This window comes from Rugosimonospora acidiphila (assembly GCF_039543385.1).
In the GTDB taxonomy this organism is placed as follows: domain Bacteria; phylum Actinomycetota; class Actinomycetes; order Mycobacteriales; family Micromonosporaceae; genus Rugosimonospora; species Rugosimonospora acidiphila.
The window spans coordinates 398,660-456,330 of sequence record NZ_BAABJQ010000004.1; the positions used below are offsets into that span (position 1 = coordinate 398,660).

At 72.1% G+C, this 57,671-nt stretch carries 46 protein-coding genes and 2 pseudogenes (2 of these 48 running past the window's edge); 14 read left to right on the forward strand and 34 right to left on the reverse strand.

Features of this window, described 5'->3' with window-relative positions:
• The 3 genes in view from ABEA87_RS09525 to ABEA87_RS09535 are tightly spaced (at most 58 nt apart) and all read right to left on the reverse strand, a layout consistent with a single transcriptional unit that may run on beyond the window.
• On the reverse strand, positions 1 to 119 hold the beginning of the coding sequence (locus tag ABEA87_RS09525) for a ribokinase (RefSeq protein ID WP_345627993.1). It extends 835 nt beyond the left edge of the window; 119 of the gene's 954 nt are visible here — the first part of the coding sequence; it begins with the start codon at positions 117 to 119; the stop codon falls past the left edge of the window.
• Between the two features lie 20 nt (positions 120 to 139).
• Entirely contained in the window at positions 140 to 934 is a 795-nt protein-coding gene (locus tag ABEA87_RS09530) for an ABC transporter ATP-binding protein (protein WP_345627995.1), read from the reverse strand.
• A gap of 58 nt (positions 935 to 992) precedes the next feature.
• Positions 993 to 2,171, reverse strand: a complete 1,179-nt coding sequence (locus ABEA87_RS09535; protein WP_345627997.1) for an ROK family transcriptional regulator — start codon at positions 2,169 to 2,171, stop codon at positions 993 to 995.
• A 166-nt stretch (positions 2,172 to 2,337) separates the two neighbouring features.
• Between ABEA87_RS09535 and ABEA87_RS09540 the strand changes: the two genes are divergently transcribed.
• Positions 2,338 to 3,849: a glycoside hydrolase family 3 protein gene (locus ABEA87_RS09540; protein WP_345627998.1), complete on the forward strand. Its 1,512-nt coding sequence runs from the start codon at positions 2,338 to 2,340 to the stop codon at positions 3,847 to 3,849.
• Positions 3,850 to 4,168: 319 nt separating this feature from the next.
• Here ABEA87_RS09540 and ABEA87_RS09545 read toward each other — a convergent pair whose 3' ends face one another.
• A complete protein-coding gene (locus ABEA87_RS09545) occupies positions 4,169 to 9,283 on the reverse strand; it encodes an NAD-glutamate dehydrogenase (protein WP_345628000.1) in 5,115 nt (1,704 codons plus the stop codon).
• Between the two features lie 211 nt (positions 9,284 to 9,494).
• Here ABEA87_RS09545 and ABEA87_RS09550 point away from each other — a divergent pair, with 211 nt between their 5' ends.
• Positions 9,495 to 11,441: a penicillin-binding transpeptidase domain-containing protein gene (locus ABEA87_RS09550; protein WP_345628001.1), complete on the forward strand. Its 1,947-nt coding sequence runs from the start codon at positions 9,495 to 9,497 to the stop codon at positions 11,439 to 11,441.
• A 9-nt stretch (positions 11,442 to 11,450) separates the two neighbouring features.
• Positions 11,451 to 11,906, forward strand: a complete 456-nt coding sequence (locus ABEA87_RS09555; protein WP_345628002.1) for a hypothetical protein — start codon at positions 11,451 to 11,453, stop codon at positions 11,904 to 11,906.
• A gap of 3 nt (positions 11,907 to 11,909) precedes the next feature.
• Here ABEA87_RS09555 and ABEA87_RS09560 read toward each other — a convergent pair whose 3' ends face one another.
• The 12 genes from ABEA87_RS09560 to ABEA87_RS09615 form a co-directional block, all read right to left on the reverse strand.
• Positions 11,910 to 12,974: an arginase family protein gene (locus ABEA87_RS09560; RefSeq protein WP_425570807.1), complete on the reverse strand. Its 1,065-nt coding sequence runs from the start codon at positions 12,972 to 12,974 to the stop codon at positions 11,910 to 11,912.
• A gap of 9 nt (positions 12,975 to 12,983) precedes the next feature.
• A complete protein-coding gene (locus tag ABEA87_RS09565; RefSeq protein ID WP_345628004.1) occupies positions 12,984 to 13,943 on the reverse strand; it encodes a tetratricopeptide repeat protein in 960 nt (319 codons plus the stop codon).
• A 145-nt stretch (positions 13,944 to 14,088) separates the two neighbouring features.
• Positions 14,089 to 14,982, reverse strand: a complete 894-nt coding sequence (locus tag ABEA87_RS09570) for an ABC transporter ATP-binding protein (RefSeq protein ID WP_345628006.1) — start codon at positions 14,980 to 14,982, stop codon at positions 14,089 to 14,091.
• A 2-nt stretch (positions 14,983 to 14,984) separates the two neighbouring features.
• Complete coding sequence (locus ABEA87_RS09575) at positions 14,985 to 15,683, reverse strand: hypothetical protein (protein ID WP_345628007.1); 699 nt, start codon at positions 15,681 to 15,683, stop codon at positions 14,985 to 14,987.
• On the reverse strand, positions 15,680 to 18,712 hold the full coding sequence (locus ABEA87_RS09580) for an ABC transporter permease (protein ID WP_345628009.1): 3,033 nt from the start codon (positions 18,710 to 18,712) through the stop codon (positions 15,680 to 15,682). Before ABEA87_RS09580 ends, ABEA87_RS09575 begins: the two co-directional genes overlap by 4 nt.
• Positions 18,709 to 21,843 (reverse strand): ABC transporter permease family protein, encoded by a 3,135-nt coding sequence (locus ABEA87_RS09585; protein ID WP_345628011.1) that lies wholly within the window; start codon positions 21,841 to 21,843, stop codon positions 18,709 to 18,711. Before ABEA87_RS09585 ends, ABEA87_RS09580 begins: the two co-directional genes overlap by 4 nt.
• 102 nt (positions 21,844 to 21,945) lie before the next feature.
• Positions 21,946 to 23,619 carry an acyl-CoA mutase large subunit family protein gene (locus tag ABEA87_RS09590; protein WP_345628013.1) on the reverse strand — a complete coding sequence of 558 codons (1,674 nt, stop codon included), beginning with the start codon at positions 23,617 to 23,619 and terminating at the stop codon, positions 21,946 to 21,948.
• 270 nt (positions 23,620 to 23,889) lie between these two features.
• Positions 23,890 to 24,618 carry an Asp23/Gls24 family envelope stress response protein gene (locus tag ABEA87_RS09595; RefSeq protein WP_345628015.1) on the reverse strand — a complete coding sequence of 243 codons (729 nt, stop codon included), beginning with the start codon at positions 24,616 to 24,618 and terminating at the stop codon, positions 23,890 to 23,892.
• 153 nt (positions 24,619 to 24,771) lie between these two features.
• Complete coding sequence (locus tag ABEA87_RS09600; protein WP_345628017.1) at positions 24,772 to 25,449, reverse strand: ATP-binding cassette domain-containing protein; 678 nt, start codon at positions 25,447 to 25,449, stop codon at positions 24,772 to 24,774.
• Positions 25,446 to 26,453, reverse strand: coding sequence for a methylmalonyl Co-A mutase-associated GTPase MeaB (meaB, locus tag ABEA87_RS09605; protein ID WP_425570822.1), 1,008 nt, complete (start codon positions 26,451 to 26,453; stop codon positions 25,446 to 25,448). The genes ABEA87_RS09600 and meaB overlap by 4 nt, the downstream gene beginning before the upstream one ends.
• Positions 26,411 to 26,791, reverse strand: coding sequence for an Imm10 family immunity protein (locus ABEA87_RS09610; protein WP_345628021.1), 381 nt, complete (start codon positions 26,789 to 26,791; stop codon positions 26,411 to 26,413). The genes meaB and ABEA87_RS09610 overlap by 43 nt, the downstream gene beginning before the upstream one ends.
• 9 nt (positions 26,792 to 26,800) lie before the next feature.
• The gene (locus ABEA87_RS09615) at positions 26,801 to 28,003 is read right to left on the reverse strand and encodes an acetyl-CoA C-acetyltransferase (RefSeq protein WP_345628023.1); all 1,203 of its coding nucleotides are present in this window, start codon (positions 28,001 to 28,003) and stop codon (positions 26,801 to 26,803) included.
• Positions 28,004 to 28,061: 58 nt separating this feature from the next.
• Between ABEA87_RS09615 and mce the strand changes: the two genes are divergently transcribed.
• The 4 genes from mce to ABEA87_RS09635 all read left to right on the forward strand — a co-directional run bounded on the left by mce (position 28,062) and on the right by ABEA87_RS09635 (position 33,317).
• Positions 28,062 to 28,532 carry a methylmalonyl-CoA epimerase gene (mce, locus tag ABEA87_RS09620; protein ID WP_345628025.1) on the forward strand — a complete coding sequence of 157 codons (471 nt, stop codon included), beginning with the start codon at positions 28,062 to 28,064 and terminating at the stop codon, positions 28,530 to 28,532.
• 167 nt (positions 28,533 to 28,699) lie between these two features.
• Positions 28,700 to 30,031 (forward strand): crotonyl-CoA carboxylase/reductase, encoded by a 1,332-nt coding sequence (gene ccrA, locus ABEA87_RS09625; protein ID WP_425570808.1) that lies wholly within the window; start codon positions 28,700 to 28,702, stop codon positions 30,029 to 30,031.
• Between the two features lie 200 nt (positions 30,032 to 30,231).
• Positions 30,232 to 31,470, forward strand: coding sequence for a DivIVA domain-containing protein (locus tag ABEA87_RS09630; RefSeq protein WP_345628027.1), 1,239 nt, complete (start codon positions 30,232 to 30,234; stop codon positions 31,468 to 31,470).
• Between the two features lie 104 nt (positions 31,471 to 31,574).
• Positions 31,575 to 33,317 (forward strand): coiled-coil domain-containing protein, encoded by a 1,743-nt coding sequence (locus ABEA87_RS09635; protein ID WP_345628029.1) that lies wholly within the window; start codon positions 31,575 to 31,577, stop codon positions 33,315 to 33,317.
• Between the two features lie 78 nt (positions 33,318 to 33,395).
• Here the strand turns inward: ABEA87_RS09635 and ABEA87_RS09640 are convergent, their stop codons facing one another.
• The 3 genes from ABEA87_RS09640 to ABEA87_RS09650 form a co-directional block, all read right to left on the reverse strand.
• Positions 33,396 to 34,214, reverse strand: a complete 819-nt coding sequence (locus tag ABEA87_RS09640) for an alpha/beta hydrolase (protein WP_345628031.1) — start codon at positions 34,212 to 34,214, stop codon at positions 33,396 to 33,398.
• A gap of 16 nt (positions 34,215 to 34,230) precedes the next feature.
• On the reverse strand, positions 34,231 to 34,518 hold the full coding sequence (locus ABEA87_RS09645; protein ID WP_345628223.1) for a hypothetical protein: 288 nt from the start codon (positions 34,516 to 34,518) through the stop codon (positions 34,231 to 34,233).
• Between the two features lie 69 nt (positions 34,519 to 34,587).
• Positions 34,588 to 36,369 carry a 3-hydroxyacyl-CoA dehydrogenase family protein gene (locus ABEA87_RS09650; protein ID WP_345628033.1) on the reverse strand — a complete coding sequence of 594 codons (1,782 nt, stop codon included), beginning with the start codon at positions 36,367 to 36,369 and terminating at the stop codon, positions 34,588 to 34,590.
• 109 nt (positions 36,370 to 36,478) lie between these two features.
• On the opposite strand from ABEA87_RS09650, the gene ABEA87_RS09655 reads away from it, so the two are divergent.
• Positions 36,479 to 37,984 (forward strand): aldehyde dehydrogenase family protein, encoded by a 1,506-nt coding sequence (locus ABEA87_RS09655; protein ID WP_345628035.1) that lies wholly within the window; start codon positions 36,479 to 36,481, stop codon positions 37,982 to 37,984.
• Positions 37,985 to 38,008: 24 nt separating this feature from the next.
• On the opposite strand, the gene ABEA87_RS09660 is transcribed toward ABEA87_RS09655, so the two are convergent.
• Genes ABEA87_RS09660 through ABEA87_RS09670 form a run of 3 tightly spaced genes read right to left on the reverse strand, consistent with a single transcriptional unit; the run spans position 38,009 to position 40,671 of the window.
• Positions 38,009 to 38,890, reverse strand: coding sequence for an SGNH/GDSL hydrolase family protein (locus ABEA87_RS09660; protein ID WP_345628037.1), 882 nt, complete (start codon positions 38,888 to 38,890; stop codon positions 38,009 to 38,011).
• An 8-nt stretch (positions 38,891 to 38,898) separates the two neighbouring features.
• The gene (locus ABEA87_RS09665; protein WP_345628039.1) at positions 38,899 to 40,389 is read right to left on the reverse strand and encodes a S53 family peptidase; all 1,491 of its coding nucleotides are present in this window, start codon (positions 40,387 to 40,389) and stop codon (positions 38,899 to 38,901) included.
• A 60-nt stretch (positions 40,390 to 40,449) separates the two neighbouring features.
• The gene (locus tag ABEA87_RS09670) at positions 40,450 to 40,671 is read right to left on the reverse strand and encodes a hypothetical protein (RefSeq protein WP_345628041.1); all 222 of its coding nucleotides are present in this window, start codon (positions 40,669 to 40,671) and stop codon (positions 40,450 to 40,452) included.
• A 170-nt stretch (positions 40,672 to 40,841) separates the two neighbouring features.
• On the opposite strand from ABEA87_RS09670, the gene ABEA87_RS09675 reads away from it, so the two are divergent.
• A complete protein-coding gene (locus tag ABEA87_RS09675) occupies positions 40,842 to 42,350 on the forward strand; it encodes a GuaB1 family IMP dehydrogenase-related protein (protein WP_345628043.1) in 1,509 nt (502 codons plus the stop codon).
• Between the two features lie 88 nt (positions 42,351 to 42,438).
• Here ABEA87_RS09675 and ABEA87_RS09680 read toward each other — a convergent pair whose 3' ends face one another.
• Both ABEA87_RS09680 and nucS read right to left on the reverse strand, forming a co-directional pair.
• The gene (locus tag ABEA87_RS09680; protein WP_345628044.1) at positions 42,439 to 43,800 is read right to left on the reverse strand and encodes an oligosaccharide flippase family protein; all 1,362 of its coding nucleotides are present in this window, start codon (positions 43,798 to 43,800) and stop codon (positions 42,439 to 42,441) included.
• Positions 43,801 to 43,986: 186 nt separating this feature from the next.
• Positions 43,987 to 44,646, reverse strand: coding sequence for an endonuclease NucS (gene nucS, locus ABEA87_RS09685; protein ID WP_345628046.1), 660 nt, complete (start codon positions 44,644 to 44,646; stop codon positions 43,987 to 43,989).
• A 75-nt stretch (positions 44,647 to 44,721) separates the two neighbouring features.
• Here nucS and ABEA87_RS09690 point away from each other — a divergent pair, with 75 nt between their 5' ends.
• On the forward strand, positions 44,722 to 45,390 hold the full coding sequence (locus tag ABEA87_RS09690; RefSeq protein WP_345628048.1) for a DUF4126 domain-containing protein: 669 nt from the start codon (positions 44,722 to 44,724) through the stop codon (positions 45,388 to 45,390).
• A gap of 91 nt (positions 45,391 to 45,481) precedes the next feature.
• Here the strand turns inward: ABEA87_RS09690 and ABEA87_RS09695 are convergent, their stop codons facing one another.
• The 4 genes and pseudogenes from ABEA87_RS09695 to ABEA87_RS09705 all read right to left on the reverse strand — a co-directional run.
• Entirely contained in the window at positions 45,482 to 46,921 is a 1,440-nt protein-coding gene (locus ABEA87_RS09695) for a DUF6297 family protein (protein ID WP_345628050.1), read from the reverse strand.
• Positions 46,918 to 47,541, reverse strand: a complete 624-nt coding sequence (locus tag ABEA87_RS09700) for an ABC transporter ATP-binding protein (protein WP_345628052.1) — start codon at positions 47,539 to 47,541, stop codon at positions 46,918 to 46,920. The genes ABEA87_RS09695 and ABEA87_RS09700 overlap by 4 nt, the downstream gene beginning before the upstream one ends.
• A gap of 25 nt (positions 47,542 to 47,566) precedes the next feature.
• A pseudogene (locus tag ABEA87_RS42580) lies at positions 47,567 to 48,061 on the reverse strand (cobalamin-dependent protein); the annotation flags it as partial.
• Positions 48,062 to 48,163: 102 nt separating this feature from the next.
• Positions 48,164 to 49,666 (reverse strand): annotated as a pseudogene (locus ABEA87_RS09705) (methylmalonyl-CoA mutase family protein); the annotation flags it as partial.
• Between the two features lie 117 nt (positions 49,667 to 49,783).
• Between ABEA87_RS09705 and ABEA87_RS09710 the strand changes: the two are divergent.
• Both ABEA87_RS09710 and ABEA87_RS09715 read left to right on the forward strand, forming a co-directional pair.
• On the forward strand, positions 49,784 to 50,641 hold the full coding sequence (locus ABEA87_RS09710) for an ABC transporter ATP-binding protein (protein WP_345628056.1): 858 nt from the start codon (positions 49,784 to 49,786) through the stop codon (positions 50,639 to 50,641).
• Positions 50,641 to 51,468, forward strand: coding sequence for an ABC transporter permease (locus ABEA87_RS09715; RefSeq protein ID WP_345628057.1), 828 nt, complete (start codon positions 50,641 to 50,643; stop codon positions 51,466 to 51,468). Before ABEA87_RS09710 ends, ABEA87_RS09715 begins: the two co-directional genes overlap by 1 nt.
• Before the next feature lie 88 nt (positions 51,469 to 51,556).
• Here ABEA87_RS09715 and ABEA87_RS09720 read toward each other — a convergent pair whose 3' ends face one another.
• Entirely contained in the window at positions 51,557 to 52,405 is an 849-nt protein-coding gene (locus ABEA87_RS09720; RefSeq protein WP_345628058.1) for a 3-hydroxyacyl-CoA dehydrogenase family protein, read from the reverse strand.
• Positions 52,406 to 52,569: 164 nt separating this feature from the next.
• Between ABEA87_RS09720 and ABEA87_RS09725 the strand changes: the two genes are divergently transcribed.
• Complete coding sequence (locus tag ABEA87_RS09725) at positions 52,570 to 52,884, forward strand: hypothetical protein (RefSeq protein ID WP_345628059.1); 315 nt, start codon at positions 52,570 to 52,572, stop codon at positions 52,882 to 52,884.
• A 42-nt stretch (positions 52,885 to 52,926) separates the two neighbouring features.
• On the opposite strand, the gene murA is transcribed toward ABEA87_RS09725, so the two are convergent.
• Positions 52,927 to 54,201: a UDP-N-acetylglucosamine 1-carboxyvinyltransferase gene (gene murA / locus ABEA87_RS09730; protein WP_345628224.1), complete on the reverse strand. Its 1,275-nt coding sequence runs from the start codon at positions 54,199 to 54,201 to the stop codon at positions 52,927 to 52,929.
• Positions 54,202 to 54,247: 46 nt separating this feature from the next.
• On the opposite strand from murA, the gene ABEA87_RS09735 reads away from it, so the two are divergent.
• Positions 54,248 to 54,820 (forward strand): cob(I)yrinic acid a,c-diamide adenosyltransferase, encoded by a 573-nt coding sequence (locus tag ABEA87_RS09735; protein ID WP_345628060.1) that lies wholly within the window; start codon positions 54,248 to 54,250, stop codon positions 54,818 to 54,820.
• A gap of 67 nt (positions 54,821 to 54,887) precedes the next feature.
• Here the strand turns inward: ABEA87_RS09735 and ABEA87_RS09740 are convergent, their stop codons facing one another.
• The 4 genes from ABEA87_RS09740 to ABEA87_RS09755 form a co-directional block, all read right to left on the reverse strand.
• A complete protein-coding gene (locus ABEA87_RS09740) occupies positions 54,888 to 55,328 on the reverse strand; it encodes a DUF2550 domain-containing protein (RefSeq protein ID WP_345628061.1) in 441 nt (146 codons plus the stop codon).
• 12 nt (positions 55,329 to 55,340) lie between these two features.
• Complete coding sequence (locus ABEA87_RS09745; RefSeq protein WP_345628062.1) at positions 55,341 to 55,622, reverse strand: F0F1 ATP synthase subunit epsilon; 282 nt, start codon at positions 55,620 to 55,622, stop codon at positions 55,341 to 55,343.
• Positions 55,623 to 55,794: 172 nt separating this feature from the next.
• A complete protein-coding gene (gene atpD, locus ABEA87_RS09750) occupies positions 55,795 to 57,240 on the reverse strand; it encodes a F0F1 ATP synthase subunit beta (protein ID WP_345628064.1) in 1,446 nt (481 codons plus the stop codon).
• Positions 57,240 to 57,671 carry the end of a F0F1 ATP synthase subunit gamma gene (locus tag ABEA87_RS09755; RefSeq protein ID WP_345628065.1) on the reverse strand. 489 nt of this gene lie beyond the right edge of the window, so only the last 432 of its 921 coding nucleotides appear in the window; its start codon lies off the right edge, out of view; it ends in the stop codon at positions 57,240 to 57,242. The genes atpD and ABEA87_RS09755 overlap by 1 nt, the downstream gene beginning before the upstream one ends.

Here is a 57,671-nt window from a genome sequence, read left to right on the forward strand (position 1 = left end):
CCGGCCACCTGGGTGAAGTCGTGGCCCAGCACGGTCTCTCCCGCTCGGGGCAGCACCGGAGCGGTAACGACGAGGTCGATGTTCACGCTGCCGACGACGACTACCCGGGGCGAGGTCATGGCGGGAGCGTACGCGTCCGTCAGCTCGCCCGGGCGGAGAACCGGTCGTCGACGCGGTCCAGCCGCAGCGCCACGTCAAAGGTCTTCGACAGGTTGTCGCTGGTCATCACCGACTGGATCGGGCCGGCCGCCACCACGCCGCCCTCGCGCAGCAGCAGGGCGTGGGTGAAGCCCGGCGGGATCTCCTCGACGTGGTGGGTGACCAGCACCATCGCCGGGGCGTCGGGGTCTGCGGCGAACTCCGCCAGCCGCCGCACCAGGTCCTCCCGGCCGCCGAGGTCCAGGCCGGCCGCGGGCTCGTCGAGCAGCAGCAGCTCGGGGTCGGTCATCAGCGCACGCGCGATCTGCACGCGCTTGCGCTCACCCTCGGACAGCGTGCCGTATTCGCGCTGTGCCAGGTCGCCGGCGCCAAACTGGCGCAGCAGTGCCGTGGCGCGTCCGGTGTCCATCGAGTCGTACGACTCGCGGAACCGGCCGACCACCGACCACGCGGCGGTCACCACGACGTCGAGCACGGTCTCGTCGCCGGGGATCCGGTCGTGTACGGCGACCGACGCCAGCCCGATCCGGGCACGCAGCTCGAACACGTCCACCCGGCCGAGCCGCTCACCGAGCACCTGTGCCACGCCGCGGGTCGGGTGCAGCCGGCCGGCGACCAGGCTGAGCAGCGTGGTCTTGCCCGCACCGTTGGGCCCGAGCACGACCCACCGCTCGTCCGCCTCGACCCGCCAGTCGATGTCGCGGATCAGGTCCTTGCCGCTGCGCGTGACGGTCGCCTTGTCGAGGGAGATGACCAGATCAGGATCGTTGGACACGTGGCTATCCAATCACGGAACCGGAGGGTGACGACCGGCACCGTGGCCGCCACCACGCTCACTCGTCGACCGTCGACCCGAACACCTCGTCGCGCGCCGCCTCCAGCGCGGTCAGCACGGCACCGAGCAGCACCGGCTCCTCCGGGCCCTCCGACACCACCACCCGGGGCGACACCGGCGCTATCGCGGCGACCTCGTGCTGTACCCGCTGGGCCAGCGCCACTCCGCCGGCCTGGCTGACCTCACCGGCCAGCACGACGACGGCGGGATCGAGCACCACGCAGGCCGCCGCCAGCCCGAGCGACAGGCGCCGGGCCAGTTCGTCGAGGACGGGGCCGCCGGTGGTGCCGGCATCCACCGCGGCGCGCACGGCGTCCCACGCGGTCCCGGCGCGGAACCCGTGCTCCCGGGCCACGGCGCGCACCGCGTCGGCCTGCGCCAACTCCCGGAAGCCGCCCTTGGACCGGCGGGTCACGTCGCGCGGCACCGGGGCGCCGACCACCGGCGCGTACCCGATCTCGCCGGCCGCGCCGCTGACTCCCCGGTGCAGCCGGCCGCCCAGCGTCACCGCCATGCCGACGCCGCGGCCCAGCCAGAGCAGCACGAAGTCGTCGACGCCCCGGGCCGAGCCCGCGTACGCCTCGGCCACGGCCGCCAGGTTCACGTCGTTCTCGAAGACGACCGGCCGCTTGAGGTCCTCGCGCAGCGCGCCGAGCAGGCCCCGTTGCCAGCGCGGCAGGTCGAAAGCGAAGGCGACCTCCCCGGTCGACGGGTCGACGAGGCCGGGCGTGCCCAGCACCACCCGGCGGACCTTGCTGATCGGCGCCTTGGCGCTGCGCGCGGCCTCGATGACGGCGTTGTGCACCACGCCCACCGGGTCGTCGGTGTCGTGGGTCGACTGCTGGACCCGGCCGACCACGGTGCCGGTGATGTCCGCGCAGGCGGCCACCGCGTGCTCCGGACCGATCTCCACGCCGACCACGAACGCGCTGGTCGGGACGACCGAGTAGAGGGCGGCGTTGGGCCCCCGGCCGCCGGCCTGCTCGCCGACCCGGCCGACCAGGCCCCGCTCCTCCAGCCGCTCCACGAGCTGGGAGGCGGTGACCTTCGACAGGCCGGTCAGCTCGCCGAGCTGCGCCCGGGTCAGCGGGCCCCGCTCGAGCAGCAGTTCAAGGGCTGCGCGGTCGTTGATCGCCCGTAGCAGTCGGGGCGTGCCCGGGAGGCGGGTTGAGCTCATTGGGACGGTACCTTTATCATTTAGGAAACTTTCCTAATTTCATGGACCACTGGGAATGTAGGTAGCGTACGGTCATGCCGGTGCCGGCGACGTCCCGCGACCCGCTGCCAGATTCCTGGATCACACGTGGCCGACCGCGGGTCGGAGCGGCCGGAGGGGAATCAACGTGGCGATCGATCCGGGGTTGCGGCGACTCATCCTGCCCACCCTGCTGCCGGCCTTTCCCGGGCTGAGCGCGCCGCGGTGGGCGCTCGACCTGGTGGCCGAGGGCCTGGGCGGGTACGTGATCTTCTACTACAACATCGCCGACCCCGAGCAGGTCGGCGCGCTCACCGCGAGCCTGCGCGAGGCCCGCGCCGACGTGCTGCTCTCGCTGGACGAGGAGGGCGGGGACGTCACCCGGCTGGCCCACCTCGCGGGCAGCCCGTACCCGGGCAACGCGGCGCTCGGCGCGGTCGACGACCCCGGGTTGACCGAGCGGATCTACCGCGCCATCGGGCTTGACCTGCGGGCCAGCGGGTTCAACCTGAACCTCGCGCCGACCGTGGACGTGAACACCTCCGACCACAACCCGACCGTCGGTACCCGATCCTTCGGCACCGACCCGACCAGGGTGAGCGCGCAGGCCGCCGCGGCCGTCACCGGCCTGCAGTCCGCCGGCGTTGCCGCGTGCGCCAAGCACTTCCCCGGGCACGGCGCCACCAGCACGGACTCGCACCTGGCGCTGCCCACCGTGGACGCGCCGCTGCCGCTGCTGCGCGAGCGGGACCTGGCCCCTTTCGCCGCCGCGATCGAGGCCGGCACCCAGTCGATCATGACCGCGCACATCCGGGTACCGGAGCTGACCGGCGATCTGCCGGCGACGTTCAGCCGGGCGGCAATGGTCGATCTGCTGCGCGGCGAGCTCGGCTTCACCGGCGTGGTGATCAGCGACGCGCTGGACATGCGCGGGGTGGCCGAAATCGCCGGGAGTACCGCCAAGGGGGCTCCGCGGGCGCTGCTCGCCGGCGTCGACCTGCTGTGCCTGGCGGGGCAGTGCGATCGGGACCTGATCGAGGAGACCATCGCCGAGATCGCGGCGGCGGTGCGGGCGGGCTGGCTGCCGACCTCGCGGATCGAACAGGCCGCGCAGCGGGTCGCCGAGTTGTCGCGATGGACCGCGAAGACCGGCCCGGACGCCGGCGCGGACGCCGCCGGGGACGGTACCGGAGCGGGGATCGGTTACCCGGCCGCCCGCCGCGCGGTCCGGGTCGAGGGGTCGCTGACCGGGCTCGGGTCGCCGCTGGTCGTGCAGATCGCCGACGCGGAGCTGAACATCGCCGCCGGACGGGTGCCGTGGGGCCTCGGCCCGCACATCAACGGCACCGAGCAGGTCCAGCTGGCCCCGCCCGGCGAGTCCCCGGAGCGGGTACGCGCCCTGGCCGGGACCCGGCCGATCGTCGTGGTGGGCCGCAACCTGCACCGGCTGCCGGGCGCGGCGGACCTGATCGAGGCGCTGGCCCCGACGAATCCGGTGGTGGCGGTCGAGATGGGCTGGCCGACGGCGTGGCGCCCGGCCGGCGTGCGGGCCTTCGTCACCACGTTCGGGGCGAGCCGGGCGAACGGCTGGGCGGCGGCCTCCGCCCTGGGGCTGACCGGCGCGTCGGCGGCGCGGGTCGGGGTGGACGCGATCCGGTAGGTCGGCCGCAGGCCCGAACCAGGCGGATGGCGTCCTCGCGGCGTGCGGCGTCCTTGAACAGCAGGACGGCCAGGCCGCCCGCGATCCACGGCCAGGCGTGCACGACGCTGCGCACCAGCCGGCACAGGCCCTGCACCAGCAGGTACAGCAGGAACATCGGGACCCAGGGCGGGTCGAGGTGAGCGAACCACGGTGACATCCGACGCGCCCCCTGGCATCGATGGATCCCGAACGCACTCCTTGTAGCGACGGACCCGGCGCGCCCCGCACCGCCTGGCGTGCGCCGGCCGGCTCGTGGGCCGGCCGGCGCACGTCATGGTCACGAACCCGCGGTGCGGACCAGGGTACGGATCTGCCGCAGCAACACCGACAGGGCGGCCAGGTCGGCGTTGGCCTCCTGGAACTCCACCATCGCGTTGCGCGCCCGGCCGATCGCCGCCGAGTTGGCGTGCTCCCACGCGGTGACCCGCTCCGCGGCCGGCTGGTCGCGGTCGGTCGAGGCGAGCACCTCCGAGGTCAGCGCGGCCAGGGCGCCGTACAGGTCGTACCGCAGCGCCATCCGGGCCAGCGTCTGCCAGCGGTCGTCGCGCGGCAGCAGCGAGATCTTGGACAGCAGCGCGTCGACCTGGAACCGGTCGGACAGTTCGTAGTACACCGACGCGACCTCGATCAGATCCCGTCCGGTGCCGTCGGCCGCCGAGACGATGTCCATCAGACCGAACCCGTAGATGACCCGGGCGGCCCGCTCGGCCAGCGCCGGCGGGATGCCCATGCCGGTGAGCCGGTCGACCCTGGCCTGCAACGACGCCCGCTCCTGGCCGCAGAACAGCCGGCCGAGCTCGGGCAGCAGGCGCTGCACGCCGGGGCGCAGCCGCTCGACCTCCTCGGTGACGTTCAGGGGCGATCGCCGGTTGGTGACCAACCAGCGCACGCCGCGGTCGATGAGCCGGCGCAGCTCCAGGTGCAGGGTCGTCTGCGCCTCGGTGGGCACCCGGTTGTCCAGTTCCTCGACGGCCCGCCACAGGTCCGGCAGCCCGAACACGTCCCGGACCACGGAGAAGGCGCGGATCACGTCGGCCGGCGAGGCGCCGGTCTCCTCCACCACCCGGTACACGAACGTGATGCCGCCCCGGTTGACCGTCTGGTTCACCAGCTGCGTGGTCACGATCTCGCGGCGCAGCGCGTGGCCGGGCATCAACTCCTCGTACCGCTCGCGCAGCGGCGTCGGGAAGTAGTCCACCAGCGTCTCGTGGGTCCAGTCCTCGTCCGGCAGCGGCGAGGAGTTGACCTCGTCCTCCAGCCCGATCTTGACGTAGGAGAGCAGGACCGCGAACTCCGGCGAGGTCAGCCCGTTTCCGGCGGCGAACCGTGCGGCCAGTTCGTCGTCGGTGGGCATGGCCTCCAGCGCCCGGTCCAGCCGTCCGTCCCGCTCCAGTTCACTGATCAACCGGCGGTGCACCGGCAGCAGCGAGTGGGCCTGGGCACGCGCGTTGCCCAGCGCGGTGGCCTGGTCGTAGTTGTCCCGCAGGACCAGCTCGCCGACCTCGTCGGTCGTCTCCACCAGCAGCGCGTCGCGCTCCGGACCCGCCAGCGCCGCGTCGGCCAGCAGGATCTTGATGTTCACCTCGTGGTCCGAGGTGTCCACACCGGCGGAGTTGTCGATCGAGTCGGTGCAGATCCGGCCGCCCGCGGTGGCGTACTCGACCCGGCCGCGCTGGGTCAGGCCGAGGTTGCCGCCCTCACCCACCACCTTGGCGCGCACCTGGGCACCGTTGACCCGGATCGCGTCGTTGGCCTTGTCGCCGACCTCCGCGTGGGACTCGCTGGACGCCTTCACATAGGTGCCGATGCCGCCGTTCCACAGCAGGTCCACCGGGGCCAGCAGGATCGCCTTCATCAGGTCGTTCGGCGCCATCGCGGTCACCGACTCGTTCAGGTCCAGCGCGCGGCGGATCTGTTCGGAGATCGGGATGGACTTCGCGGTACGCGGCCAGACCCCGCCGCCCGCGGAGATCAGGGACTGGTCGTAGTCGGCCCACGAGGAGCGCGGCAGGTCGAACATCCGGCGGCGCTCCGCGAAGGAGGTGGCGGCGTCCGGATCCGGGTCCAGGAAGATGTGCCGGTGGTCGAACGCGGCCACCAGCCGGATGTGCTCCGACAGCAGCATCCCGTTGCCGAACACGTCGCCGGACATGTCACCCACGCCGACGACCGTGAAGTCCTGGCCCTGGGTGTCCACGCCGCGCTCGCGGAAGTGCCGCTTGACCGACTCCCACGCGCCCTTGGCGGTGATGCCCATCTTCTTGTGGTCGTACCCGGCCGAGCCGCCCGAGGCGAACGCGTCACCGAGCCAGAACCCGTACGCCAGCGAGATCTCGTTGGCCGTGTCGGAGAACGTGGCGGTGCCCTTGTCGGCCGCGACCACCAGGTACGGGTCGTCGCCGTCGTGACGCACCACGTCGCGCGGCCGCACGATCACGCCGCCGACCAGGTTGTCGGTGACGTCGAGCAGGGCGCTGATGAACATCTTGTAGCAGGAGACGCCCTCGGCGAGATACCCGTCCCGGTCCGCCGGCGCCTGCTTGAGCACGAAGCCGCCCTTGGCACCCACCGGCACGATCACGGCGTTCTTGACCATCTGCGCCTTGACCAGGCCGAGGATCTCGGTGCGGAAGTCGTCGCGCCGGTCGGACCAGCGCAGGCCGCCACGCGCCACCGGGCCGAAGCGCAGGTGCACGCCCTCGAACCGGGGCGAGTAGACCCAGATCTCGTACCGGGGCCGGGGCGCCGGCAGGTCCGGGATCGCCCGCGGCTCCAACTTGAACGCCACGTAGGACTTCGGCCGCCCGTCGGCGCCCCGCTGGAAGAAGCTGGTACGCAGGGTGGCCTGGATCAGCGTCAGGTACGAGCGCAGGATCCGGTCCTGGTCCAGGCTCGCCACCCCGTCCAACTGCCGCCCGATGGCGGTGACCAGCTCCTTGGACTGCAGCGACCGGTCCTCGTCCGACAGCTTCAGGGACGGCGAGAACCTGGTCTCGAACAGCGCGACCAGCAACGCGGCGATGCCCGGGTTGCTGATCAGCGTGTTCTCCATCGACCCCTGCGAGTACACCGCGCCGGCCTGCCGCAGGTACTTCGCGTAGGCCCGCAGGATCACCACCTGCCGCCAGGTGAGCCCGGCCCGCACCACCAACTCGTTGAAGCCGTCGATCTCGGCCTCGCCACGCCAGGTGGAGGAGAAGGCGTTCTCCATGTGCGCCCGGATCTCAGGCAGGTCGCGGGCCTGCGGGGGCAGCAACAGCCCGAAGTCGTACAGGTAGATCGTGGCGTCGGCGCGGGTGATCTCGTACGGCCGCTCGTCGGAGACGCGCACGCCCAGCGAGTGCAGCACCGGCAGCACCGTCGACAGCATCATCGGCTCGCCGTACCGGAAGACCTTGAAGTGGACGTTGCTGTCGTCCTTGCGCTTGCGGAAGATGTGGGTGGCCAGCTCGCCCGGCTCGTCCAGCAGCTCCAGCTTCGCGATGTCCTGCACGGCCTCGTACGGGTTGTGCTCGTCCTTGTACGCGTCGGGGAAGGCCGGGGCGTAGCGGGGGAACAGGTCGCGGCTCTGCTCCTCGCCGAGCTTGAGCTCCAGGATCAACCGGAAGTCGTCGTCCCAGTTCCGGGTCGCCTCGACCAGCTGCTCCTGGATGGCGGCGGCGTCGATGTCGACGGGGGGCGCGCTCGGGTCGGTGCGCACGATGAAGTGGATCCGGGCCAGCACCGACTCGCCCACCCGGGTCGCGTAGTCGATCCCCACGCCGTTCAGCTCCCGCTGGAGGATCGTCTGGATGCGCAGCCGGTTCTCCGTGGTGAACCGGTCCCTGGGCATGAACACCAGGCAGGAGATGAACCGGCCGTACGCGTCCTGACGCAGGAACAGCCGCAGCGCCCGCCGGCCGGCCAGCCGCAGTACCCCCATGACCGTGTCATAGAGCTCTTCGGTGCGGATCTGGAACAGCTCGTCGCGCGGGTAGTCCTCCAGGATCGCCAGCAGATCCTTGCCGGAGTGGCTGCGCTCGGACAGGCCGGAGCGCTCCAGCGCCGCCTCCACCTTGCGCCGCACCACCGGCAGGTCGCGGACCGAGCCGAGGTACGCGGACGACGAGAACAGGCCGAGGAACCGCCGCTCGCCCACCACGTTGCCGTCGGAGTCAAACGTCTTGATGCCGATGTAGTCCAGGTACGACGAACGGTGCACGGTGGACCGGGAGTTGGCCTTCGTGATCACGAGAAGCCGCTTCTCCAGGATCTTCGCCCGCGCCTCCGGCGCCATGCTGGACAGCATGCGTGGAGCGGTCTCGTCCTGCCGCAGGATGCCCAGCCCGGTGCCGAGCACCGCCTGCAGCCGCATCCCGTTCAGGGTCGGGGCCTCGCCCCCGGCCGCGCCGGCACCCTCCTGGCCCGAGCCGCCGGCCAGCCGGTACTCCCGGTACCCCAGGAACGTGAAGTGCTCGTCGACCAGCCAGCGCATCAGCTCGATCGAGTCGGCGATGTCCCGCTCCGGCACCGGCAACGACCGGTCGGCCAGCTCGTCGGCGATGGCCAGGGCCCGGGAGCGCATCCGCGGCCAGTCCTCGACCGCCTCGCGCACGTCGGTCAGCACCCGCTGCACGTCCCGGCGCAGCTCGTCGCGGGCGGCGTCACCGCGCACCCGATCGATGGACAGCCGCATCCAGCTCTCCACCACGTCGCCGGAGATCGCGTCGTCGGCCTCGACGTCGGCGCACACCTCGATCAGGCGACCCAGCGGCTCGCGGCGCACCACGACCAGCGGGTGTACCAGGAGGTGTACCGACAGGCCGCGGGTGGTCAGCGCGGAGGTGACGGTGTCGACGAGGAAGGGCATGTCGTCGGTGACGATCTCCAGGATGGTCAGCTCCTGGTCGGGGCTGTCGCCCACCCTCAGCTTCAGCTCCCCGGGCACCCGCTGCTCGGCCAGCTCCCGGTGCGCCCGCGCGCCCGAGAGCATCTCGGCGGGCGTCAGCCCCACCAGCTCCTCGTCGGGGGCGAACCGCCAGTACCGGCGCACCAGCCGGGCGCTGTCCAGATCATCGCCGGCCAGCGCGACCGCCTCGGTCACCAACCGCTCGGCGTCCGGAATGGGCTGGTCCAGCTCGGTGTCCTCGGTCTCCTCGCCGTCGCCGGTCCGGCCGGTCTCCTCGATGTCCTCTACCGCGTCGGGATCGTCGAGCACGCGTGAGCCGGGAGCCGCACCGCCCCGGTCTGCCCGATATTTGATCGTTTGCCCCGTCGATCCGGTACCGGCCGACCGGCCGGTCCCCTCGCCTGTGCCGCCCTGGCCGGTCGGATCCTCGCTGGTGGTCGACTCCTCGGTATCGTCACCGGTGCTCTGATCGGCCGCGTCGACACTGGTCGCCGCACGGTCCATGGGTGCCACTCCCCTCGCCCACAACGCTGTGGGAACACGTCTCGACCCCAGCCTATGACTTTCGGCGGCTGGGACCCATTCGCCTGGTCACGGGGGTGGGGGCGGGCCCGGCGATTGTGACGTCTCAGACAAGATTGCCCACCCAGGCCCCCGGCGGCCGGGGCAGCGGGCGTTGTAGCTGTGGGACACAATCGCTGCCGGAGGTGCCTCAATGCGTCCACGCGTCCGCGCGACCGCCCTGCTCGTCGCCGCCGTCCTGACCGGCGGTGGCCTGGCCGCCTGCTCCAGCGGGCCCGGCCCGGCCTCGGCGATCTCGGACTTCATGACCGGGTGGCGGACCGGCCAGTTCGCCGGCTCGCTCCACCTGATCGGGCCGTCCGGCGACGCGCTGACCGGCCAGGCGGTGGCCACCCAGATCAAGACCCTCTCCGGCGACCTGGCCGCCGCCAAGCCCACGCTCAAGGCGGGCACGGCGACGGTGGACAAGGACGACGCGAGGGTTCCGATCGACGTGGCGTGGCCGGTCGAGAGCGGAGTCACCTGGAGCTACCAGACCACCCTGCGGCTGCGGCGCAACGACGGTAAGTGGGATCCGATCTTCGAGCCTTCCGTGGTCGCCGCGCAGCTGACCGAGGGCGACAAGCTGACGGTCAAGACCGCCGCGGCGACCCGGGGCTCCATCCTCGACGGCGGCGGCCAGCCGCTGGTGACCGCGCAGCCGGTGGTGAATGTCGGTGTCCAGCCCAGCCTGATCACCGACCAGACCTCCTTGATCAACTCTCTGAACGCCGCCTTCAGGTCGGCCAACGTCGATGTCGACCTCGCCGACCTGCCCAACCAGATCAAGGACGCCCAGCCCACCGCGTTCGTGCCGGTCGTCACGCTGCGCCAGACGGTCTACAACCAGATCCGGTCACAGATCCACGACCTGAACGGGACGGTGTTCACCACCAGCACCCTGGACCTCGGCCCCACCAGCACCTTCGCCCGCGCGCTGCTCGGCTCGGTGGGCGACGTGACCAAGGAGCGGATGGACAAGAGCCCGGGCAAGTACCAGATCGGCGACCAGGTCGGCTTCGGCGGTCTGGAAGAGGCCTACGACGACCAGCTGCGCGGCAAGAGCGGCGTGTCCGTGATCGCCGTGCCGGCGAAGTCGTCGAACGACTCGGGCGACGACTCGAGCGGCGACTCAACCGGCGACCAGGACGGCAAGACCCTGTTCACCAGCGACCCGGTGGCCGGCAAGTCGATCAAGACGACGCTGGACCAGCGGACCGAGAAGGCCGCCGAGACGGCGTTGACTATGACCCAGCAGCCATCCGCGCTGGTGGCCATCCGGATCTCGGACGGGTCGATCCTGGCGGTCGCCAACGGTCCCGGCGCGCAGGGCCAGGACCTGGCGCTGGACGCCCAGGTCCCGCCCGGCTCGATGTTCAAGACCGTCACCGCCACCAACCTGCTCGAGGCAGGCAAGATCGACGTCAACACCGCCGTCAACTGCCCGCAGACCCTCACGGTGGACGGGTACACCATCCACAACTCCGAATTCGAGCAACTGGGCACCGTGCCGCTGCACGTGGACTTCGCCAAGTCCTGCAACACCGCGTTCGCGTCGCTGGCCCCCAAGCTCGGCCCGACCGGGCTCGCCGACACCGCCAAGCGGCTGGGCGTCGGCATCCCGTGGGACCTGGGCATCGACGCGTACACCGGCAGCGTCTCGGCCAACGGCGACGCGGCCGAGCAGGCGGCCGCCGCGTTCGGGCAGGGCAAGACGACGGTGTCCCCGGTCATCATGGCGGCCATGGCGGCGGCGGTGCAGCGCGGGCAGTGGAAGCAGCCGCACCTGATCCTCGATCCGGCTCCGGCCCACCCCGCGCCCGATCAGGCGCCGCTGAAGTCCTCGACGGTCTCCGCGCTCAAGCAGATGATGCGCGAGGTGGTCACCGACGGCACGGCGGTCAAGGACAAGAACGTGCCGGGCGACCCGATCTACGGCAAGACCGGCACCGCCGAGCACGACAACAAGCCGTCCCCCACCCACTCCTGGTTCATGGGATACCGGGGCGACATCGCGTTCGCCGTGTTCGTCGAGGACGGCGGCATGAGCACCGACGCCGCCGTGCCGATCGCCGGGAAGTTCTTCACGGCGCTGGGCTAACGTGCAGGGGTGGACGCGTTCGCCGACTTCATCGAGGAGGCTGGCCGTGGGCAGTTCCGCGCGCCGGCCGGCGAGGGCTGGACCGCGGAGCGCATCGTCGCCTACGTGGCCAGCAACAACGAGCAGCTGATCGCGACCACCGAGGCGCTGCTGGCCGGGCGCGAGACCAGCTACGACAACCGGGGGGCGCTCGGCGACCGGGCGCTGGACGCCTACGCGGCGTCCTACAACGGCCTGCGCGGGCTGGTCGACCGGTTGGCCATCACGGTGGCGGTACTGCGCGACCTGACCGCCCAGCTCGGCGCGGTCGGCGACACCCCGGTCCCATCCCGGGTGCAGGACGGCGACCAGGTGGTCCTAGACGCCCCGACGCCATGGCTCAAGGTTCTCGAGACGAACGCGGACCGGCACACCCGGGAACGCCTCGACCAGCTGCGCGCGCTGCGCGAGGACCCCAAGGGTTAGGGCCTACGCCGTCTCCGCGGTCGTGCGCGGCACCGATATCGGCTCGGCACGCTGCGCCGGCATCACGATCGGCACCGGCCGGCTGTCCTCCCCGGGCCGCAGCAGCGGCGCGAGCCCGGTGACCAGCGAGGCGACCAGTTCCCGGGCGTACGTGCCGTCCGGGTCGTAGTCCGGGTCGAACACGGTCAGCTCCATGCCCAGGCAGTCCGGGGTGTCCACCAGGCCGGAGATGAGCAGCTCCAGCTCCGCGTAGGCGATGCCGCCATCGTCCGGGGCGTCGACCGCCGGCATCACGGCCGGGTCCAGCACGTCCACGTCCACATGCAGCCAGTACCCGATGCACCCGGCCAGCTGCTCGCGCGCCCACTGGGCGGTGCGGCCGGCGCCGTCGCCGCGCAGCTGCGGCACCGACCGGTGCGCCACGCCGGCCGCGCGCAGGTCCAGCCGGTACTCGTCCTGGGACCGGATGCCCAGCAGCACCACGTTCTCGTCGCGCAGATAGGGCCGCAGCCCGTCGATGTCGGTCAGGTCCGGCTGTCCCCGCCCGGTGGCCAGTGCGACGTCCTCGCCGGCCGCCGCGCCCACGTAGGAAGCGTTGCCCGGGTGCCGGAAGTCCGAGTGGCCGTCCACGTAGACCAGCCCGTACGGCAGCCCGTCCCGGTCGGACATCCGCCGCAACGTCAGCGCCGCGCCGAGCATGATCGAACAGTCCCCGCCCAGGATCAGCGGAAATTCCCCACGATCGACGATCACCTCGATCCGCCGGGACAGCCGGCGCGAATACCAGGCGACGGCCTCGGCCTGACTGACCCCGTCGCCGGGCCGCCAGTCGCCGGGGTCGTATCGCGGCGGCGTCAGGCAGCCGGCGTCCCGGGCGCCGAGCCGGGCCAGCAGCTCCTGGTCGCGCAGGGCACCCGGTGCCTTGGCGCAGCCCGGTACCGAACTCACCGTCGGCGGCCGCAGCCCCAGGTTGCTCGGCGCGTCCAGGACCGCGATGCGCCGCACCCCGGCCGCCGACGACACCACGGGACGCGGTGCCGCGGCCGGACGGCCGGGGTCGAGGGGCATTGCCGCCTCCTAGAAGAGGGCGCTCGCGAGCGCTCGGCGGGCCGCGATGACAGCCGGGTCGTCAGGTCCGGCGACGGTGAACAGCGACACCAGGTGCTGGCGCACCGACTCCCGGTCCGCCCCGAATGTGCGTCGCACCAGGTCGACCAGCCGCTTGTACGCGACCTCGGCCTGGCCGGAGACCACCTCGATGTCCGCGGCCAGCGTCTGTGCGGCGATGTCGTCCGGCGCGGCTTGGGCCGCCGCGAGCGCCGCGGCCGGATCGGCGCCCTCGATGCGGCGCAGCAGGCCGACCTGCGCCAGCCCGGCCTCGGCGATGGCGTCCGCGGGCGACTCGGCGAGCACCTTGCGGTACGCCTGCTCGGCCGCCTCAAGGTCACCGCTCATCAGCGCGTCGTCGGCGGCCTCCAGCCGGGGATCGGCCGGCGTCTCGACCTGCACCCCGGCCGCCTGGCACACCTCGGCGATGAACGGGCGCAGCTGGTTCTCCGGCACCGCGCCGGTGAAGCCCGGGGCGAGCCGGCCGCCGATGGCGACGAACGCCGCCGGGATGCCCGGCAGCTGCAGCGCGTCGGCGAGCCGAGGGTTGGTATCCGTGTCGACCCGGGCGAACACCCAGGCGCCGTTGCCCTCGATGGCGAGCTTCTCAAGGACCGTGGCGAGCTGCTTGGACGACTCGGACCGGGGCGACCAGAACTCGATGATCACGGGAATCGTGAGCGATCGCTCCAGCACCTCGGTCTGGAACGTGGCTTCCGTCACATCAATGATCGCCATGCCGCCCGCCGGGGCGGCGGGGCCACCCGGAATGCCGGCGGGCAGCCCGCCGGGCGCCGGCTCGCCGGGCGCCGGCTCGCCGGCCGGGGCACCGGACGTCGGGGCCGGGCTGGACGGCGGCGGGGTGCGCAGGGCGCTCAGGTCGACCGCGCCGCGCGTGAAGATCGACGGAGTGTTACGCGGATCAGTCATGCCACGACCTCGTCATGAAGCTCTATCGCGCCCAGTCCGATGATTCGCTCCCTGTGCCACCTCATGCCGCCGCCTCGCTCCGCTCGCCGACGCCATGAGGCTCTAACGCGCTGAGTCGGTTGATTCGCTCGCTGCTCATGGTTCCCTAGTCTGGCACGCCACCGGAAGCATGCGGTGGTGCCAGCGCCGCGTGTGCGCCACCGGCCACCAACGAGACCGTCCCCTCCTCGTGATCGACGGTGAACAACGTGCCGGGCGGGTACACACCCAGCACTTCGGGCGGCAGCTGGATGGTCCCGTCCCCGGCCACCACGGCGAAGTCCTGGCCGTCGCGCCCCTCCGCGCCGACCCGCCCGTCCCGGATGGTCACCGCGCGACCCAGCCGGGCACCCACCTCGGCGTCGTGGGTCACCACCACGATCGTGGTGCCCCGCTCCTGGTTGACCGTCTCCAGCGCGTTCAGTACCTCGTCGCGCCCGTGCGTGTCCAGCTGCGAGGTGGGCTCGTCCACCAGCAGCAGGCCCGGCCCGGCCGCGATGCCCACCGCGAGCGCCGCCCGCTGCCGGGCACCCGGCGGCAGTTCACCGACCTTCGCCCGACCCTGCCCGGCCAGCCCGACCAGGTCCAGGATCCGGTCCGGGTCGTCCAGCTGGATGCCGGACGTGCGGGCCGCCCGGCGCTGGGCGAGCCAGATGTTGCGGTGCAGGTCCGCGTAGGCCAGCAGGTTGCGCGCCGCGCCCTGCAGCACCACACCGATCTCGGTACCCCGCAGCCGGGAAACCTCCGAATCGGACAATTTTCCCATGTCGTACGTGCCGATGTTCACCCGGCCGGCCGACGGTCGCATCAGGCCGGCGAGCAGTGAGATCAGCGTCGACTTGCCCGAGCCGGACGGGCCGACCAGGGCCAGCATCTCGCCCGGACTGATCGACAGATCCACGCCGGCCAGCGCCACGATGTCCCCGGCGCCGGCCGCGCCCGCCTCGGAGGCGCGGTAGATGTGCACGACTCGCCGGCAAGCCACCGCGAGACCGCTCATGATTACCTCCCCGTGATCTCGGGGCGCTCGAAACGCTCGAAACGCCCGAACCGCCGGATCCTCCGGCTCAGGTCGTACGCCGCGACCAGGGCCACGCCGACCAGCATGGCCACCGCCACCGCCCAGGTCCAGAGCACGACGCCCGGCCTCGGCCAACTCGGTGCCGGCCACGGCACCGTCTGGGTGGCGAACATCGGGATATCGACGCCCGCCACCACCCACGCCGCCGCGGCGGCCAGCAGCACGCCGAGGCCGGCGGTCAGCAGGTAGAACCACAACGCCATGGCCGGGCCCTGCCCGTCGAGCCGGGAGCGGGCCTGGCCGACCCGGGACTGTCCGGTCACCACCAGCCCCTCGTTCGCCCCGGTCGGGCAACGGCCGGTCAGCGCGAGGTGGTCGCAGACCCGCTCCCGGTAGTCCAGCGGCACCCCCAGGCTCACCTCGCCCCGCTGGTACCGGCCGGTCTCCGACATGTTCAGGTAGCCGGTGGCACCGGGCACCGTGAAGGCGCGGTCGACCACGGCCCGGAAGGTGGACAGTTCGTCGGCCGCGGCACGGTCGAGGTCCTGATCGCGGGTGGCCTCGAAGATCCGGTCGATGGCCGGCGCGGTGGCCACGTCGCCCGCCAGCAGGGCCAGGACGAGAACAGTCAGGGTCTGGGCGCGTCTCGCCCGCAGCGCGCCCAGCACCAACCGGATCATTCCCGTTCCCGCCGCCGCGCGTCGAGTCCGGCCGAGATTATCCGGGACGACACGAGAGCGACAGCCGTCATTGCGACTCCGGCTGCCGCCCAGGCCAGGAGCACGGGCGACCAGTGCGGCCACAGCGGCGGCGGCAGCACCTGTACCCCGTCGGCGAAGAGCGGGATCGATGTACCGGTGAGCAGCCACGCGACGAGGGCCGCGAGCGGCCCGAGCACCAGGGCGGCCAGCACCAGCCCCAGGTACCCGTACCGGTTGGCCGCGGCCACCGCGGCGCGCGGCACCCCCTGGACGCGCAGCGCGCGCAGCTGGCCGGCGGCCCGCCGGTCCACGGTCGCGATGAGGACCAGCCCGCCCAGCGCGAGCAGCACCGACAGCGCCCCGGCGAGCAGGTGGAAGCGCAGCCCGGTGGCCGGGCCCTGCCGGTCGAGATAGCGCAGCTGGGCGGTGTCGGTATGTCTGTCCAATATGGACAGACCTTGCTGGCGCAGCCGGTCGACCAGGCCGGCCGGCGCGTCGGCGGCGAGCCAGACCTGCGGCTTGGTCGCCGGGCCGACGTCCCGCGCGTCCCGTTCGGCGTACTCGAAGTCGACCATGATCCCGCGGTCGCCCAGCCGGGGCAGGATCGTGACGATGCCGGCGGAGACCACCGGCATGGCGGACTGGTCCAGGCCGGCGAGCGTGCTGCGGCCCAGCCTTCCGGTGGAGACGACCGGCAGCGGGTACGGCGCGTCGACCGGCAGGAACCAGGCGTCCACACCGATGCCGGCCGACTTCTGGCGCACCTCGAGCCCGTCCGATCCCGGGGTGAGCTCCGGCACCGCGGCGCTGTCGGTGGGCGCGGGGGTCCGCCACGAGCCGGCCCGGGTCAGCCCGATGTCCAGCGGGGTGCCCGGATCACCCTGGTCGATTCCGTGCACCACGATGTCGAAGTCGAAGTCGGCGCTGGACGCGGCGGACACCTCGAAGCCCATCAGCCGGCAACCGTCCCGGCAGTCCGGCGCCTGAGCCGCGTACCGGTGCCGGCCGGGAAGGAGGCGGCCGAGGTTGACCACCGTCGTCGAACCGTCGTCGGCCGACGCCAGGTGACCGATCAGGTCCAACTCGGTCGCCTGGTCGAGCTCGTTCGCGGTGAGGTCGACGCCGATCGCCTCGGACTTGATCATCACTGGCGCCGGCACGGACGGGTGCAGCAGGGCCGCGGTCTTGGCGGCGGACAGCCCGCCGGCGGGTTCGAGCCAGTTGGTCACCGCCGCCAGCCGGGTGCTGTCCACGGCCAGGGTGGGTGCGTCGTCCTTGACCAGCGACGGCAGCGAGGTCACCGCCATCGCGTACCGGCCGGTGGGGTCGGCGGCGCGCACCGCGTTGAGCAGCGTGCCCACCTCGACCCCGCCCACGTCCAGCACCGTCGACGCGCCCTCCTCGACGACGCTGCGCTGGCCGTCGGCCTGACCCGCCACGTTGCTGAGGGTCACCGCGAACGAGAGCTGGGCGATCGCCACGACGAGCAGCGCCAGCAGTCGCGCGGTGCCCGGCCGGCGGGCCAGGCGCAGCGCGCCGAGCGCCGGACCGATCCGGCCCCGGCGCAGCGCCCGGCCGCCGATCCAGCCGGCCGCCGGCGCGACCAGCCGGGCGGCGAGCAGGGCGACCGCGAGCACCACCAGGCCGGGGGCGAGCAGCATCACGCCGGTCAGCCGGCCGGGGTTGGTCCGTAGCTGGATCACGGCCGCCACCGCGACCGGGTAGATCATCGCCTCCAGCACCAGCCCTCGCCAGGCTCCGGCGCGCGACGGCACCTGGCGCAGCAGTTCGGCCACTGGCGCGGCGAACGGGCGCCGGGTCGCCAGCACGGTGGCGACCAGCGTGCCGAGCAGGGCGACCCCGGCCCAGCGCAGCGGCTGCCACGAGGGTGTCACCGGGCCGGCCCCGGACAGCAGCAGGCGGGCAGCCACGGCCACCGCCGCGTACCCGGTGAGGTAGCCCAGCACCGAGCCGACCAGGATGGCCACCGTGGTCTCGCCGAGCACCAGCCACCACCGGACCGCCACCGAGGTGCCGCGCAGCTTGAGCAGGCCGACCTCGCTGCGCCGGATCTCGGTCGCGTACCCGACGGCCAGCAGCATCACCAGCCAGGCGAGGATCACCAGCGGTATCGCGGCCAACGGCACCACCTCGCGCAGCGCTGACTCGTCCGCGTCGATGCGGGCGAACAGCGCGGGTATCGCGGTGCTGGCGGTGATCTGGCCGGCCTTGGCCCGGTTGGTCGCGCCGAACACGCTCGCCTTCAACACGCCGAGGTCCTGTGAGGTGAGCGCGGCGGGATCGAGCAGCGCGTCGACGCTCTGCCGCTCCTGCTGGTGGCTCAGCGCCTGCATGGTGCCGCGGGTGGTGAACGCCGGCTCGGCGTGCCCGGTACCGGAGATGATCCCCGGGGAGGCGTCGAAGTAGTAGTGGTCGGCCCAGTACCGGGCGGACGTGTCGGCCACCCGGTAGACGCCGACCACGGACAGGAAGGCGGGCGGCCCGACGGGCGTCGGCCCCTCCTTGGTCTGGATGCTCTCCCGCTCCAGCACCGTCTGTCCACTGTGTACGCCGAGACGGGCGGCGGTCTGCTCGCCGAGCATGATCTCGTTGGTGCCGATCGGGCAGCGGCCCGACACGATCTGCACGTGGTCGCAGACCCCTTCGCGGAAGACCAGCCGAGGCGTGGTAACCGCCCGCGGACCCTTGAGGTAGGCGTCGAATTCGGCGGCGAACACCGTGCTGAGGCCGGGCCCGCTCAGCAGCGCCGGTGCCGTCGACTCGAAGGTCTGGTCCCGGCCCTGGCCCAGGCTGACGCTTGAGGTCGCCTCGATCGCCAGCTCGGACGCGGGCGCCCGGGACAGCTCGTTCACGGTCACCGAACGGTCGGCCGCGGTCAGGAAGGCCGGGCCGGCCACCGCCGCGGCGACCGCGACGACGGCCAGCGCGAGCGCGGTCAGCGCCCGGCCGAGCCGGGCCCGCAGCATGGTCAGGATCAGCCCGATCACCGGGTCACCCGCCGAATCAACTGCCGGCCGCCGAGCGCCGCCGTCGCGCCCAGCAGCACGGCCGCCAGTGCCGCCGCGACCAGCAGCCCGCCGGGTCGCAACAGCGCGGGCGGCGGAAGCACGTGCCAGCCGTCGGTGAACAGCGGCAGGGCGGCCCCGGCGCCGGTCACCAGCCGGTCCACCGGCGCCACGACCAGGCCGGCCAGCAACGCCGCGCCGGCCAGCCAGGCGTACCCGCCGAACGCCACCGCGCGCGCTACCCGGTGGGTCAGCCCCTGGGTACGCAGTGCGGCCAACTCGTCGGACCGGGGCCCGCGCTCCACGGCGGCGGCCAGCACCAGCCCGGCCGCCGCCAGGATCACCGCCAGCGCCGCGCCGAGCAGTTGGAAGCGCAGCGCGATGGCCGTCCCCTCCTGGCCGTACCGGGCCTGCCGGCCGGAGATCGTGTCGTCCCCGGTGACGCGCAGTCCGGCGGAGCGGAGTCTGTCCACGATGGATGCGGGAGCGCCCGGCGCCAACCACACCTCCGACACCACCGGCCCCCCTCCGTCGTCGACCAGCCGGTCGGCGTAGTCGAGATCCACCAGTGCGCCCGAGGCGCCGAGCCGGGGCAGCACGTCCGCCCGGCCCGCGACCCGGATCGGCACGGAGTCCGACCCGAACAGGTCCACCACCGGATCGCCCGCCAGCCCGGCGTCCTTCAGCTTCCCGGCGAGCAGCACCGGCACCGGGGTCGGCGCGTCGACCAGGTACACCTGCCCGTTCGGCTGGGTGAGGTCGGTCAGCTGCTGATCGCTCGGCAGGCTGATCCGCAGCCCGCCCGGCGCACCGGCCAGTACGGGGCCGGCGGCGTTCGCGCTGACGGTCGGTCGCCATCGGGCCGGGTTGCGGAAGTCGGCCACGTCGGCCGGTGCCGGATCGCCCGAGCCGGTGCCGCCGGTGCCGGTGCCGTCGGCATTGGCGCCGTCGTCGGCGGCGGCCGGAGCGAAGGCGTTCAGCACCAGGTCCAGGCCGGCGTGGGGAGGGGTCAGCGGCTGCCCGGTCGCGCCGAGCACCGCGGCCAATGCGAAGTCGTCCAGCCGGCAGCCGGGCCGGGGTACGCACTCCGGGCTGTCCGCCACGTACCGGTGCGCGCCCGGCCGCAGCGGCCCGTACCGCAGGCCCATCCGGCGCCCGTCCGGCGCGGCCACGTCGGCGACCACGTACACCGGCTGGCCGCCGGCCGCGTTGAGCGTCGCGTTCAGGGCGAGCCGGGGCGCCGCCACGAACACCGGTGGCGGGGCCGGCGGGTGCAGCTCGGCCGCCAGCCTGCCCGGGGCCACCCCGTACCTGGGATTCCAGGCGGCCACCGCGGCCAGCCGGGTGGTGTCCACCGCCAGCACGGCGGGCACCCCGCTCTGGGTGCTGGCCTGGATCGCCGCCATCGCGTAGCGGCCGGACGGATCGGCGCCGCGTACGGCGGTGAGCAGCCGCCCGGCGCCGACCGGTTCGACCGTCAGCACCCGGTCGGCGCCCAGTTCCTGCGCGGCCCGGTCGTGCCGCGCCGCCGACGAGGTGTCCCACGCCAGGGCGGCGTACCCGGCCACCGCCACCGCCACCGCCATGAGGGCGAACAGCCGCTCCAGGCCGGGCCGGCGGGCCAGGTAGGTGGCGATGAGCACGCCGCGCAGCCGCCCGGAGCGCAGCGCGCGCACCGCCAACCGGGCCGCGACCGGCACCAGCAGCCGGGCCGCCAGCAGGCCGGCGGCGAACGCGACCAGCCCGGGAGCGACCACCACCAGCCCCACGTCCTGACCGTTCGCGGCGGCATGGACCTGGTACACGCCGGCCAGCGCGAGCATCACGAGCGCGAAGTCGACCACCGCGGTGAGCCGCCCGCGCCACCCGGCGCGCCGGCGCGGCGGCGTGCGCCGCAGCAGTTCGACCACGCCGGTGCGGACCGTGCGCCGCTCGGCGACCAGCGCGGCGAGCAGGCCGCCCAGCACCGCGACGGCCGCCGCGCCGGCGGCCAGCAGCACGGCCCACAGCACCTGGCTCCGGTCCTGGACGGCGCCGGCAGTGGCCCGGGCCAGCACCCAGCCGAGCAGCGCGCCGGGCACCACCCCGGCCAGTACGGGCAGCGCGCTCTGCGCCCCCGCCAGGATCCAGATCCGCCGGGGCGCCAGCCCCCGCAACTTGACCAGGCCGAGGTCGGCCCGGCGCGCGGTGGCGCCCATGGTGACGGCGAGGAACAGCGCGAACCATCCGAACAGCACCAGTTCCCCGGTGCCCAGCGGCACGCCGAGCAGGATCAGCCGCTGGTCCGACCGTACCCGGTCGATCAGGTTGGGCACGCCGGTGTGCACGTCGAACTCCTGCGCCGACAGGCGGCTGGTGCCGTCGGCGACGGCCTGCGCCACGGGCTCGAGACGGGTCGCGTCGAGCGCGCCCGGTCCGGCGATGAAGTCGATGCTGTCGGCGACGTCGGTGGACCTGGTGGCGACGAGCGCCTTCTCGCTGACGAACACCGCGTCCGGTGGCCCGGACAGCCCGTTGGTCTGTGACTGCGCCGGCGGGGCGGCGGCCAGCAGCGAGCCCGTCCCCCAGTACGGGCCGCCCGGGTTCTTGGCCTGGTACAAGCCGGTGACGCGCAGCTTCAGCGGCTTGCTGAGGCTGGAGGCGGCGAACTGGAACCGATCGCCGACCCGTACCCCGAGGGCCGCCGCGGTGCGCACCGACAGCATCGCGTCGCCGGTACCGGTCGGGCAGGCGCCCTGCACCTCGACCTGGGCGCACACGCCGTCGCGCGCCGCCATCGGGGAGGAGGCGCCGCCGGCGGGGCCCAGGATCTCGCCCGCGACACTCGCGCCGTTGATCTGTTCGAACCGGGGCAGCTTCAGGGCCTGACGGATCTGCGCGCGGTACTGGGTCAGGACCTGGTCGCCGTCGGACACCGAGGCCTGGCGGCTCGCCGTGACCAGGCGCTGCGGGACGGGCGCGGAGGAGACGTCGTGCAGCGCGACCGCGCTGGTGGCGGCGAACACGAAAAACGGCGCGGCCACCGCGGCTGCTGTCACCAGTACGGCGATGACCAGCAGCGCGGCGGCCTGAGTACGTCTGGCGCGGATAGCGCATAGCGCCACGGCGAGCATCTGGGCCCTCCCCCACGGCCGTCCCGCCGGGCGCGACGGCCCGGGCCACGACCGATGGATCGTGACCTATGGGGGACTCGTCAGCCGCCGCTCAGGTTGCATTCAGAATCGAGCGGGTTCCCGATAGGTGCCCCACTCGGCCCGCAGCGCGTCGCAGATCTCGCCGAGGCTCGCCTCCGCCCGGGCCGCGTCCAGCATGCTCGGGATCAGGTTCTCCTCGCCGCGGGCCGCCTCAACCATCCGGTCCAGCGCCGCCTTCACGGCGACGGAGTCCCGGGCCGCCCTCCGGCCCGCCAGCGCCTCGCGCTGCACCAGCTCCACCTCGTGCGGGATGCGCAGGATCTCCAGTTCCCTGGCGACCGTCCCGGTGTGCACGTTGACACCGACCACGCGCTTGTCGCCCTTCTCCACGGCCTGCTGGTAGACGAACGCCGACTCGGCGATCTGCGAGGTGAACCAGCCGTCCTCGATGCCACGCAGGATGCCGGAGGTGATGGTGCCGTCCGAGCCCATCTCGCGGATCTTGGCGAAGGTCGCCTCGGCCTCCGCCTCGATCCGGTTGGTCAACTCCTCCACGTACCACGATCCGCCGAGCGGGTCGGCCACGTTGGCCACCCCGGTCTCCTCCATCAGCACCTGCTGCGTGCGCAGCGCGATCTCCGCCGACTCGTCGGTGGGCAGCGCCAGCGTCTCGTCCAGCGCGTTGGTGTGCAGGGAGTTGGTGCCGCCCAGCACGGCGGCCAGCGCCTCGACGGCGGTGCGGACCACGTTGTTCACCGGCTGCTGAGCGGTCAGCGACACCCCGGCGGTCTGGGTGTGGAACCGCAGCCACATCGCCCGATCCTCGGTGGCGCCGTACTCGTCGCGCAGCCAGCGGGCCCAGATCCGCCGGGCCGCCCGGAACTTGGCGATCTCCTCGAAGAAGTCGACGTGCGCGTCGAAGAAGAACGACAGGCCGGGTGCGAACGTGTTGACGTCCAGCCCGCGGGAGCGCCCGAGCTCCACGTACCCGAACCCGTCGGCGAGCGTGTACGCCAGCTCCTGCGCCGCGGTCGCGCCGGCCTCCCTGATGTGGTACCCGGACACCGACAGCGGCTTGTACCTGGGAATGTTGGCGGCACAGTATTCCATCAGGTCGCCGATCAGCCGCAGGTGCGGCTCGGGCTCGAACAGCCACTCCTTCTGGGCGATGTACTCCTTGAAGATGTCGGTCTGCAGCGTGCCGTCCAATGTGGACAGATCGGCACCCTGGCGCTCGGCGGCCACCAGGTACATGCAGAACACCGGCACCGCCGGGCCGCTGATCGTCATCGAGGTGGTGACCCCGGCAAGATCGATACCGTCGAAGAGCACCTGCATGTCGGCGGCCGAGTCGATGGCCACCCCGCAGTGCCCGACCTCGCCCAGCGCCTGCGGGTCGTCGGAGTCGCGACCCATCAGCGTGGGCATGTCGAAGGCCACGGACAGCCCGCCCCCGCCGGCGCCGAGGATCAGCTTGTACCGCTCGTTGGTCTGCCGCGCGTTGCCGAAGCCGGCGAACTGGCGGATCGTCCACCTCCGGCCGCGGTACCCGGTCGGGTACAGGCCACGGGTGAACGGGTACTCGCCCGGCCAGCCGATGCGCTCGAATCCCGGATAGTCCACCCCTGACGGGGGCCCGTACACCGGCTCCACCGGCGCCCCGGACAGCGTGCTGAAGTCCGCGTCCCGCTTGGTCGCCGCGTCGTACCGGGCCTGCCAGCGCGCCCGGCCCTCGGCGATGTCCCGTGCCTCCATCCTCGCAGTGTAGAGCCATACCTGAACGATCCCTAAGGACAGCGGGTGTGTACTCGGACACTGGGGACGAACCCCGGCGGCGGCCCGCTACCGGAGCCCATGAACGGCAGCGGCCCACCAACGGCAGCGGCCCACCAACGGCAGCGCCGGCCGTGGCAGGTGCCGAGTTGGGCACCTGCCACGGCCGGCGAGGCTTCCGACCGGCCCGGCTCGGCGCGTCTGGCGCCGCGCCGCGACCCAGACCAGTCGCCCGGACTGGTGGTGCGGAGATCAGCCCTCGGCCGGCGCCCCGACCACGATCGCCGTGGTCTCCGCGCTGTAACCGACGGCCCGCTCCGCGTCGTTGCCGGGCGCCGAGTCGTTGTCGATGTGCACGTCGTCGACGTTCACGTTGACCGCCGTGACCTCCAGGCCGAGCATGCTCTCCACCGAGCTGACGACCTTCTCGCGGACCTTCTCGGTGACCGAGTAGACCTGGAAGCCGAACTCGATGACGATGACGACCTCGATCTCGGCCTGCTTGCCCTCGAGCCGCACCGAGATGCCCTGCGCCGCGTTCTCCTCGCCCAGGTGCAGGCGGTCCTTGACGGCGGAGAAGATGCGCGCCACGTCGCCACCCAGGTCGTAGACGCCGGGCACCTCGCGCGCCGCGATACCGGCGATCTTCTCGACCACCTCGTTGGCGATGGTCGTATGCCCCCGGCTGGCCGACAGCGTCGCGCTGTTGCGCATCCGGGTCACCGCCCGCGAGGCGGCGTCCTTGGTCGCCTCCACCGCCTCGCCGGCCTTGTCCATGGCGTCGCTCGCCTTGTCCGCGAGGTCGTTCGCGAACCCGGCGGCCCGTGCCCGGACGCCATCCGAGTCGCCCGTCTCGGCGGCGGGCTGGTCGGCGCTCGGCTTGGCCTCGGCCGCCGGCGTGCCCGACTCCGCCGCCGGCTTCGCGTCCTGGGCGGCGGCCTCGTCGGTCTGCGCGGGTGCCTCGGCAGCGACATCAGTCATGGTTCGTCTCCCCTGGTCCTGCCACTACTTGATCGTCACGGTCGTGCGCAGAATACCCGGGACGGTCCAGTCGTGACAGGCCGCGGCGGATGCCCGAAACGCGTCACCAGCGGTGCGCGGCCGAGCGCCCGGATGCTGGGCGTCGCGGCGTGTTCAGGCCGGTACGGGCAGGTCGGAGTAGCCGCGGATCAGCTCGGCGCGCCCGTCCACGAGGTGCAGTTCGGCATCGCAGGCGGCGGCCGCCTCGGGGTCGTGCGTCGCGAACACGACCGCCGCGCCCCGGGCCGCCTCGTCGCGCAGCACGTCCAGCACCTTCTGCCGGTTGGTCGCGTCCAGCTCGCTGGTCACCTCGTCGGCGAGCAGCACGGCACCGGCCAGCGCGAGGCCCCGGGCGATGGCGGTGCGCTGCTGCTGCCCACCGGACAGCTCCTCCACCAGCTGATCGGACTGGGCCGCCAGGCCGAGCCGGTCCATCGCCTCGACCATCCGGCGGCGTGCCTCGGCCGGCCCCGCGCCCTGCGCGATGAGGGCCACCTGCACGTTCTCGGCGGCCGTGAGGATCGCGGCCAGCCCGTTGTCCTGCGGCACCAGCACCACCCGCTGGGCCACCGCGTGGTCCCGGTCGCGCAGCGCCACGCCGTCGACCGTCACGCTGCCGGCGCGCGGGCGCAGCAGGCCGGCCATCGCCGACAGCAGGGTCGTCTTGCCGGCACCGGACGGGCCGGTAACGGCCAGGATGCGGCCCGGCTCGACCTGAATCGACACGTCCCGCAGGACGGGCTCGTCCTTGCCATAGGCGACGCTGACCGCGTCCACCACGAGAGTCGTCACGATCCTTGGACCTCCAGCCCGTCCAACAGGTTGCGGGCGGCCGTGTGCGGATCCAGTTCGCCGCTCGCGACGGCGGCGGCCAGCTTCGACAGCGCGGTCCCCTCGCGCAGTGAACTGATCCGACTGCGCAGGGTGGCCAGCGCGATAGCCTCGATCTCGGCCGCGGCGCGCGCCTCCCGCCGCCGGACCAGCTCGCCGTGCTCCACCAGCCAGGCCCGGTGCTTATCGATCGCGGCCAGTATCTCCTCGACACCCTCGCCACGGGAGGCCACCGACCGCAGCACGGCCGGCCGCCAGTCGCCCGGCGCCCGCTCGCCCAGCGCGATCATGCCCTGGATGTCGCGGTACGTGGCGTCCGCTCCGTCCCGGTCGGCCTTGTTCACCACGAAGACGTCCGCGATCTCCAGGATGCCGGCCTTGACCGCCTGGATCGCGTCGCCCATCCCGGGTGCGAGCAGGACCAGGGTGGTGTCCGCCAGAGAGGCCACCTCGACCTCGGCCTGGCCGACTCCTACGGTCTCCACCAGCACCACGTCGCAGCCGGCACCCTCCAGCACCCGTACCGCCTGCGGGGTCGCCGCGGCCAGCCCACCGAGGTGCCCTCGGCTGGACATCGAACGGATGTAGACGCCGGAGTCGGTGGCGTGGTCCTGCATGCGTACCCGGTCGCCGAGGATCGCGCCGCCGGTGAACGGGCTCGACGGGTCCACCGCCAGCACCCCGACCCGCCCGCCCCGCGCGCGCAGCGCGCGGACCAGCTCGTTGGTGGTGGTCGACTTGCCCACGCCGGGAGACCCGGTCAGGCCGATCACCTGTGCGGTGCCGGCCCGCGCGGCCATGGCGGCGGCCACCTCGGGCAGCGCCGGGTCGCCGTCCTCGACCAGCGAGATCAGCCGGGCGACGGCCCGCGGGTCACCGCCGCGCGCGGCGTCGACCAGCGCCGGAACGTCCCGGCCCCGTCTCACGTGACTACCCCCTCCCCGAGGGTGCGGGTGAGCCCCCAGCGCACCTCGTCGGTGTGCTGGGCGGGGAAGGTGATCCGGAACTGGCGCGGGGTGCCGAGTTCGGCCGCGTTGAGTGTCGTCAGCTCAAAGGTGACCCCGCCCGGATCGACCACGACCCGCTCGACCCCGCCGTACGTGGTGCCTTCCTGCTCACCCCAGACCAGGCAGTACGGCTCCTCCTCGGGGCGCGGATTATCCGCTCGCTGGACAAGCAGGCAGCCCTCGGAGCCGTCTTCCCTTGCCGCGAGGCCGAACACGTAGCCGACGAAACCGTCGTCCTGCTCGGTCGTCGGTGAGCCGCCCACGACGGTGGCGGCGAACTCAAGCGGAGCACTCACCGGCACACCTTAACGGGGTCCGCCCCCCGGCACCGCTGGCACCCGCAGCAGCAGGGCGTCGCCCTGGCCGCCGCCGCCACACAGCGCCGCGGCGCCGAGCCCGCCGCCCCGGCGGCGCAGCTCCATGGCGAGGGCGAGCACCAGCCGCGCTCCGGACATTCCGATCGGATGCCCCAGCGCGATCGCGCCACCGTTGACGTTGACGATGTCCGGATTGACGCCAAGCTCCCTGGTCGACTGGATGCCGACCGCCGCGAACGCCTCGTTGATCTCGATCAGGTCGAGGTCGCCGGTGGTCAGCTCGGCCTTGCGCAGCGCCTGCGCGATGGCGTTGGCCGGCTGGGAGTGCAGCGAATTGTCCGGACCGGCCACGTTGCCGTGGGCGCCGATCTCGGCCAGCCAGGTCAGGCCCAGTTCCTCGGCCTTCGCCCGGCTCATCACCACCACCGCGGCCGCACCGTCCGAGATCGGCGACGAGGTACCGGCGGTGATCGTGCCGTCCGCGCCGAACGCCGGCCGCAGCTTGGCCAGCACCTCCGGCGTGGTGTCCGGGCGGATGCCCTCGTCCTCGGCGATCACGATCGGCTCGCCGCGCCGCTGCGGCACCTCGACCGGGACGATCTCCTCCACGAACGCGCCGTTCTTCTGCGCCGCGGCGGCCTTCTGGTGACTGGCCGCGCCGAAGGCGTCCTGGTCCTCGCGGGTGATCCCGTAGCGCCGGTTGTGCCGGTCGGTGGACTCGCCCATGGACACGCCGTCGTACGCGTCGGTCAGCCCGTCGAGCGCCATGTGGTCCCGCAGCGTCACGTCGCCGTACTTGTAGCCCTGCCGCTGCCCGATCAGCAGGTGCGGCGCGTTGGTCATCGATTCCATGCCGCCGGCCACCACGATGTCGAACTCGCCGGCCCGGATCAGCTGGTCGGCGAGCGCTATCGCGTCCAGCCCGGACAGGCAGACCTTGTTGATGGTCAGCGCCGGCACGCTCATCGGGATGCCGGCGTCCACCGCCGCCTGCCGCGCCGGGATCTGCCCGGCCCCGGCCTGCAGCACCTGGCCCATGATGACGTACTGCACCTGGTCGGGTGCCACTCCGGCGCGCTCCAGCGCGGCCCGGATCGCGATCGAGCCCAGCTCGGTCGCGGAAAAGTCCTTGAGGTTGCCCAGCAGCCGCCCCATCGGGGTGCGAGCACCGCCTACGATCACCGACGCCATATTCGTCTCCCCGGCACGGGTGTGCTGAACGATAGTTAGGTACGTCAGACTAGCTCCCATGGATGCGACTACCCAGCCGGAGCACAGTGCGGCATCGGTCACAGGGATCGGGCTGCTGCGAATCGATCACGTCGGGATAGCGGTGTCGGACCTGGACTCCGCCATCGAGTTCTATGAGCAGACGTTCGGCATGCGCTGCGTGCATCAGGAAGTCAACGAGCTGCAGGAGGTGCGCGAGGCGATGCTGGTAGTCGGGCCCGACCCCGGCGCCAGCCAGCTGCAGCTGCTCGCCCCGCAGTCGCCAACCTCGTCCATCGCCAAGTTCCTCGACCGCAGGGGGCCGGGCATCCAGCAGCTGGCGTACACGGTCGCCGACGTCGACGCCGCCTGTGCCGCCCTGCGCGAGCGCGGCATGCAGCTCCTGTACGACGAGCCCCGCCCCGGTACCGGGGGCTCCCGCATCAACTTCATCCACCCCAAGAGCGCCGGCGGGGTACTCGTGGAGCTGGTCGAACCGCCGACCGAGTGAGTGCGGCACCGGGGAGGGAAATTCCTGGCCCGGTGCCCTTTACAGTGGCGGCAAGCGCTTCCCCGAGCAGCTTCGCGCAGTGGCGGGTGTCGATGTTCACAGAGCTGTTCCGACCTTGACTACCGAGCAGTAACATCTCGCGTCTCGGCTCCATGAGGAGGCGCGCTGTGCAAGCCATTCTCGATGCGATCATGGGCGGCGACCTCGCGAAGGTCGGTGAAGTCCCGGTGCCGGACAGCTACCGCGGCGTGGTGGTACGCGCCGACGAGGCGCACATCTTCGACGGCCTGACCACCCGCGAGCGCGATCCGCGCAAGACCCTGCACGTGCAAGAGGTGCCGACCCCGGCGCTCGGCCCCGGCGAGGCGCTGATCGCCGTGATGGCCAGCGCCATCAACTACAACACGGTGTGGACCAGCATCTTCGAGCCGGTACCCGCGTTCAGGTTTCTGGAGCGCTACGGCCGGCTCTCCCCGCTGACCCGCCGGCACGACCTGCCCTACCACGTGGTCGGCTCGGACGCGGCGGGGGTCGTGCTGCGGGTCGGCGGCGGGGTCAGCCGGTGGCGGCCCGGCGACGAGGTGGTCGCGCACTGCCTCTGCGTCGAACTGGAGGACGCGGCCGGCCACGACGACACGATGCTCGATCCGCAGCAACGGATCTGGGGCTTCGAGACCAACTTCGGCGGCCTCGCCGAGCTGGCGATCGTCAAGACGAACCAGCTCATGCCCAAGCCGGCGCACCTGAGCTGGGAGGAGTCCGCCAGCCCCGGGCTGGTCAACTCCACCGCGTACCGGCAGCTGGTGTCCCGCCACGGCGCGCAGCTCAAGCAGGGCGACGTGGTGCTCATCTGGGGCGCCTCGGGCGGCCTGGGCTCCTACGCCACCCAGCTCGCGCTCAACGGCGGCGCGACACCGGTGTGCGTGGTGTCCAGCGCGCGCAAGGCGCGGCTGTGCCGGCAGCTGGGCGCCGAACTCGTGATCGACCGGGCCGCCGAGGGCTTCACCTTCTGGAAGGACGAGCGCACCCAGGACGAGACGGAGTGGCGCCGGTTCGGGGCACGGGTGCGCGAGCTCACCGGTGGCGACGATCCCGACATCGTGTTCGAGCATCCCGGCCGGGACACCTTCGGCGTGAGCGTGTACGTGACCCGGCGCGGCGGCACCGTGGTCACCTGCGCGTCCACGACCGGGTACCTGCACCAGTACGACAACCGGTACCTGTGGATGAACCTCAAGCGCATCATCGGCAGCCATTTCGCCAACTACCGCGAGGCGTGGGAGGCCAACCGGCTCATCGCGGGCGGGCGGATCCACCCGACCCTGTCGAAGACCTACCCGCTGGAGCAGACCGGCGTGGCGGCGTGGGAGGTGCACCGCAATGCCCATCAGGGAAAGGTGGGTGTGCTCTGCCTCGCACCTGGAGAGGGATTCGGCATTCGGGACACCGAGCTGCGTGAGCGGCACGTGAATCAGATAAACCGTTTCCGCGGTGAGTGATTGAATGCACGCGGCGTTCGCACGGTAGCCAATCGCTGACGGACCGTCGACGCCGGGCCGGCGAGACGCACGCCGTTGGCGGATATCGGTGCGAGCGATCCGTTATCGCACGGGGCTTGTCGAGTTGACCATGTGCCTTCTCCATGACATAGCACCGGCGGTCTTGCGGAAGGGGGGTGGGGATCTGCCACTATGTGCCAATGCCCCAGCAGCAGCAGCCCTCTTCCCTTGCGTTTTTCGACGATGCGAACGCGAGCACCGAGTTCAGCGTCGTGCTCCGTGGTTACGACCGTGCGCAGGTGGACGGCTACATTCAGCGCTTGAATGCGGCCATCGCGCAGTCAGAGCAGGCCCGCGGTGAGGCCGAGCAGCGGATGAACGACGCGCAGCGTCGTCTGCGTCAGGCCGAGCAGCGGATCAACTCCGTGGAGCAGAAGCTCACCGACACCAACAAGCAGCTCGAGGAGAACAGCCGGCCGACGCTGTCAGGGCTGGGCACCCGGGTCGAGCAGATCCTCCGGCTCGCCGAGGAGCAGGCCAACGATCACCGGGGCGAATCCAAGCGCGAGGCCGAGGGCATCGTCTCCGCCGCTCGGCTCGAGGCTCGGGAGATCACCGACAAGGCCCGCGCCGAGGCCGCCGCCATGAAGGCGAGCGCCGAGCGCGAGGCCAGCAACCTGCGCACCGCGGCCGAGCGGGAGGCCGCCGAGGTCCGCGTTCAGGCTCGCCGGGAGGCGGACACGCTGCGGGGCGACGCCGAGCGGGAGACCAAGCAGCTGCGCGCGGCCACCGCTCACGAGGTCGCCGAGCTGAAGGCGACCGTGGAGCGCGAGGTGTCGACGCTGCGGGCCACCGCCGAGCGGGAGATCACCCAGCTGCGGGCGAAGGCGGCGCGGGACGCCGAGGAGAAGCGTGCGGAGGCGACCAAGCTGCTGGCCGACGCCCGGGACAAGCGCGACAAGGACCTGCAGGCCCTCCAGCTGGAGCTGGCCGAGCGCCGGGAGGCCTCGGAGCGCGATGAGAGCCAGCGGCACGCCGCGGCCGTCACCAACACCCAGAAGCTGGTCAGCGAGGCCGAGCAGCGGGCGCGCAACGCGGAGGAGCGGGCCAAGGAGATCGAGCAGCGGGCCGAGGCCCGCCGGGTCGAGTCCGAGCGCAACGCCGAGGAGACGGTCGAGAAGGCCAAGTCGCTGTCCGAGAAGACGGTGAACGAGGCCCGCAGCGAGGCGCACCGGATGGTCACTGAGGCCCGCCAGGAGGCCGAGCAGACCACCACCACCGCCCGCCGCGAGGTCGAGGAGCTGACGCGTCAGAAAGACGCGGTTACCGCGCAGTTGGGGCAGATGCTTTCTGGTTTGGCTGGTATTGTGCCGAATATCGCACCGGCGGACAAGAGTGACACGGCGTCCGACAAGGACGACAAGGTCTCGGCAAGCTGAGCGCAGCAAAGCGCGCACGTCCCGTCATGCCGGTCTGAACGCCTGCATGACGGGATGTTGCGTGTGAGGATGGAGCTATGTCGCAAGGCGGAGACCTGAATGCAGTGAGCGGGGGCCTTGCCTCCGAGCCGAATTTCGACACAGCCGTCCGCGGATATAAGCGGGATCAGGTCGACTCGTTTATCCATAGCCTGGAGACGGAGAACGCGGCGCTCGCTGCCGAACGCGACGAGGCCTACGGGCAGGTGCACGCCCTCGCGGCGCAGGTCCACCAGCAGCAGCTGGAAATCGCCGAGCAGCGCCGGGCCGGCGCCAACAGCGTCCCGGTTGGCCAGATCTCCTTCCGCCACCTGGGTCCCCGGGTCGAGCAGATGCTGGCCATGGCCGAGGAGCAGGCCGAAGCGATCAAGGCCGATACGCTCGCCTCCTGCCAGCGGCAGCGGGAGGAGGCCGAGCGGATCCTGCTCGACGCCCGCGAGCAGCACAACAAGGCGGTGCGGGACTTCGAGGCGGCCCTGGGCGCCCGCCGCGCCGACGAGGACCGCGCGGCCGCCCAGCGCCGGGCCGAGCTGCAGGCGGAAGTGACCAAGAGCCAGGAGTACGCCACCCGGCTGCGCACCGAGGCCGAGCACCTGCACCGGAGCGCGCAGGAGGAGTCCCGGCGGCTCGGCGAGGAGAGCACCGCCCGGGCCGAGCGGCTCCGGATGGACACCAACGCCTACATCGAGCAGCAGCATGCCAAGATTCAGCAGGAGACGCAGCGGATCGGCGAGGAGGCCACCGCGCACGCCCGCCAGATCCGGGCCGACGCCGACGCCTACGCGGAGCAGCGCGGCATCCAGATCAAGCAGGAGGCGAAGCGGGTCGGCGAGGAGAGCGCCGCGCAGGCCCACAAGATCCGGGCCGACGCCGACTCCTACGTGGAGCACCAGCGCGCCCTGGTCGAGCAGGAGGCGCAGCAGCGCCGCTCCGGCATCGACGCCGAACTGGCCGCGCTGCGGGCCCAGGCCGAGCAGTACGCCGCCCACGCCCAGGCGCAGGCCGAGCAGTACGCGGCGCAGACCCACACCCGGGCCGACGACGCCGCCCGGCGCGTGGTCGAGGGCGCCCGCACCGAGGCCGAGCAGATGCTCACCACCGCGAAGACTCAGGCCGAGCGCCTGGTGGTGGAGGCACAGCGGGAATCGGCCGCCGCCCAGCAGCGCAGCGCGGACGCGGTCGAGGAGGCCGAGGCGCGCGTCGGGGAGGCGAACCGGGCCCGCGAGGAGCTCGCCACGGCCCAGCAGCAGCTGACCGAGGCCCAGCAGCAGACCGAGCAGGCCCAGCAGTCGCTGGTGTCGGCGCAGCAGCAGGCGGCGGCGGCGCACCAGCACGCGGCCAGCGCGCACCAGCAGGCCGAGGCGGCGCGCATGGCGGAGGCGGACGCCCGGCGCAAGGCCGGCGAGTACCGCACCGAGGCGGCCCGGCAGATGGAAGAGGTTCGGCGGGCGGATGAGGCGCGCCGGGCGACCGAGGAGCGGCTGACCGAACAGCGGCGCCAGCTGGAGACGCTCATCGAGCGGGCCGACGGCGGTCACCAGGGCGATGGGGCCGAGGCCGCCGAGTCGGAGAAGGTCCAGGGCGACATGGTGCTGGCCGACGGCGTGCTCGCCGAGGGCCCGCACCCGGACGGCCATCCCGACGGCGGCCATCCGGACGGCGGGCGCCCCGAGGGCGCCGAGGCCGCCCGGTCGGACGGGTCGGAGACGGCACAAGCCGAGAAGTCGGCGAACCAGACCAAGGACAAGTCGAAGGGCAAGCCCGAGTCGCAGGCGCAGAACGGCAAGGTCAGCGCCGACGCGAAGTAGCCGCCCCGACCGGGCCCGGGCTCGATGGCAGGCCCGGGCTCGATGGCAGGCCCGGGCTCGATGGCAGGGCCGGGGCCGTTACTGGGGGCGCGGCACGTCCGCGAAGGCGGCCACCGTGCGGTCGGCGTACGCGCTGGCGTCGCCGTACTCCATCGGCCCGTGCCAGGTCTCCGGCAACGGGTACGACGAGGGAGCCACCCGGCGGATGATCTCGTTGAGCGCGGTCTCCGCGTCACCCACCCACAGGTGCTTCGCCCCCGGTACCCCGACGACGTCGGCCTGCGGGATGGCCGCGAACCGTTCGGCCGCCTCGGCCGGGCGCAGGTAGTCGTCGAACTCGGGCACCAGCGCGACGACCGGCTTACCAGACGCCGCCCAGCCGGTCAGATCCTCGGGCGTCGAGAAGCGCAGCGGCGGCGAGAGCAGGATCGCACCCACCACCGAGGGCTCGTTGCCGTACCGCAGCGCCAGGTCGGTGCCGAAGGACCAGCCCAGTACCCACAGCGACGGCAGCTCCTCGAACTCCGCGTACTCGATGGCGGCGGCCACGTCGTACCGCTCGTCGGCGCCGCCGGCGAACTGCCCCTCGCTGGTGCCCCGCACGCTCGACGTACCCCTGGTGTTGAAGCGCAGCACGGCCACCCCGGCCAGCGCCGGCAGCCGCCAGGCGGCCTTGCGCAGCACGTGGCTGTCCATCATCCCGCCGTGCGTGGGCAGCGGGTGCAGGCAGACCAGGGTGGCGACCGGATCCCGGTCGGCCGGCCGGGCCAGCTCGCCGACCAGGGTGAGCCCGTCCGCGGTGTGCAGCTCGATGTCTTCCCGCCGGGCAGGAAGGATGGAGTTGGCGCGGATCGGCTGGCTCGTGGGGTCGCTCGCGGGCGGCGTCGGGGTGGTCACGGATCAACCGTAACGGTCAGCCGTAGCGGGGCGCGCTACGGGAGCGCTGGATGATCGGGGAGCGCCGGTCCCTGGCCCGCCAGCAGGACGTGTGCCAGTGGCGCCGGTCACTCAGGTCGCCCCGCTCGTCCGCCGGCCAGGCCACCAGGTGCGCCACGCCCGGCCGGATCTCCTGGTCGCAACCGGGACAACGGTACGCCTTGAGGCTCGTACCGCCCGGAATCATCCGGATCGCCCATTCCCCGTCGTGCTCCACCTGGGTCCGCCCGGCCCCGCGACGCAACTGCTCGGAATCGATCGGCACCTCGTCCCGGCGGCGGGAATTGCGACGGGGGCTCATCTTCCCAGCGTAGGCCCTGTTCGAACGGCCGACTCAGGCGTACCGGCGGAAGCCACGGCCCACCTTCCGACCCAGGTACCCGGCGGTGACCAGGTGCTCGAGCAGGGGCGCGGGGGCGAAACCGGGCTCGCGCAACTCCAGGTACAGCTCCCGTTGGATGGCCAGCGACACGTCCAGCCCGATCACGTCCAGCAGTTCGAAGGGGCCCATCGGGTACCCGCAGCCGAGCTTCATGGCCGCGTCGATGTCGTCGGCCGTGGAGTAGCTGGCCTCCAGCATGCGCACCGCGTCGTTCAGGTACGGGAAGAGCAGATTGTTCACCACGAACCCGGCCCGGTCGGAGCAGACCACGCCGGTCTTGCCCAGCGCGGCCAGCACCGATCTGGCCGTGGCCACCGCCTCCGGCGAGGTACGGATGGTCCGCACCACCTCCACCAGCGCCATCACCGGTGCCGGGTTGAAGAAGTGCAGGCCCAGCACGTCCGAGGGGCGGCCGGTGGCCATCGCCAGCTCGATGACCGGCAGGCTGGACGTCGTGGTGGCCAGCAGCACGCCCGGCTTGCAGATCTCGTCCAGGCTGGCGAACAGCGCCTTCTTGACGGTCAGCTCCTCGACCACCGCCTCCACCGCGAGGTCGACGTCGGCCAGGTGGTCCAGCCGGGTCGACCAGGTGATCCGGTCGGTGGCCGCGTCCCGGTCCGCCTCGGTGAGCTTGTCGCGCACCACCGCCTTGGTCAGCGAGGCCGCCACCGCCTCGCGCAGCCGCGAGGAACGCTCCTCGCCCCGGCTGACCGAGGTCACCTCGTACCCGGACCGGACGAAGATCTCGATGATGCCGGCGGCCATGATGCCGGAGCCGATCACGCCGACCTTGGTGACCGGCCGGGCCGCCTCGGCCGTCGCGCCGGCCGGTGCCGGGGTCAGCTCGTCGTCGACCACGACGGGCGAGCCCGGCTTCTCGTACGTGTAGAAGCCCCGCCCGGTCTTGCGGCCCAGCAGCCCGGCGGTGACCATCTGCTTGAGCATCGCCACCGGCGCGTGCCGGCGGTCCCGCCCGCCCCGCCGGTACATGGTGTCCAGGATCTCGTAGGTGGTGTCGAGCCCGATGAGATCCATCAGCGCGAGCGGGCCCATCGGCAGGCCGCAGCCCAGCCGCATGGCGGCGTCCATGTCCTCCCGGCTGACGTAGCCGGCCTCGTACCGGGACGCGGCGTGGTTGAGGTACCCGAAGAGCAGTCCGTTGGCGATGAAGCCGGCCCGGTCGTTGATGGTGACGTCGACCTTGCCGAGGCGCGTGCACAGGGCCTCGATGTCGGCCACCACGTCGGCGGAGGTGATCACCGTCTTGACCACCTCGACCAGCTTCATCACCGGTGCCGGGTTGAAGAAGTGCATGCCCACCACCTGGTTGGGCCGGTGGGTGGCGACCGAGATCTCGGTGACGCTCAGCGAGCTGGTGTTGGTGGCCAGGATCGCATCGGGATGGCACACCCGGTCCAGCTCGGCGAAGATCCGCTGCTTGAGGTCCAGATGCTCCGGTACCGCCTCGACGACCAGGTCGCAGGCGGCCAGCCCGCCGAGCCCGACGACGAACCGGACGTGGGCCAGCAGCGCGTCCCGGTCCGGCGCGGACAGCTTGCCCCTGGCCACGGCGCGGTCCACGGAGGCGGTCAGCGTGGCCCGCCCCCGGTCCAGCGCGGCCTCGTTGACCTCGCTCGCGATCACGTCGATGCCGTTGCGGGCGAAGACCTCGACGATGCCGGCGCCCATCGTCCCCAGGCCCACCACGCCCACGGTGTCGAACTGCCTCGCCACGACCCGCCTCCCCTGCGCCAACGGTCACTTGGCAGCAGTCTGCCACGTCCGCGGCGAACGCGACGATCGCAGGCTACCGGCGAGTAGGTAGCGGACCTATCATGTGCGGATGACCGCCACCCACGCTCCTGGCGTCCCCGTCGTCGAGGACGGTCACCTCGTCTCCTCGAATCCGGCCACCGGCGAACAGATCGGTCGCTTCCCGGCGTCCGGCGAGTCCGACGTGGCCGACGCGGTGCGGCGGGCCCGGCAGGCCGCGGCCTGGTGGGCGGCGCTCGGCTTCGCCGGCCGGCGGGAGCGGCTGCTGCGCTGGCGCGCGGCCCTGGCCAACCGGCTGGAGGAACTGGCCGAGCTGATGCACCGGGAGGGCGGCAAGCCGGTCGCCGAGGCGATCGTGGAGGCGGCCGGCGCGATCGACCACATCGCGTGGGCCGCCAAGCACGCGCGCTCGGTGCTGGGCCCCCGGCGGGTACGCAGTTCCCTCATGCAGATCGAGTACGCGTCCCGGCTGGAGTACCTGCCCTACGGGGTGGTCGGCGTCATCGGCCCGTGGAACTACCCGGTGCTGACCCCGATCGGGTCCATCGGGTACGCCCTGGCCGCCGGCAACGCGGTGGTGTTCAAGCCCAGCGAGTACACCCCGGCGATCGGTGCGTGGTTGGTGGACCGGTTCGTCGAGGTGGTGCCTGAGCAGCCGGTACTGCAGGCGGTGTTCGGCACCGGTGACGTGGGTGCCGCGCTGTGCCGCTCGGGCGTGAACAAGCTGGCGTTCACCGGCTCCACGGCCACCGGCAAGAAGGTGATGGCGGCCTGCGCCGAGACGCTGACCCCGGTCCTGGCCGAGTGCGGCGGCAAGGACGCGATGATCGTCGACGCGGACGCGGACCTGGACGGCGCGGTCGCCGCCGCCGTCTGGGGCGGCATGACCAACGCCGGCCAGACCTGCGTGGGCATCGAGCGGGTATACGTCGCGGACGCGGTGTACGACGCGTTCCTGGGGCGGCTGGTGGAGCGGGCGGCCCGGCTGACGGTGGGCATCGAGGACGGCGCGGACTTCGGCCCGATCACCATGCCCGGCCAGATCGACACGATCCGGCGGCACATCGCCGACGCGCTGGAGCGCGGGGGCAGGGCGGCGCTGGGTGGGCCCGACGCGGTACAGCCGCCGTACGTGCGGCCGACGATCCTGGTGGACGTGCCGGAGGACGCGGCGGCGGTGCGGGAGGAGACCTTCGGGCCGACGCTGACGGTGACCCGGGTGGCCGACGCCGACGAGGGGGTACGGCTGGCCAACGCCAGCCGGTACGGGCTCGGCGGCGCGGTGTTCTCCCGGTCGCGGGGTGTCGCGCTGGCCCGGCAACTGCGCTCGGGCATGACGGCGGTGAACTCGGCGATCTCGTTCGCGGGCATGCCCGGACTGCCCTTCGGTGGAGTGGGCGACTCCGGCTTCGGGCGCATCCACGGCGCCGACGGGCTGCGCGAGTTCGCCCGGCCGAAGGCGATCACGAAGCGCCGGATGCGCTCGCTGCTGCCGGCGCTGTCGTTCGACCGCACGCCCAAGCAGGTGGCCCAGATCGCCCGGGCGGTTCGGCTGCTGCACGGCCGTCCCCGCTGACGGGGCGACCGTCGAGCCGGGCGGCTACCAGGTGAAGCTGCCCGGGTAGGTCACCCGGGCGATCTCGTCCTGGCCCGCCCCGTTGGGGTGGAAGAAGTCCAGCGAGGACAGCTCACCCATGCCGAAGCTGGTCCTGTGCACCGCGCCGCCGTCCCACCGGCACAGGTGCCCGTACCCGGCGCAGGCCCGCTCCAACTGGTCGTCGTACGCGTCGACCTGGTCGCGGAACGCCTGCCGCCTGGTGACGTCGGCGGCCGCCGTCGAGGTGGGGTTGGCCAGCAACTGCGGGCAGATCCCCGCCGCCGACCACACCGCCCGGGCCAGCCGGCTGGTGTGCCCGACCTCCCAGACCCGGTACACGTCGGGAATGCTCACCATCAGGATGCGGGTCTGCGGGCTGCGCGACTTGACCGCGTTCAGGGCGGCCCCGAGCGCCGTGGCGAACGTCGAGGTGGCGGTCATGGTGGACCGGCAGGCGTCGTTCGCGCCGATCATGATGGTCAGGTACGCCGGGTGGTTCGCCGCCGCCTGCTCGGCCTGGCTGGCCAGGCCCGCCGCGGTCGCGCCGGACACGGCGTAGTTCCTCTGGTGCCCCTTGATCGCCGGATTGTCGGCGAGGATCCGCTTGTAGTGGCTGTCGACCAGCGTGCCCGTGCCGGTGGACCAGGAGTTGCGCGGGCAGTCGGACGGTGCGATGCAGGTGGCGTACCCGGCCGTGATCGAGTCACCGATCGCGGCCATGGACGACGGCATGCCGGCCACCGGTTTCGGTGTGCCCGGCGTACGGGTCGTCGAGGTCGGAGGCGGGTTACCGAGGCCGCCCGACTGGCCGCCCACCTCCCCGTTGCACGCCAGTGCCACGATCGCCAGCAGCGCGCAGGCCGCAGCCCACCATCGACGCGCCATGACCCGCGCTACCCCCCTAGTATCTGGACGATCTGCTCACCCCGCGGACTGCCGAGTCCGGTGCACGGGTCCCAGCCGGGGCCGGCGTGGTAGCCGCCGTTGTCCCCGGTCGTGATGTCCACGAACGCCGCCGGATGCGCGTACAGCCGCTCGTGCGGCTCGCCGGTCTTCGTGCCGTTGCGCTCGTTGGCCAGCGCGGTCAGCCCTGCCCACAGCGGCGCCACCGCGCTGGTGCCGCCGATCACCGCGTCCCGCCCGTTCACCCGCACCTGGTAGCCGGTCAGGGGGTCGGCGTCGCCGGCCACGTCCGGCACCCCGCGCCCGACCGTCTCCTTCGGATTCCTCGGGACCTTGGCGTTGCCCTGGTAGTCGGGGAGTCCGAAGTGGGTGCTGACCCCGCCGCCGGTGGCGCCGTTGCCGGTGGCGCTGTCGTTCCAGACCACCTCGCCTGACTCGGACAGGGTGGTGCCGCCGCAGCCGACCACGTGCGGGCTGGACGCCGGGAAGTCAACGTTGTCGCCGGTGCCGTTGTCCCGGGAGCCGTCGTCGCCGGCCGCCGCGTACACGGTGATCCCGAGCGCGCCCGCGTCGGCGAACAGCTCGTCGTAGGCGTCCATCGCCTGCGTGGTCCAGTCGGCCTCGGCCTCACCCCAGCTGATCGAGATGATCGACGGCTTGTGCCGGGTGTCGTGCACCGCGGCGGCGATCGCGTCGTAGAAGCCGCTGGTGGTGTTGGGTGCGAAGTAGACCACGATGTGCGCACCGGGCGCGACGGCGCCGATCACCTCGATGTCGAGCATGACCTCGGCATCCGCGTCGTCGCCGGGCGTACTCTTCGCCCCGTCCACCGACACGGCACTGACCGTGGGCCGCTTGACGCCCTGCTTGGCGAAATACTCGGTGAGGTCGGCGGTGCGGTACCCGCCACCCAGCTCGATCACCGCTACGGCCTGCCCGGCGCCGGTCGCGCCGGACGGGAAGCCGTACCGGCGGGCGACCTCGCCCGGCGGATACCCGCTGGTCGCGGCCCGGGGCGCCACCCCCTCGGCCCGGCTGGCCGCGCGCGGGTCGTGGGCGATCCGGAAGTGCGCCCGAGCCTGCGGGCGGTCGTCCAGCCCGAGCACGGCGACCACCACCCCGGCCAGCTCGGCCGGCACGTGGACGTCGCCCTCGCGCCCCCGGTAGGTCTGCCCGTCCCCGGTGTACCTGCCGAGGTTCACCCCGAACGCCGCGTTCATCTGGGCGACGCTGCCGAGCAGTCCGACCGAACGCGCGGTCGGGTTCACCGCGGTGACCGACAGCCCGTGATCCTCGGCGAACCGTTCCACCAGGGCCAACTCGGCCGATTCCGCCGGCGCGCCCGAACGCGGCGCGGCCCGGCGCAGGATGACGGTCACCCGGACCGCCTCGTTCGGGTCTGCGTCACCGACCCGAACCGCCCCGGACACCGCCTCGCGGCCACTGCCCGGTACGACGTGATCGGGGGGATTTTGTGTCACTCAGCGAGAGTACGGCGTAACGGGACGGGTAGGAACCCGTCCCGTCGCGACAGATTTAAGTCACTCGTGCTGGTAGGCGATTGAGAAGTTCCCGCCGCTCAGCGCGCCGGTGTGGGCCTCGTAGACGCCGTTGCTCGGATCGAGAGCGACCGGGTGAACGGCGGACAGGCTGCTGCCGTTGACGGTCGAGCCGGTGAAGCTGATGGTGCCGAAGTTCGGGTACCGGCCGGGCGGCGACTCGACGATCACTTCGGCGCTGGAGCGCCGGCCCGAGCTCAGCATGTCAATCGGTTGATTCCAATAGATGAGACTCTTTCTCAACGGCTCGGAGAACTGGTCGGGGTCGCCGCGCGGCACCAGAGGCGCCGCGCCAGACCGCTCGGGAGGGGCGGTCCGGTGATGAGTCGAGGGTTGCCCCACGGCGCCCGCGCCGGCCACGGATACTTGCGCTTATGCGTCTGCTTCATCCGACACCCATGCACGACCTGACCTACGACGACGTGTTCATGGTGCCCAGCCGCTCATCGGTCGGGTCCCGCATGGCGGTCGACCTGAGCACCCACGACGGCAGCGGCACCACCATCCCGGTGGTGGCCGCGAACATGACGGCGGTGGCCGGGCGGCGGATGGCCGAGACGCTGGCCCGGCGGGGTGGGCTCGTGGTCATTCCGCAGGACATCCCGGTGGACGTGGTCGCCGAGGTGGTCTCCTGGATCAAGCAGCGGCACGTCGTGTACGACACTCCGATCACCCTCGGCCCGACCGACACCGTGTCGGAGGCCCTGGCCCTGCTGCCCAAGCGCGCCCACGGCGCGGTGGTGGTGGTCGACGGCGACCGGCCGATGGGCATAGTGACCGAGGCCGACTGCGCCGAGGTCGACCGGTTCACCCAACTGTCGGCGATCATGTCCACGCCCATCGAGTCGCTGCCCGCCGGGATCTCGCCCCGGGACGCGTTCGCCCGGCTCGCGCCCGGCCGCCACCGGATCGCACCGGTGGTCGACGAGAGCGGCAGGATGGTCGGCATCCTGACCCGCAAGGCCGCCCTGCGGGCCACCCTGTACGAGCCCGCCGTCGACGGGCAGGGACGGCTGCGGGTGGCCGCCGCGCTCGGAATCGCCGGCTCGGCCGGCGGCGCCGCCCGCAACAGCACCTACGGCGCCGCGGGCGCCAGCGGCAGCGGCCACGGCAACCCCACCAGCGATCCGGCCGGGCGGGCCGACAAGCTGCTCGCCGCCGGGGTCGACGTGCTGGTGGTGGACACCGCCCACGGGCACCAGGAGGCCATGATCGACGCCCTGCGCGCGGTCCGCGCGCTGGACCCGCAGGTACCGGTGGTGGCCGGCAACGTGGTGACCGCCGACGGCGTACGGGATCTGGTCGCGGCGGGCGCCGACATCGTGAAGGTCGGGGTCGGCCCGGGCGCCATGTGCACCACCCGGATGATGACCGGGGTCGGCCGGCCGCAGTTCTCCGCCGTGCTCGAATGCGCCGCGGCGGCTCGCGGGCTGGGCGCGCACGTGTGGGCCGACGGCGGCGTGCGCCACCCGCGCGACGTCGCGCTGGCGCTGGCGGCCGGCGCGTCCAACGTCATGGTCGGTTCCTGGTTCGCCGGCACCAACGAGTCGCCGGGTGATGTGCAGCGCGACCACGACGGCCGGCTGTACAAGGAGAACTACGGGATGGCCTCCAAGCGGGCGGTCACCCGGCGCACCGCCGAGGAGTCGGCCTACGACCGGGCCCGCAAGGCGCTGTTCGAGGAGGGCGTCTCCACCGCGCGGATGTACCTGGACCCGGTGCGCCCCGGCATCGAGGACATCCTCGACAGCATCGTGACGGGGGTGCGCTCGGCGTGCACCTACGCGGGCGCCAGCGACCTGGAGGAGCTGCACGAGCGGGCGGTGGTCGGCGTGCAGAGCGCGGCCGGCTTCGCCGAGGGGAAGCCGCTGTCCAGCTGGTGAGCGGGGCCGGGCCGGCTCCGGCCGGGCCTCAACCGGCCGGGCCTCCGCCGGCGGGGCCTCCGCCGGCGGGGCCTCCGCTGGCGGGGCCTCAACGGGCGAGGTCCGACCGGTCCGGCGCGGCGTGCCTGGCGCCGCGCTGCGGCCCAGACCAGTCGCCCGGTACCGGCTCGACCTCGGCGCGGTCGGTCGCCGACCCGACGAGCCGGTGCAGGGCGTACCGGTAGAACGCGATCATCGTGAGCAGGCTGACCGCCGCCCCGCCGGTCAGCCCCCACACGGCGCCGTGCAGCCCGTCCGCGTCGCCGCCGGCGATCAGGCCGGCCAGGCTCGCGGCGGTGTAGACCACGTACCGGAAGAACAGCAGCCGGGCTCTGTGCATGCCGCGCAGCGCGGCCGCGAACGGCAGCTCGACCAGGTAGATGCCGGCCTGCACGCACAGCGGCAGGGCCAGCGGCGCGATGTCGGCGAACTTGCTGAGCCGGGCGAGCACGAACGCCGACAGCGGCGCCACGGTCACCACCATCAACACCGCGAGCCCGACGAAGGCGACCGCGAGCAGGGCGGTCTGGTGACGCATGCGCTCCGCCGCCGTACGCCCCTCCCGAGCCGGCCGGCGGCTCGCGTCCCCGGCCAGCCGGGACAGCCTCGGCACGATCAGGCTCTGTACCGCCTGAATGAAGTTCTGCACCGGCTGGATCAGCGCGGTCTGGCCGCCGCGCAGGCCGGACAGGTCGCGCTGGGACAGCCGACCGCTGACCAGGAAGCTGATCGCCTGCACCTGGATCTGGCCGACGATCTGGGTGGCGGTGAACCAGCCGGACAGGTGCCTGGTCTCGCTGATCCACTGGCGCGGGTCGCCCCGCCACGGCCGCTGCCCGGTACGCGCCAGGAAGACCAGCGCCCCGGCGAGCGCGCCCAGCCCCCAGCTCACGAAGATCGCCCCGGCCGACCGGTGGCCGGCGAGCAGGAACCCGGTCATCGCGGCCGCCTGGATCGTCACCCAGACCAGGTCGATCAGCAGGCAGCTGCCCTGCTCCCGGACCGCGAGGTACCCGGCGCGGCCGGTGTCGTGCAGCAGTATCACCGGCAGGAAGGGCGCCAGCCAGACCAGATCCTGAAGGTCGATGTTGCCGCTCCGGGGCCGAAGCACCCAGATCACCAGCAGTACGGCGACGGCCACCACACCGAACGTGACCGCCATGGCCAGCCCGTTGCGCATCAGCCGGGCGCGGCGCTGTTCGTCGAGCCGGGCGGCCAGCACGATCAGCACCTCGCCGACGAACGCCCGGTTCAGGGTGAGCACCAGGTACGCCAGTCCCAGCGAGAGCACCATGGCCCCGGCCCGGGCGCGGGTGAGCAGGGCGAGCGCGAGGATGGTGTTGGCGGCGTTGGCGCACGCGATGATCGCCTGGTCGCTCAGCCCGGCGGCCACCCGGCGCGCGCCCCGCACGTCACCGCCCGCCCGAGTCGACCCGCGCCGGTCTCGGGCGCGCGGGCTGGGCGTGGCGGTGGGTGGGACTCACGACACGGAGGGTAGTCGCCGGATAGACACGTCCGGCGCGAAACGGCCGAATCGCCGCCCGGCGTGGCGGCCGCCTCCGCTATGGATGACCTGCCGAAACCCGGCCCGCGCCGGTCAGAACAGGGTCAGCTCGTCCCGCTCGATGCCGCGCAGCGCGTCGTAGTCGACCACTACGCAGCGGATGTCGCGGTCCTCGGCGAGGGTACGGGCCTGCGGGGCGATCGACTGCGCGGCCAGCACGCCGGCCACCGGTGCCAGCAGCGGGTCCCGGTTGAGCAGCTCCAGGTAGCGGGTCAGCTGCTCGACCGCGTCGATGCCGGCACGCCGCTTGATCTCGACTGCCACGCTGCCGCCCCCGGCGTCCCGGCAGAACAGGTCTACCGGCCCGATCGCGGTCGGGAACTCGCGCCGGACCAGCGTGTACCCCTCGCGGAGCACGCCCGGCGAGGCGGCTAGCAGCTCCTGCAGGTGTGCCTCGACGCCGTCCTTGCGCAGGCCGGGGTCGACGCCCAGCTCGTGGGAGGAGTCGTGGAGCACCTCTTCGAGGGTGATCCGCAGCTCCTCGCCGGCCTTGTTGACCACCCGCCACACGCCGGGTGCCTCCTCGATCCGGCAGGGCGGGCTCATCCAGTTGAGCGGCTTATACGCCCGGTCGTCGGCGTGGATCGACACGGATCCGTCGGCCTTCACCATCAGCAACCGGTTGGCCGTCGGCAAATGGGCCGTCAGCCGACCGATGTAGTCCACGGAGCACCGGGCAATAACCAACCGCACCGTGCGAGGGTAGCCGAGTGCGGCGGGGAGCGCAGCCGAGACGGGTTGTGGCGCATTGATGAGATGCTGGATGTCGTGTTGGAGGCATTGACCGGGCTGGGCCTGAGCGCGTCCGCGGGGCTCAACGCGTACATTCCGCTGCTCGCGCTGGGCCTGCTCGACCGGTACACCGGACTGGTCGACCTGCCGCACAGCTGGCAGTGGCTGAGCAACGGCTGGGTGCTGGCGATCCTGATCGTCCTGCTGGCCATCGAGGTGGTCGCCGACAAGGTGCCGATGGTCGACCACGTCAACGACGTGGTGCACACCGTGATCCGTCCGACCGCGGGCGGGCTGTCCTTCGGTGCCGCGTCGGGCGCGAAGACCGAGATGGTGACCGACCCCGGCAAGTTCTTCGGCAGCCACCAGTGGGTGCCGATCGCGGTGGGCGCACTGATCGCGCTGTGCGTACACGGGTTCAAGGCCACCGCCCGACCGGTCATCAACGTGTCCACGCTCGGCTTCGGCGCACCGATCGCCAGCACGATCGAGGACGTGTTCAGCACGGCCATGTCGCTGGTGGCGATCGTGCTGCCGGTCCTCATCGTGGTGTTCGTGGCCGCACTGGTGGCGTTCTTCGTGTGGGTCCGGCGGCGCCGACGGCGGCGCAGGGCGGAGAAGGCGGCCCTGCGCGCGGCCAGGTCCGGTGTGCCGGAGACCACGCTGCGACTACCGGTCGACCCGGGCACGCGATTGGGCCGCTGACCGCCGCACGCGGGCCGGGCCGGGCCGAGCCCTGACCCGGCCCGGCGAGCCCGCACCGGCATCGCTCAGCCGGTCGAGACGGACGACGGGCTCAGCCCGCGCCACCCGGCCAGAGCCACGCCACCAGTGTCAGCACGGCGACCACGTCCAGCCCCCGCAGGATCTGGCGGAGCAGGTCGGTCGGGACCAGCCCGAACGGGGTGTCCACCATCGCGCCGCCGTACCTGATGGGCGGCGTGGCGGCGTTGCGGTACACCGCGAAGACCAGACCGGCCACGAAGACCAGTTGAGCCGGTGCCGGGGCGGCCAGCTCGCTACCGGCCAGCCACCACAGCAGCGCACCGGCGGCCGGCACCACCAGGTGCGCCAGGCGCAGCTGCCGATCCGTACCGCCGAGGGCCCGGCGCAGGGCCGGCGAGCGGCAGATCGTACGCAGCCCGGCGGCCAGCCGGTTGACCGCCAGGTACCCGGCCACCACCCGCGCCATCCCGGCCCACGGCGGGGCGAGCAGCTCTATCGCGTACGGGACGAGCAGCAGCCCGGCCGAGACCAGCAGTGCCTGCGGCCGGCGGGGCAGCCGGCGCAGCTCCGCCCGCAGCAGAACCGACCACCGGGGTCCGGGGCGCGCCCGGCGCGCACGCCGGCCGATCCGGCCGATCCGGCGCCACCGGCGCGCCTCCAGCACTCCGGCGAACAGCGTGGGGTCCATGAAGATCGCCGCCGCGGCCGCCGCGCCGGCCAGCGCGGCGCCGGCCGCGGGCGCGGCGCGGTCGAGCCGGTCCAGCCGCAGCAGCGCGGCCGTGCCGGCCGCCGCGGCGACCAGCACCGCGGCCAGGGCCGGCCAGAGCACGGGTGGGGAGGGCGCGGCCGGCACCAGTCCCGCGTAGTGCGAGACGATGACCGCGACCGCGCCGGCCAGGCCGAGCACCGCCGGTACCGGCTCCGCCGGGCTGCGCCGCCGGCCCTGCGCGGCGGCGGCGAATCCGGCCACCGCCGTACCGATCCCGGCGTACAGCAGCGCCACCCAGCCGATCAGCGCGCCCGAGGCCGAGTGGCCGGCGGCGCCCGCCAGCAGGGCGCCGAGCGCGCCCAGCCCGGCACCGGCCACCGCGCCGGCCAGCAGCAGGTAGCCCAGTGGTCTGATCAGCCAGCCGCGCCGGCCCACCGGGCTGGACAGGCACCACGCCTGGGCGGCGGGCATGGCCAACAGCGGGCCGAGCGCGCGCAGCGCCAGCCAGCACAGCCCGGCGACGGCCACTGCCAGCGAGATCACCAGCCACCACCGCTCGGAGACCGCGGCCGGCGCCTGTGACCGGTGCGCGAGGTGCCGGGCCAGGTACTGCGGCACCGCGGCACCGAGCACCACGATCAGCAGCAGCACCAGGTACAGGTCGCCGGCCCGGCCGCCGGAGTGCTCGCGGCGGGCCCGACGCAGCCGCGCGCGCAGCGCCCCGGCGGAGGGCACCGGGATCGCTGGCGGCACCGGTCCGGCGGCCTGCCCGGCGGGCATGGGCCCGACCGCCGGGCTCACTCCTCCGCCTGCCCGAGCGTGAGGTGACTGTCGGCCACCGCCGCCACGAGGTCGGCGTCGTGCGAGGCGAACAGCACGGCGGTCCCGGCCTCCCGCTCCCGCGCCAGCGCCCGGGCCAGCCAGTCCCGGCCCTCGACGTCCAGGCGCTGCTCGGGCTCGTCGAGCACCAGCAGCCGATGAGGTCGCACGAAGCAGGACGCCAGGGCCAGCCGCCGACGCTGCCCGCTGGACAGCGTGCTGGGCAGCTGATCGCGCGCCTCGGTAAGGCCCAGCTCGGCGATGACCTCGTCCACCGCGCCGGGCTGCCGCCCGCCGTGCGCGTACGCGAGCAGGTCGAGATGCTCCCCCGCGGACAGGTCCGGGAAGAAGTCGATGTCGTCGAGCACACACGCGACCGCGGCCCGGATCTCCGGATCGGTCTCGTCCATCGGCCGGCCGTCGAGGCGCACCCGCCCGCCGTCGGGCCGCTCCGCACCGACGACGCAGCGCAGCAGGGTGGTCTTGCCGGAGCCGTTGGCCCCGATCACGGCGCAGACCTCGCCCGGAGTCAACGTGAAGCTGATCCGGTCGAGGATCACCCGCCGCTCGAACCGACGGGTCAGGTTCTCCACGGTCAGCACCGGTGCAGCGTACCGGCGGCCGATCTCAGCCGATCAGCCCGTTGGCCTCGCGTACCACCGTGACCAGTTCGTCGATGATGCCGGTGAGCCCGAAGTCCTTCGGGGTGAACACCCGCGCCACCCCCGCCGCCCGTAGCGCGCTCGCGTCGCCGGCCGGGATGACGCCGCCCACCACCACCGGTACGCCTGGCAGGCCGGCGGCGGCCAGCCCGGCCAGTACCGCCGGCACCGCCTCGAGGTGCGCCCCGGACAGCACCGACAGCCCGACCACGTCCACGTCCTCCTGCACGGCGGCCGCCACGATCTGCCCCGGGGTCAGCCGGATGCCCTGGTACACCACCTCGAACCCGGCGTCCCGGGCGCACATGGCTATCTGCTCGGCGCCGTTGGAGTGCCCGTCCAGGCCCGGCTTGCCGACCAGGAGCCGAAGCCGGCCGGCGCCCAGCTCGGCCGCCGTGGCCGCCACCCGGGCCCGCACCTCGGCCAGTTCCGCTGTCCCGCCTCCCGACCCGGCGGCGCCCGCGCCCGGCGCCGGGTCCGGCCCCGGGCCGCGCGGGCGGCTCGACGCGGCCGTATCAACGGGCGCGGCCGTACCGGTCGGCGCGGACAGACCGGTGGACGCGGACAGGCCGGTCGGGGCGCGGTACTCGCCGAAAATCTCGCGCAGCGCGCCGGCCCACTCCCCGGTCGTCACCCCGGTCCGGGCGCACTCCAGCGTCGCGGGCATCAGGTTCGTCGCGGACCCGGCGTCCGCGCGCAGCCGGTCCAGCGCACGCGTCGCGGCGGCGCCGTCCCGCGCGGCGCGCCACTTCGCGATGCCCGTTACCGCCTCGTCCTCCGCCCCCGGGTCGATCCGCTCGATCGGCGCCGCGCCCGCGGTGGTCAGCGGGGACGGCTCGGTCTCGGCGAACCGGTTGACACCCACCACCACGTCGTCGCCGGACTCCATCCGCCGCCTGCGCTCGGCCAGCGAGGAGACCAGAGCGCTCTTGAGGTACCCGGTCTCCACCGCGCGCACCACGCCGCCCTGGTCGAGGATCCGGCCCAGCTCCGCCGACGCGCCATCCACGATGGACTGGGTCAGCTCCTCGACCACCCGGGAGCCCGCGAACAGGTCCGGGTACTCCAGCAGGTCCGACTCGTAGGCCAGCACCTGCTGCAGGCGCAGCGACCACTGCTGGTCCCACGGCCGGGGCAGGCCCAGCGCCTCGTTCCAGGCCGGCAGCTGCACGGCACGGGCCCGGGCACCCCGGCACAGGGTCACCCCGAGCATCTCCAGCACGATGCGGGCGACGTTGTTCTCCGGCTGCGCCTCGGTCAGCCCGAGGGAGTTGACCTGCACGCCGTACCTGAACTGGCGGGCGGCCGGATCGCGCACCTCGTACCGCTCGAGGGTGATGCGGTCCCACAGCGTCACGAACGCCCGCATCTTCGCCAGCTCCTCGACGAAGCGCACGCCGGCGTTGACGAAGAACGAGATCCGGCGCACCACGTCGCCGAAGCGCTGCGGCGGCACCTGCCCGGAGACGCGTACCGCGTCCAGCAGCGCCACCGCCGTGGACAGCGCGAAGGCGACCTCCTGCACCGGCGTGGCCCCGGCCTCCTGCAGGTGGTACGAGCAGATGTTCACCGGGTTCCAGCGCGGGACGTTCAGCACGGTCCAGGCCACCAGGTCGGTGGTCAGCCGCAGCGACGGGCCGGGCGGGAAGATGTACGTGCCCCGGGACAGGTACTCCTTGATGATGTCGTTCTGCACGGTGCCGGCCAGCGCCCCGGGCGGGGCGCCCTGTTCCTGGGCGACGCTCACATACAGGCCCAGTAGCCACATCGCCGTCGCATTGATGGTCATCGAGGTGTTCGCGCCCTCGAGCGGGATGCCGTCGAACAGGGTCCGGCAGTCGCCGAGGTGGGCGACCGGCACGCCGACCCGGCCCACCTCCCCGCGCGCCAGCTCGTGATCCGGGTCATATCCGGTCTGGGTGGGCAGGTCGAAGGCCACCGAAAGGCCGGTCTGCCCCTTGGCCAGATTGCGCCGGAAGAGCGCGTTGGTCGCGGCCGCCGAGGAGTGCCCGGCATAGGTCCGCATCATCCACGGCCGGTCGCGCCGGTCCAATCGGTACGACATTCCGGGAGTCTACTAAACGGTAGCTAAGTAGGTTGATCAACAAGTTGCATCCCCGGGTGGAGCGGCTCCACCCGGGGGCCGTTTCCGCCCGCCAGAGCAGTCGGGCACGCTTGTGACATGACAGAGGATGTCGCGATCCGGGTCCGCGGGTTGCAGAAGACATATGGCGACCATGTCGCCATCCAGGGGCTGGACCTGGAGGTGGCGCGGGGCGAGTGCTTCGCGCTGCTGGGCCCGAACGGCGCCGGCAAGACCACCACCGTGGAGATCCTTGAGGGGTATCGGCCGCGCACCGGGGGCGAGGTCAGCGTGCTGGGCGTCGATCCCAAGCGACCCACCCGGGACTGGCGGGCCAAGGTCGGCATCGTGCTGCAGTCCACCGGCGAGTTCGAGGCCCTCACCGTGCGCGAGGTGGTCAACCACTTCGCCCTGTACTACCCGGCCCCGCGCGACCCGGCCGAGGTGATCGAGGCCGTCGGCCTCACCGAGAAGGCCACCGCCCGCGCCGGCACCCTCTCCGGCGGCCAGCGGCGCCGCCTGGACGTGGCGCTGGGCGTCGTCGGCCGGCCCGAGCTGCTCTTCCTGGACGAGCCCACCACCGGCTTCGACCCGGAGGCCCGGCAGGAGTTCTGGGAGCTGATCCACCGGCTGTCGGCCGAGGGCACCACCATCCTGCTGACCACCCACTACCTGTACGAGGCGGAGGCGCTGGCCAACCGAGTGGGCGTGATCCACGGCGGCCGGATGGTCGAGGTGGCCACCCCGGCGACGCTCGGCGGCCGGGCCACGGCCGCGACGGTGGTCAGCTGGGACGGGCCGGACGGGCGGCAGACGGTCTCCACCGACACCCCGACCTCACAGGTGTCGAAGCTGGCGGCCGAGTTCGGCGGCGAGGTACCGGGCCTGACCGTGACCCGGCCGACCCTGGAGGACATCTACCTCACCATGATCAACGCTGGCAAGGGAGAGCAGTGATGGCCACGAGCACGGCGACGGTGAGGCGCGGCCCGGGCCACGCCGCGCGGATCGGCTGGGAGCGCGGCAAGCTGGAGGTCAAGGAGTTCTTCCGGCAGCGCGAGTCGGTGGTGTTCACGCTCGCCTTTCCGGTGATCCTGCTGCTGATCTTCGGCTCGGTGCTGAACTACGACATCCCCGGCAACATCAACTTCAGTCAGTACTTCGTGCCTGGCATCCTGGCCACCGGCCTGTTCGGGGTGTGCTTCCAGACCCTGGCCATCCAGATCGCGATCGAACGGGACAAGGGCATCCTCAAGCGGCTGGAGGGCACTCCGATGCCGCCGGCCTCGTACTTCCTCGGCAAGATCGTGATGGTCCTGACGATGGTGGTGCTGGAGAGCATCGTGCTGCTGGCGATCTCCTCGGCGTTGGGCAAGGTGACGCTGCCCAGCGACTGGCACCGCTGGGTCACGTTCGTCTGGGTCACCGTCGCCGGCGTTGCCGCCGGGTCGCTGCTGGGCATCGCGTTCTCCTCGGTACCGCGCTCCGGCAAGTCCGCCCCGGCCACCATCACGCCCATCGCGCTGGTGCTGCAGTTCCTGTCCGGCGTGTACTTCGTGTTCACCGACCTGCCGAGTTGGTTGCAGCACGTCGGCGCACTGTTCCCGCTGAAGTGGATTGCCCAGGGGTACCGCTCGGTGTTCCTGCCCGACTCGTTCGCCGCGCAGGAGCCCGCGCACGCCTGGGAGCACGGCCGGCTGGCGCTGATTCTGGTGCTGTGGGCCGTCGGCGGTCTCGTGGTCGCCATTCGCACGTTCCGCTGGCGTGCCGGCAAAGACGCCTGATGCCGACGCCATCCACGTAAACGGCCATACGCATAAAGCGCCGCCCGGGTCGCGTTGTGCGACCCGGGCGGCGTGCGTTCGGTCCGGCTCAGTACGAGTAGAAGCCCTGCCCGGTCTTGCGTCCCAGGTCGCCGGCGGCGACCATGCGCTGCAACAGTTCCGGCGGGAAGAACTTCTCGTCGGCGGTGTCGGTGTAGATGTTCTTCGTGGCGTGCAGCAGCACGTCGACCCCGGTCAGGTCGGTGGTGGCCAACGGACCCATCGCGTGGCCGAAGCCCAACTTGCACGCGACATCCAGGTCCTCGGCGGAGCACACGCCGCTCTCTACCAGCTTTACCGCCTCGACCACCAGGGCCGAAATCAGCCGGGTGGTGACGAACCCGGCGATGTCCCGGTTGACCACGATGGTGGTCTTGCCAACCTCCTCCGCGAACGCCTTGGCAACGGCCAGCGTCGCGTCCGAGGTCTTGTACCCGCGCACCAGTTCGCACAGCTTCATCAGCGGCACCGGTGAGAAGAAATGGGTACCCACGACCGATTCCGGCCGCGAGGTGACCACCGCTATCTGAGTGACCGGAATGGCGCTGGTGTTCGTGGCCAGCACCGCGCCGTCCTTGCACAGTCCGTCGAGCGTACGGAACACGTCCTGCTTGACGTCGAGTTGCTCGAAGACCGCCTCGACCACGATGTCCGCGTCGGCCGCGGCGTCCAGGTCGGTGGTGGTCGTGATGCGCCCGAGCGCGGCACCGACCTCCTCGGTCGCGATGACGCCCTTGCTCGCGAACTTCTCCAACGATTTCTCGATGCCCGCCAACCCGCGCCCGGTGGCCTGGGTGGTCAGATCGCGCAGCACGACCGACCAGCCGGCCTGCGCGGCGACCTGTGCGATTCCCGAGCCCATCAGCCCGGCTCCGATGACCGCGAGGCGACCCGTCATCTTCGTCCTCTCCCTGCCCGTAGCGACCCTGCTCGGCGCACATCGTCCGTCGCGCCCAAGCTCGTCGCGACCTCACTGGCACCCTAGCCCGGATGCCTGAACGGATGGTCAACCGGCCCGACCAACCGGCTGCGTATCACGAAGGGGGATGGGACACTGGGTCCGTGCCCCTCGCCAGCATGTACATTGCCGGTCCACTGATCGCCTTCGCGATGATCGGAGTTCTCGCTGCGATACCGCGATGGGCGAGCAGCAGTGACCACAAGACCTCGCTGCCCGACCGGACGACCGAGGACTTCGGACTCCTCGCGCCAGCGGCCACGGTCGAGGATCAGGCGGTCGCGCAGGCGTTGCGCCAACTGCTGGGTCGCGCCGGCATCCGAGCCACGGTGGCGCCGGCCGGGGACGGCTGGGTACACGTGCTGGTCTTCGAGACCGAGCTGGACCGCGCCCGCCGGCTGACCGACGGCGCCATCTGAGCCGCTTGCTCCCCGGGTGACGTACTGAGCGAGCGGGACGGCTCAGAAGTCGAAGGACTGGTCCTCGGGGGCCGTCAACCGTTCCACCGCGACACCCAGGCCGCGCAGGTCGTCGATGAAGTTCGGGTACCCGCGGTCGATGTGGTGCACGTTGCTCACCTCGGTCACCCCGTCCGCGCACAGGCCCGCCATGACCAGGCCGGCACCGGCCCGGATGTCGGTCGCCCGCACCGGGGCCGAGGACAGCCGCTCCCGGCCCCGTACCGCGGCGTGGTGGCCATCGGTGCGGATCTCCGCACCGAGGCGGGCCATCTCGTTGATGAACATGAACCGGCCGTCGAAGATGTTCTCGGTGATCAGGGAGGTGCCCTCGCTCACCGAGGCCAGCCCGACCGCCATCGGCAGCAGGTCGGTGGCGAAGCCCGGGTACGGCAGCGTCGAGAAGTCGACCGCGTGGGGCCGCCGATCCATGGTGATCTTGAAGGCGTTCGGCTCGGTCATCACCTCGCCGCCGGCACTGATCATCTTGTCCAGCGCGATCTCCAGGAACGAGGGGTTGACCCCCCGGACGGTGACCGAGCCGCGCGTCATGGCCGCCGCGAACGCCCAGGTGCCGGCGACGATCCGGTCACCCACGGTCTGGTGCGCCACCGGGTGCAGCTCCGATACGCCCTCGATGGTGAGCTTCGAGGTACCCGCGCCGGAGATGTGCGCGCCCATGCCCATCAGCATCTGGCAGATGTCCACGATCTCGGGCTCGCGGGCCGCGTTGTCGATCTCCGTGACACCGTCGGCCAGCACCGCGGCCATCAGCAGGTTCTCGGTCGCGCCGACGCTGGGGAAGTCCAGCCAGATGGTCGCGCCACGCAGCCCGTTCGGCGCCGAGGCGATCACGAAGCCGTGCTCGCTGACGATGTCCGCGCCCATCCGGGTGAGCCCGGCCACGTGCATGTCCAGCCCGCGGGAGCCGATCGCGTCGCCGCCCGGGTGAGCCACCCGCACGTACCCGCGCCGGGCGAGCAGCGGGCCGAGCACGCAGATCGACGCGCGCAGCCGCCGGACCAGGTCGTAATCGGCCTCGGTGCCCGGCTTCTCGGGGGTGTCGACGCAGATCACCCCGTCCGAGAAGGTCACGTCGCAGCCCAGCCGGCGCAGCACCTCGGCCATGATCAGGATGTCGGTGATCTTCGGTACCTCCGAGATCTCCGACCGGCCCGTGGCCAGCAGCGCCGCCGCCATCAGCTTGAGCGCGGAGTTCTTCGCACCGCCGACCTTCACCTCGCCCGACAGGCGAGCCCCACCGACTACCCGGATCATGTCCACGCCGGCAATCGTAGGGGCATCCGCCACTAGGCTTCGCTGCATGGCCGTACACCTCACCCGCATTTACACCAAGACCGGCGACGCCGGCACTACCGGACTGGGCGACGGTACCCGGGTCAGGAAGACCGATCCGCGACTGGTCGCCTATGCCGACACTGACGAGTGCAACGCCGCCGTTGGTGTCGCACTGGCGATGGGCCAGCTGCCCGACGAGGTTCGGGCCGTCCTGACCATCGTGCAGAACGACCTGTTCGACGTGGGCGCCGACCTGTCCAACCCGATCGTGGCGGAACCGAAGTACCCGCCGCTGCGAATCACCGAAGATTACGTCACCAGATTGGAGGGCTGGTGCGACGAGTTCAACGCACGGCTGCCCAAACTGGACTCTTTCATCCTGCCCGGCGGCATGCCCGGGGGCGCGCTGCTGCACGTCGCCCGTACCGTGGCCCGGCGCGCCGAGCGCTCCGCCTGGGCACTGTACGAACAGGACGAGGCGGGCGTGAACGGCACCGCCATCGTGTACCTCAACCGCCTGTCCGACCTGCTGTTCATCCTGTCCCGCACGTGCAACCCGGACGGCGACGTCAAATGGGTGCCGGGCGGCGGCCGGTAGCCGCAGGCGAAAAACTCAGCGGAAGACGAGCCTCAGCGGGCGAGCGGGCTCAGCGGGGCGAGCGGGCTCAGCGGGCGGCCATCCGGATGGCCGCCCCGCCGGGCGGGGCCGCCTCGATCCAGGACAGGAAGCCGGTGAGCGTGGCCTCGGCCATCGCGATCTCGACCGGCGCGTGATTGCTGGTGCACCGCACGATCACCCAGTTGTCCGGCAGCACCAGCAGCTCGGGCGAGTCGGGCACCCGGCGGCTCTCCACCGCCAGGCTGCGCCGGGACAGCACCCGGCGGGGCCGCAGCGCGAAGCTGAACACTCGGTACCAGCGCAGCTCGTCGCCGACGAACCGGGCGATGCCCGGCGACCAGCCCCGGCCGGCGATCCAGGTGGACAGCCGGAAACTCAGCTCGATGCTGCCGCGACCGCGGGAAATGACCTCGCGCCGGACGAACAGTACGCCCAGCGCGCAGAGCAAGATGAGAACGCCGATTCCGATCCACTCAATGATCCGCATCGGCGTCGCGGCTTAGTGGGCCGTGTCGGCGGATGCTGGCTGGCAGCTCTCCGCGAGGATGGTGGCTCCGTTGGCGTCGACCGACAGGAAGCCACCCGATACCTCGTAGGCCAGATCACCCTCGGACCGCTTGATCCGAACCTGGCTCGGCTCCGCCAGCTGCCCGAGCATCGGCGCGTGGCCGTGCAGCAGACCGACCTCACCCTCCGTGGTGCGAGCCACCAGCATGTCGGCCTCGCCGGACCACACCTTCTCCTCGACGGATACGACGTCGACGTGTAGTTGATTGGCCACGACCTGCGGTCTCCTCAAGCGATGAGTGTGAGGGGTTGCCCGAGTCTAAACGACTGACTATTGCGTTTGACACCGGGGTTGGCCGACAACACGCCGGCCGGGTGAATGTGCCCTGATCGCGGGCGCGGCGGCCACCCATCGGGCGCCGCCGCGTCACGATCACTGTCTGTGACTACTGGTTCTGCTTCATCAGGTCGTGCGCCTGGCGCTCCAGGTCCTCCAGGCCGCCGCACATGAAGAACGCCTGCTCGGGGAAGTGGTCGAACTCCCCCTCGCTGATCTTCTTGAACGCCTCGATCGTCTCCTTGATCGGAACGAACGAGCCATCGATGCCGGTGAACTGCTTGGCCACGAAGGTGTTCTGGGACAGGAAGCGCTCGATGCGCCGGGCCCGCTGAACGGTGACCTTGTCCTCCTCGGACAGTTCGTCGATACCGAGGATGGCGATGATGTCCTGCAGGTCCTTGTACCGCTGGAGGATCCGCTTGACCTCGGAGGCCACCACGTAGTGGTCCTGGCCCACGTACTCGGCCGCGAGGATCCGGGAGCTGGAGGCCAGCGGGTCAACGGCCGGGTAGATGCCCTTGTCGGACACCGACCGCTCCAGGTTGGTGGTCGCGTCCAGGTGGGTGAAGGTCGTGGCCGGCGCCGGGTCGGTGTAGTCGTCGGCGGGCACGTAGATCGCCTGCATCGAGGTGATCGCCTGGCCCCGGACCGAGGTGATCCGCTCCTGCAACTCGCCCATCTCGTCGGCCAGCGTCGGCTGGTAACCCACGGCCGAGGGCATCCGGCCCAGCAGGGTGGACACCTCGGAACCGGCCTGGGTGAACCGGAAGATGTTGTCGATGAACAGCAGCACTTCCTGCTTCTGCACGTCGCGGAAGTACTCGGCCATGGTCAGCGCCGACAGGGCGACCCGCAGCCGGGTGCCCGGGGGCTCGTCCATCTGGCCGAAGACCAGGGCGGTCTTGTCGATGACGCCGGTCTCGGTCATCTCCAGGATGAGGTCGTTGCCCTCGCGGGTACGCTCACCCACCCCGCCGAACACCGATACGCCACCGAAGTTGTTGGCGACCCGGTAGATCATCTCCTGGATGAGCACGGTCTTGCCCACGCCCGCGCCGCCGAACAGCCCGATCTTGCCGCCCTTGACGTACGGGGCGAGCAGGTCGAGCACCTTGATGCCGGTCTCCAGCATCTCGGTCTTCGGCTCGAGGTCGGCGAAGGCCGGCGCGTGCCGGTGGATCGGCCAGCGCTCCTTGATCTCCAGCGTCTTCGGGTCGGCGTTGAGGACCTCGCCGATCGCGTTGAACACGCGGCCCTTGGTCACGTCGCCCACCGGTACCGAGATCGAGGCGCCGGTGTCGGTCACCTCGGCACCCCGGACCAAGCCATCCGTGGGCTGCATCGAGATCGCCCGGATCATGTTGTCGCCCAGGTGCTGGGCAACCTCCAGGGTCAGCGTCCGCTTGCCACCGGACAGTTCTACGTCCACGTGCAGCGCGTTGAAGATGTCGGGCATCGCGTCACGGGGGAACTCGGCGTCCACCACCGGGCCGATGACCCGCACCACCCGCCCTACCGCGGTCCTGGTGTCAGTCTCTACAGAGGCAGTCATCACACTTCACTTCCCGCCGCGGCGAGCGCGTTCGCGCCGCCAACAATTTCGCTGATCTCCTGGGTGATATCGGCCTGCCTGGCCGAGTTCATCGCCCTTGTGTAGTTGGTCAGCAGGTCGTCCGCGTTGTCGCTGGCGGCCTTCATGGCCCGCCGCCGCGACGCCGACTCGCTGGCCGCCGAGTCCAGCAACGCCGCGAGGATCCGCGTGTTGATGTACTTCGGCAGCAGCGCGTCGAGCAGAGTCTCCGGGTCCGGCTCGAACTCGTAGGCGGGCATCAGCCCTTCCGCGTGCTCGACCTGCATGGGCGCGAGGAAGTTGGCCGCCGGTGACTGCATCATCAGCGACCGGAACTGAGTGTTGACCACGTGCAGCTCATCGACCCCGTGTACCCCGTCATGGCCCGGATCACCCAGATCGTCGTCCGCGCC

Bases quoted from the DNA above. Each gene is read 5' to 3' on its own strand.
- ABEA87_RS09595 (WP_345628015.1), bottom strand. From the start codon at position 24,618: ATGACTGATGTCGCTGCCGAGGCACCCGCGCAGACCGACGAGGCCGCC.
- ABEA87_RS09735 (WP_345628060.1), top strand. From the start codon at position 54,248: ATGGCCGTACACCTCACCCGCATTTACACCAAGACCGGCGACGCCGGC.
- ABEA87_RS09545 (WP_345628000.1), bottom strand. From the start codon at position 9,283: ATGGACCGTGCGGCGACCAGTGTCGACGCGGCCGATCAGAGCACCGGT.
- ABEA87_RS09570 (WP_345628006.1), bottom strand. From the start codon at position 14,982: ATGAGCGGTCTCGCGGTGGCTTGCCGGCGAGTCGTGCACATCTACCGC.
- ABEA87_RS09565 (WP_345628004.1), bottom strand. From the start codon at position 13,943: ATGACTGATCCGCGTAACACTCCGTCGATCTTCACGCGCGGCGCGGTC.
- ABEA87_RS09615 (WP_345628023.1), bottom strand. From the start codon at position 28,003: ATGGCGTCGGTGATCGTAGGCGGTGCTCGCACCCCGATGGGGCGGCTG.
- ABEA87_RS09715 (WP_345628057.1), top strand. From the start codon at position 50,641: ATGGCCACGAGCACGGCGACGGTGAGGCGCGGCCCGGGCCACGCCGCG.
- ABEA87_RS09590 (WP_345628013.1), bottom strand. From the start codon at position 23,619: ATGGAGGCACGGGACATCGCCGAGGGCCGGGCGCGCTGGCAGGCCCGG.
- ABEA87_RS09560 (WP_425570807.1), bottom strand. From the start codon at position 12,974: ATGCCCCTCGACCCCGGCCGTCCGGCCGCGGCACCGCGTCCCGTGGTG.
- ABEA87_RS09675 (WP_345628043.1), top strand. From the start codon at position 40,842: ATGCGTCTGCTTCATCCGACACCCATGCACGACCTGACCTACGACGAC.
- ABEA87_RS09660 (WP_345628037.1), bottom strand. From the start codon at position 38,890: ATGGCGCGTCGATGGTGGGCTGCGGCCTGCGCGCTGCTGGCGATCGTG.
- atpD (WP_345628064.1), bottom strand. From the start codon at position 57,240: ATGACTGCCTCTGTAGAGACTGACACCAGGACCGCGGTAGGGCGGGTG.
- ABEA87_RS09585 (WP_345628011.1), bottom strand. From the start codon at position 21,843: ATGCTCGCCGTGGCGCTATGCGCTATCCGCGCCAGACGTACTCAGGCC.
- ABEA87_RS09630 (WP_345628027.1), top strand. From the start codon at position 30,232: ATGCCCCAGCAGCAGCAGCCCTCTTCCCTTGCGTTTTTCGACGATGCG.
- ABEA87_RS09720 (WP_345628058.1), bottom strand. From the start codon at position 52,405: ATGACGGGTCGCCTCGCGGTCATCGGAGCCGGGCTGATGGGCTCGGGA.
- ABEA87_RS09740 (WP_345628061.1), bottom strand. From the start codon at position 55,328: ATGCGGATCATTGAGTGGATCGGAATCGGCGTTCTCATCTTGCTCTGC.
- murA (WP_345628224.1), bottom strand. From the start codon at position 54,201: ATGATCCGGGTAGTCGGTGGGGCTCGCCTGTCGGGCGAGGTGAAGGTC.
- ABEA87_RS09535 (WP_345627997.1), bottom strand. From the start codon at position 2,171: ATGAGCTCAACCCGCCTCCCGGGCACGCCCCGACTGCTACGGGCGATC.
- ABEA87_RS09655 (WP_345628035.1), top strand. From the start codon at position 36,479: ATGACCGCCACCCACGCTCCTGGCGTCCCCGTCGTCGAGGACGGTCAC.
- ABEA87_RS09550 (WP_345628001.1), top strand. From the start codon at position 9,495: ATGCGTCCACGCGTCCGCGCGACCGCCCTGCTCGTCGCCGCCGTCCTG.
- ABEA87_RS09710 (WP_345628056.1), top strand. From the start codon at position 49,784: ATGACAGAGGATGTCGCGATCCGGGTCCGCGGGTTGCAGAAGACATAT.
- ABEA87_RS09670 (WP_345628041.1), bottom strand. From the start codon at position 40,671: ATGCTGAGCTCGGGCCGGCGCTCCAGCGCCGAAGTGATCGTCGAGTCG.
- mce (WP_345628025.1), top strand. From the start codon at position 28,062: ATGGATGCGACTACCCAGCCGGAGCACAGTGCGGCATCGGTCACAGGG.
- ABEA87_RS09575 (WP_345628007.1), bottom strand. From the start codon at position 15,683: ATGATCCGGTTGGTGCTGGGCGCGCTGCGGGCGAGACGCGCCCAGACC.